The sequence below is a fragment of the Nocardia sp. NPDC023733 genome (assembly GCF_040639775.1).
GTDB classification, from domain to species: Bacteria; Actinomycetota; Actinomycetes; order Mycobacteriales; family Mycobacteriaceae; genus Nocardia; species Nocardia rosealba.
Genome location: NZ_JBFAAN010000001.1, coordinates 115,343 through 171,863, shown reverse-complemented (window position 1 = coordinate 171,863; position 56,521 = coordinate 115,343). Strand labels below are relative to the sequence as shown.

Genomic DNA, 56,521 nt, shown 5'->3' with positions numbered 1-56,521 from the left:
CGGCCCGACCATCGCCCAGCGCGCCGCCGCCCGCGATCTCCGATCGCTCCCCGGGAACCGACGCCTGCACACCACGATCACCTGGCACCGCATCAGCCGACTGCGCGCCGGTCGAAGCCGGCACACTCGGCGAAGAGTCAGCCGACATGGCCTCAGCCGCCCCACCCGAAACCGCTCCACCCAGTGGCGCGACGGCTACCGAGTCGGTCGCATGACGCGTCTGCCCCAGCTCGGGCTGCACGCGCGACCGCTCCTGCGCACCGCCGTCGGCCTCGGCGGCAGCGAGGGCGGCCCGCATCGTGGCCAGGAGGTTGGTTCCGGTGTCGGAATCGGCGATGGGGAAGACGTTGAGGGCGTCGATCTCGGATCGGCGGGACTCGAGCCCCGCGCGGCAGGACCTGGCCCATGACAGCAGCGCGGCGCCGTCGAGCGCCTCGGGCACCTGCGTCACCGTCACCTCGTTCCCCGTCGGCCGTGCTCGACCGCCGAGCATCGCAGCCAGGTTAGCGCCAGCGACCGACAGCAGTACCCTGACCACGGGCGCACCACGTGTCCGCGTCGTCGAGCAGGACACCCGGTTTGGAAGTTCCCGGCCGGGCCCGCTACGCTTGCAGGGTTGCCTCGTGCGGCCTCGACAGGTCTGCGCTGGCCGATGCAAGTCGGCAAGGCATTTGACGACATCAGTTTCCGGTTCAGCGGCACACGTGCGCGCTGACCGCTTATGACATGAAGGAGCTCGCGACATGGCTGCCGTTTGCGACGTCTGCGCCAAGGGCCCCGGTTTCGGGAAGTCGGTCTCGCACTCGCACCGGCGCACCAACCGTCGCTGGAACCCGAACATCCAGACCGTGCGTGCGCAGGTTGCCCCTGGCAACACCCGCCGGATGAACGTGTGCACCTCCTGCCTCAAGGCGGGCAAGGTCGTCCGCGGCTGATTTCCGGCCCGTACATTCTGCCGACAGTGCCCCGGCACCCTTCGTGGGTTGTCCGGGGTTTTGTCGTCGAACGGGTGATTCGTGGTTGAGTGGCGGATCGGCCCGGCGAGCGCCGCGCACATCACCGCGCTCGCGGCCTGCCACATCGCCAGCTGGCGGGAGGCCTACGACTCGCTGGTCTCCGCCCACCTGCTCGCCGCGTTCGATCTCGACAGCTCGGCGATCACCTGGGAACGCCGCCGCACCGACGACCGCTACCGGCTGCTCGTCGCCCGTCACGGCGACGACCTGATCGGCTTCGCCGCCGCGTCAAGACAGCCGACCGGCAGCGAGCTGGAAGCGCTGTATGTGCGCGCCGCCTGGCACGGCACCGGCGTCGCCGACGACCTGCTCGCGGCCACCGTCCCCCATGCGGCCTGCAGCCTGTGGGTGCTCGGCAACTATCCGCGCGCGCACGCCTTCTACCGCAGGCACGGTTTTGCCGATACGGGTCTGCGCCGCACCGACCCGTTCACGCTGCTGCCCGAACAACACTGGCGGCGCGCCCCTAGCTAATGTGACGGGCATGAGTAGCGAACCGGTCGTCGTCGACGGCGTACTGCACCTGACCATCGCGACCGCGGCCGCGGGCACCTCGCTCGATTTCGACCTGATCAACGCGGGCACCGCCGCCCTGCGTTCGCTCGGCGACGAGGTGGGCGCGATCCTGATCACCGGTGCGGGCGCCAACTTCTGCGCAGGCGGCAATGTCCGTCACTTCGCCGGCGCCGACGACCGAGGCGCCTTCCTGCACGAGCTGGCCACCCAGCTGCACGACTTCGTGCGCGCCCTGGCCGCCGCTCCCGTCCCCGTCGTCGCGGCGGTGCACGGCTGGGCGGCCGGTGCGGGCATGAGCCTGGTGTGCGCGGCCGACATCGCCATCGGCGGTCCGTCGACCCAGATGCGTCCCGCCTACCCCGGCATCGGCTTCACCCCCGACGGCGGGATGTCGTGGTCGCTGCCGCGCATCGTCGGCATCAGCCGGGCCCGCGAAATCCTGTTGACCGACGCCGTGATCGGCGCCGAACAGGCCGAACGACTCGGACTGCTCAGCCGGATCGTCCCCGACGACGAGATCCGCACCGAGGCCCTGCGCGTGGCCACCGACTTCACCACCGGCCCCCGCGCCGCCTACACGGCCATGAAAAAGCTGCTGGCCCAGTCGCCGTCGGCAACACTGGACCAGCAGCTCGACGCGGAACGCGACAGCATCGCCGCCGCCGCGAACAGCAGTACCGGGCGCGAAGGCGTGGACGCCTTCGTCGCCAAGCGCAAGCCCGACTACACGAACCTCGCCTGACCGGCGCTCACGCCGGAACTCCGCCACCACGGATTTTCGGCCGCCTCGGATCCGAGGGGCGAGACGTAACGGCGAAGCCGAAGTATCGCCCCTCGGATTCGAGGCCCTCAGGGCCGAAAATCCCGCGGCGCCAGCCGCTTTAACACACAGCGCCCAGGGCGCTGAAGGTGTTCTGCAGGATGCAGGTGACCTTGGCGTTGACGCCGGAGGAGATGGTCGAGGTGCCGGTGGAGGTCCATTCCTCGCCGACGGGGCTGGTCGCGACCGGGGTCGCCTGCTCGTTGTAGGGCTCGAGCTGCAGGCCTGCGGCCGAGGCCGAGCCCGCGCCCGCGGTGATGGCGGCGGCGACGGCGGCGGTCGCGAATGCGGCGCGAACGGTTGTGGTGTGCATCCGGTTGTGCTCCTTCATCATTTTCTTCTCGTGCGGGCGGCACCCCGGGTCAGGGCAACCGCCAGTCGACAGGATCGGCGCCGAGTTCGTCGAGCAGTTCGTTGACCCGGGAGAAGGGTCGCGACCCGAAGAACCCGCGCGAGGCGGACAGCGGCGAGGGGTGTGCCGATTCGATGTAGGGGATCTCGGCGGCGACCAGGGTCGGCTTCAGCGAGCCCGCGTCCCGGCCCCACAGCACGGCGACGAGCGGTTCGTCGCGGTCGACGAGCGCGCGAATCGCCTGCTCGGTCACCGCTTCCCAGCCCTTGCCGCGATGCGAGGCCGGGCTGCCGGGCGTGACGGTGAGCACCCGGTTCAGCAGCAGCACACCCTGATCCGACCACGGGCTCAGGTCACCGCACTTGGGCGTATCGAAGCCGAGGTCCTTGGTGTACTCGGCGAAGATGTTGGACAGACTACGCGGGATCGGCGAAACATCCGGGGCGACAGAGAAACTCAGTCCCATCGCGTGGCCGGGAGTCGGGTAGGGATCCTGGCCGACGATCAGCACACGCACCGCGTCGAACGGGCGGCGGAACGCGCGGAGCACGTTCTCCCCGGCGGGTAGATATCCGCGTCCGGCGGCGTTCTCCGCGCGCAGGAACTCACCCATCTCGCTGATGCGGTCGGCAACCGGTTCCAGGGCCCGGGCCCAGCCCGGGTCGATGATCTCCGACAGTGGTTTGGCACCCATGACCGCACAACCTATCGTTCGCCGGGCGCGGCCGTGGCGCCTGCCCCACGGAACGATTCCCACCCGGTGGCACCGGCGGGCCGCGCCCCGTCGACGGTGACGCCGCTGCCTGCGGTAACGACCCCGATGGGCCGCCAGCCCGGCGGCAGCGCGGTCGCGGGCGACCAGGTGCCGACGAAGGCGTGGTCCTCTCCCCCGGCCAGAATCCATTGCCCCGCATCGGCTTCGAGCCGGGCGGCGACCACGTCGAGTTCGGGGTCGGTGAGGGCGGCGGCGTGCACGTCGATCGCGACGCCGGAGGCGGCGGCGAGGTGGCCGAGGTCGGCGAGCAGACCGTCGGAGACATCGGTGAGGGCGTTGGGGATGTGGACGCCGAACACGTCGATCACCTCGGCATAGGGCGGCTGCGGAACCCGGTGTGCCGTAAGCGCGTGTGCGAAGGCAGGATCGGAAACATCTGCCCCGCTGGACAATACGGCCAGCCCTCCGGCCGACCAGCCGAGTTCGCCTGCGACAGCGACGATATCGCCCTCGACCGCACCGGAACGGGTGAGCGCACCCTGCCCACCGAGGTCACCGAACGCGGTCACCGAGATCACCAACTGCTCGCTGTGCACCAGGTCGCCGCCCGCGATGGAACCGCCGGCACGCACGGCCTCGGCCCACATGCCGTCGGCGATGCCCTCGACGACCCGTACCGGAGTGTCGGCGGGACATCCGAGCGCGACGACGAAGCCGGTGGGCCGCGCCCCCATCGCCACCACGTCGGCGGCGTTCTGCGCGATCGCCTTGCGCCCGATCTCGGTCGGCGTCGACCAGTCGAGCCGGAAGTGCCTGCCCTCCACGAGCATGTCGGTGCTCACCACGAACCGGCCGTCGGGCGCGGCGAGCAGCGCGGCGTCGTCGCCCGGACCGAGCAGCACGTGCGCGGCCTGCTCGCGACCGGCGTTGATCCGGTCGATCAAGGCGAATTCACCCAGCTCACGCACCGTCTGCGAACGGCTGTCCTCGCTGATGACCGACTCCTTCCCGCTGTGCTCCCGACCGACGAAATCGCCACGACGGTACCCTTTCGGAGGCGATCGGGCACCACCGACGGTGCGCGGCGCAGGCGACGAGGAAAGGACCACGCGGCTATGGCGGAATCGTCGGACCCGACAGCGGACGATCGCGACGAGGCGACCGGGCCCGAGGACACTGCCGAACCGTCAGCCCTCCGCAAGGACTCTCCAGGAGCGGAATCAGCCGACGACGAGAGCCCCGACGACAAACCGGCCGCCGACAGCCAGTACTCCCCCGCGCTCATCGCCACCGCCGTGGCGCTGCCCATCGTGTTGATCGTCGGCGTGCTCGTGGCCGCCTTCCTGATCCTGCGCGCACCCGTCGAACGCGAACCGCTCCCGCTCGGTCCGGTCCCCGCACCCGCCGCCGACGGCCCCGCCTGCGCGGCCCTGCTGCCTGCCCTGCCCGCCGACCTGGGCGACTACACCAAATCGACCCTCGCCGAACCTGCCCCGCCCGCCACCCGCGCCTGGCAACTCCCCGAAGGCGGGGAACCGATCGTGCTGCGCTGCGGCCTGGACCGGCCGCTCGAATTCAACCGTGCCTCCCCGCTGCAGGAGGTCAACGGGGTGAAGTGGTTCCAGGTTCGCGACGAGACGGCCAAGACGGGCACGTGGTTCGCCGTCGATCGCGAAACCTACATCGCCCTGACAGTGCCCGACGGGTCGGGCACCGCCGCTGTGCAAACGGTCTCCGACACGATCACCGCGAACCTCCCCGCCCAACCGATCAACCCCGGGGAGCTGTAATTTTGGCGGCTGGCGCCGCGGGTGTCGGCGCTAAGCGCCGCCTCTTCCCTCCCTGCGGGCACTCCTTCGTCGCACCCTTCGGTCAGTCCAGAGGCGGCGACGCGCCATCACCGGTTTGGTTTTCGGCACGATGGGAGTCGGGCGCGGGTCAGCGCAGGCCGGTCCCTCGGGCTACGGCGGTTTCGATGAGGGTGGACACCAACGTCGGGTAGTCGATGCCGGTTGCTTCCCACATGCGGGGGTACTGGGAGATGGGGGTGAAGCCGGGCATGGTGTTGATCTCGTTGATGACCGGGCCGTCGGCGGTGAGGAAGAAGTCGACTCGGGCCAGGCCCTGGCAGTCCAGGGCGCGGAAGGCACGCACCGACAGGGCGCGGATCTCGTCGGCGACGGCGTCGTCGAGCTTGGCGGGTACGTCGAATTCGCACACGTCGTCGAGGTATTTGGTGGCGAAGTCGTAGAACTCGGGGGCTGCGGCGTCGGCGTCGGGCATGCGGATCTCGGAGACGACGCTGCCCCGCACGTCACCGTCGGCGAATTCGAGGACACCGCATTCGACTTCGCGGCCCACGATGCCCGCCTCGACGATCACCTTGGGGTCGTGGGCGCGGGCGGTGGCGACGGCGTCGTCGAGGGCCGACCAGTCGGTGATCTTGGTGATGCCGATGGACGAACCGCCGCGCGCGGGTTTCACGAAGGCGGGCAGGCCGATGCGGTCGCGTTCCTCGGCGGTCAGGGTCTGGGTGCCGGGACGCAGCACCACCTGCACACCGACCGGAAGCGATTCGGCGGCCAGCAGTTTCTTGGTGAATTCCTTGTCCATCCCGGCCGCGCTGGCCAGCACACCGGCGCCCACATAGGGCACCCCGGCCAGCTCGAGCATGCCCTGCAGCGTGCCGTCCTCGCCGAACGGGCCGTGCAGGATGGGGAAGACCACATCGACGGTGCCGAGCGTGGCGGTCGGATCGTCCAGGGCGACGAGCGCGCCGGAACGGCCGGGGTCGGCGGCCAGGGTGAGCGCGGTGCCCGTGGCATCGACGGCGGGCAGTTCGCCGTGGCTGAGCGTGAGTTCGCCGATCCCCTCGGCAAGCACCCAGCTGCCGGTGGTGGTGATCCCGATGGGCACCACCTCGTAGCGTCGCGGATCGAGGTTGCGCAGGACGCTGCTCGCCGACACACACGAGACGGCGTGCTCGCTGCTGCGCCCGCCGAACACCACAGCTACCCTGATCCGTTCCGTCATGAACGTCACCGTAGTAGGTTCGCGCCGCCGCGGCGGCATCGGCCTTATTCGGGTTTCATGCGCCTGCCGAGCAGGCTGCCGACGGCCTCGTTCACCGAAAGCCCCTCGTGGCACACCTTGTGCACCGCGTCGGTCAACGGCATCTCCACCTGGTGTTCGGCCGCGAGTGCCCGCACCGATGTGCACGACTTCACACCTTCGGCGACCTGACCGTTGGTCGCCTCCTGCGCGGCCTGCATCGACCCGCCCTGTCCGAGCACATACCCGAAGGACCGGTTGCGCGACAGCGGCGAGGTGCAGGTGGCGACGAGGTCGCCCACGCCGGCGAGTCCGGCCAGCGTCACCGGTTGCGCGCCGAGCGCCACCCCGAGCCGCATCACCTCGGCCAGCCCGCGGGTGATGAGACTGGCCACGGAGTTGTCGCCGAGTCCCATACCCGAGGCGATACCGCAGGCCAGGGCGATGACGTTCTTACACGCGCCGCCGATCTCACAGCCCACCACATCGGTATTGGTGTAGGGCCGGAAATAGCCGGTGGCACAGGCATGTTGGGCCTGCTGTGCGCGTCCGGTGTCGGTGCAGGCGATCACGGTGGCCGCGGGCTGACGTTCGACGATCTCGTGGGCGAGATTGGGCCCCGACAGCACCGCGATGCGGCCCTGTTCGGCGCCGGTCACCTCCGCGATCACCTGGCTCATCCGCAGCAGCGTTCCGGTCTCGATGCCCTTGGCCAGGCTCATCAGCGTGGCGTCGGCGCCGATGTCGTCCTTCCAGTGGCCGAGATTGGCCCGCAGCGACTGCGACGGCACCGCGAGCACCACCAGATCCGCGCCGTCGAGCGCGATCCGGTGATCATGGGTGGCCCGGACGGGCGGCAACTGCACGCCCGGCAGGTAGAACGGATTCTGATGCTCGGTGTCGAGCGCGCGAGCCACTTCTTCGCGCCTGGCCCAGATCGTCACCTCGGTACCCGCTTCGGCCAACACCTTCGCGAATGCCGTGCCCCACGACCCAGCACCCATAACCGCAGCCCTCGTCATCAGCCCAATATGCCATGCAAGGATCGAGACCATGCACACCGTGCACGCCGTGATGGCGGTCAAGCACCGAGACCGGGCCAAGAGCCGGTTGTCGGCCGTGCTCAGCGCCGACCAGCGCGCCCGGCTGGTGCTGGCCATGTTCGCCGACACCGTCGAAGCGGCCGCCGCCGTGCCCGCGATCGGTTCGCTGACCGTCGTCACCCCCGACCCCGTCGTCGCCGCCCGTGCACGCGAACTCGGCGCGCACGTTCTGGCCGAGCCGCCCGCCGACCGCGACCCACTCAACACCGCTCTCACCGCCGCGGCCGACGACGTACGCCACCGCAGTGGTCCGGTCCGCCTGCTCGCCCTGCAGGCCGACCTGCCTGCCCTGCGCACCGCCGAACTCGTCGACTTCCTCGCCGTCGCGCCCGCCACCCGCGCGGTGGTGATCGATCACACGGGGACCGGCACTTCGGCATTGCTGGCCGGTACCGCACCGGATGCGCTCGCACCACGCTTCGGCCCCGATTCGGCCCGTGCCCACCGCGAATACGGCGCCGTCGTCGTGCCCGGCCACTGGCCGGGCCTGCGCTGTGACGTCGACACACCCGAGGATCTGGACGCCGTGCGCGCGCTCGGGGTCGGCGTCCACACCGCCGACGCGCTGCGGGAGTTCGGAATCACCACCCACCGAACCGATCCCGTCCGCACGGTGTGCTAGCCGGTCGCCGCACCAGGAGTTCACCCGATGTCATGCTGCGGACCACGCGGTCCGTAGGGGATGATTGACAGCGTGAGCGACACGGAAACCATCAAGTCCCTGCCCCCGATTTCCCCGCCACCTGCGGCCGCCATCGCCTCGGGCGCCGACGGCAGTTCGCAGCGATTGCCACGCGATCGCTACCTCAACCGGGAACTGAGCTGGCTGGACTTCAATGCCCGCGTGCTCGCCCTCGCCGAGGATGCCTCCCTGCCGTTGCTGGAGCGCGCGAAGTTCCTCGCGATCTTCGCCTCCAACCTCGACGAGTTCTACATGGTCCGGGTCGCCGGGCTCAAACGCCGCGCCGAGACCGGGCTCTCGGTGCGTTCCGCCGACGGCCGCTCACCGTCCGAACAGCTCGAGATGATCACGGCTCGCGCACAGGAACTCGCCGAGCGGCACGCGAAGGTCTTCATCGATTCGGTGAACCCGGCGCTGGCAGGCGCGGGCATCGACATCATCGGCTGGTCGGGCCTCGACGAAGCCGAACGGCAACGTCTTTCGAACTATTTCACCGATCAGGTCTTCCCGGTCCTCACACCGCTGGCCGTCGACCCGGCCCACCCGTTCCCCTACATCTCCGGCCTGAGCCTCAATCTCGCCGTGACGGTGAAGGACGCGGGCACCGGCGGCGAGCACTTCGCCCGCGTGAAGGTGCCCGACAATGTCGACCGGTTCGTCCGCGTGCGCCGCACCGGCGCGCCGTCGGCCATCGCGGCCTTCCTGCCGATGGAAGAACTCATCGCCGCCCACCTCGATCTGCTGTTCCCCGGTTTGAACGTGGTGGAGACCCATTCGTTCCGGATCACCCGCAACGCCGATTTCGAGGTCGACGAGGACCGCGACGAGGACCTGCTGCAGGCGATGGAACGCGAACTGGCGCGTCGCCGTTTCGGCAAGCCGGTGCGGCTCGAGGTCTCCGACGACATGACCGAGCACATGCTGGAGTTGCTACTACGTGAGTTAGAGGTCGACCCCGCCGATGTGATCCAGGTGCCCGGCCTGCTCGACCTGTCGTGCCTGTGGCAGGTCTACGGCGTCGACCGGCCCGAACTCAAGGACGCGCCCTACGTGCCGGCCACCCCCGCCGCGTTCGGTGAGCGCGAGACCCCGCGCAATGTCTTCAGCGCGCTGCGCGAGGGCGACGTACTGGTGCACCACCCCTACGACTCGTTCTCCACCAGCGTGCAGCGGTTCATCGAACAGGCCGCCGCCGATCCACAGGTGCTGGCGATCAAGCAGACCCTCTACCGCACCTCCGGTGACTCCCCCATCATCAACGCCCTGATCGAGGCCGCCGAGGCGGGCAAGCAGGTGGTGGCCCTGGTGGAGATCAAGGCACGTTTCGACGAGCAGGCCAACATCAAATGGGCGCGGGCGCTGGAACAGGCGGGCGTGCACGTGGTCTACGGCCTCGTCGGCCTCAAGACCCACTGCAAGACGTGCCTGGTGGTGCGCCGTGAGGGATCGACCATCCGCCGCTACTGCCACATCGGCACCGGCAACTACAACCCCAAGACCGCGCGCCTGTACGAGGACGTCGGGTTGTTCACCGCGGCACCGGAGATCGGCGCCGACCTGACCGACCTGTTCAACTCGCTCACCGGGTACTCCCGCAAGGAGGACTACCGCAACCTGATGGTCGCCCCGCTCGGTGTCCGGGCGGGCATCATCGAACGGATCGACCGTGAGATCGAGCTGGCACGTGAGGGTTTCGACGCCCGCATCCGTCTCAAGGCCAACGCGATCGTCGACGAGCAGATCATCGACGCCCTCTACCGCGCCTCCCAGGCAGGCGTGCCGGTGCAGATCGTGGTGCGCGGCATCTGCGGCCTGCGCGCGGGCGTGCCGGGTCTCAGCGAGAACATCGAGGTGCGCTCGATCCTGGGCCGCTTCCTCGAGCACTCGCGGGTACTGCAGTTCCAGGCCCAGGAACAGACCTGGATCGGCAGCGCCGACATGATGCACCGCAATCTCGATCGCCGGGTGGAGGTGATGGTGCAGGTGAAGGATCCGCGTCTGACCGAGCAGCTCGGTGTGGTCTTCGATTCCGCGCTCGACCCCATGACGCGCTGCTGGGTGCTGCTGCCCGACGGTTCCTGGCAGGCGAGCCCCACCGACGCCGACGCCAACCAGGTGCGCGACCACCAGGAATTCCTCATGCGGTTGCGTCGTCCCGAACAGCCGTGAGCAAGCACGCACAGGAGAAGCCCGAACCGATGCGCGACCCGCGGGTCCGGCCCAATATCCATGCCGCAGGGGCGGTTCTGTGGCGTGCGGGCGCCACCGGACCGGAGATCGCGGTGATCCACCGGCCCAAGTACGGCGACTGGTCACTACCCAAGGGCAAGCTCGATCCCGGCGAGACACCGGTGGTCGCGGCAGTGCGTGAGGTCGGCGAGGAGACCGGCCTGCCGTGCACGCTCGGGCGTTATCTCGGCCGGGTCACCTACCCGATCCCGGGGCATCGCCAGCTCAAGCGGGTGGACTACTGGGCCGCCGAGGCGGCCGAGGGCGAGTTCACCGAGAACTCCGAAGTCGACCAGCTGCGCTGGATTCCGCTCGACGACGTGATGGACGAACTGTCGTACCCGATGGACCGCCAGATCGTGCGCGTCTTCGCCCGTCACCCACCGAAAACGGCCACCGTGCTGCTCGTCCGCCACGCCAAGGCGGGCAAGCGCTCCGAGTTCGACGGTCCGGACGACCAACGCCCGCTCGAGGCCGCCGGACGACGGCAGGCCACGGCTCTCGTCCCGAATCTGCTGGCGTTCGGAGCATCCCGGATCTATTCGGCCGATCCCCTGCGCTGTATCCAAACCGTTACCCCGTTGGCGGAGCATCTGAACGCCGAAATCAATTGCGAGCCAATGTTTTCCGAGCAAGGTTACGATTCAGCGAAAGATGCGGCGCGGCAACGATTTCTGTCGTTGGTAACAGATCGGGGTGTACCGGTGGTCTGCAGTCAGGGCGGTGTGATTCCCGATCTGACACAGTGGCTGGCGCAGCGCGACGGACTCACCCTGCCGCCCGCTCGTAATCGCAAGGGCAGCGTCTGGGCTTTGTCGTTCATCGGGGACCGATTAGTCGCGGCGAACCATATGGATCGTGCGTTGTCTACGGGAATCGTCACCGGCTGAACAAAAGTTACCCCGCACAGCCGAAACGGCCCCGGAATTCCGGGGCCGTTCTCGGTCCAGTGGTGGGTGATGCGGCTTTACGTGCACATTCCCCGACCTGATCCCGCTGCGGCAGGATCAACGAGCACGACGGGTGGCTGTCTTCTTCGCAGCAGTCTTCTTAGCGGGAGCCTTCTTAGCAGCGGTGGTCTTCTTGGCCGCCGTGGCCTTGGTAGCGGTGGTCTTGGCGGCGGTGGCCTTGGTGGCAGTCTTCTTGGCCGGAGCCTTCTTTGCCGCCGTGGTCTTCTTGGCGGCGGTGGCCTTGGCCGCCGTCGTCTTCTTGGCGGCGGGAGCCTTGGTCGCGGCCTTGCGGGCCGTGGTCTTGGCCGGACCCTTCGACGGCGTGGCCTTCTTGGCCGCGGTCTTCTTCGCCGCGGTCTTCTTGGCTGCCGCCTTCTTCGCCGCCACGGGCGCATTCACGCCACGCTTCACGGCAGGGCCGGACGCGGCCAGCTTCTGCTTACCCGCGATCACCGCTTTGAACTGAGCGCCCGGCCGGAAGGCAGGCACCGAAGTCGCCTTCACCTTCACGGTTTCACCGGTACGCGGGTTACGGGCAACCCTGGGAGCACGCTTGCGCTGTTCGAACACACCGAATCCGGTGATGGTGACGCTTTGACCTTTGTGCACGGCACGGACGATGGTGTCGACCACGTTCTCGACAGCCGCAGTAGCCGTGCGCCTGTCCGTACCCAACTTTTCGGTCAGAACGTCGATCAGTTCCGCCTTGTTCATTGAATCCTCCGCAGACTAATGGCCCGTCGTCGGACCGACTAGGTACCACGGTAAACCCAGTTTGAGCAAGAGTCTATGTGCCACGCCAAAATTCATGTGGTTTAGCACACGTCCAGCTACCGCTCCCAGGGAAGCGCCCCTAAGCGCCCCAGCCGATTACGCCGGTGAAATAGGCTCCGGCAGCGTCACGGGTTTCCATGACGGCCTTCCCTTTTCGAACTCGGTGATCGCGTCGCCTTGCCGCAGCGTGAGGCCGATGTCGTCCAAACCCTCCAGCAGACGCCAGCGGGTGTAGTCGTCAATATCGAACGGCAACACGATGGTTCCCGCCGTGACGGTGCGCGCCGACAGGTCGACAACCAATTCGAGGCCGGGTTGTTCCTCGATGAGCTTCCAGAGCATTTCGACATCGTTCTGTGACATCTGCGCGGCCAGCAGACCACCCTTGCCCGCATTCCCACGGAAGATGTCGGCGAAACGCGAGGAGATCACCACTCGAAAGCCGTAGTCCGACAGCGCCCACACCGCGTGCTCACGCGAGGAACCGGTGCCGAAATCCGGCCCGGCCACCAGAACGCTGCCGCTGCGGTACGGCTCGGTGTTGAGAATGAAGTCCGGATCGGTACGCCAACCGGCGAACAGACCGTCCTCGAAACCGGTACGAGTCACGCGCTTCAGGTAAACGGCGGGGATGATCTGATCGGTGTCGACATTGGACCGGCGCAGCGGTACCCCGATGCCTTTGTGAACAGTGAAGGCTTCCATAACGATTCTCCTTCGATCGTGGTGGTTCGGGGCCGCTCAGGCCAGATCGGCGGGCGAGGACAGGGTGCCGCGCACCGCCGTGGCGGCGGCGACCAGCGGCGAGACCAGGTGGGTACGCCCGCCCTTGCCCTGTCGGCCTTCGAAATTGCGGTTGGAGGTGGAGGCGCAGCGCTGACCCGGTTCCAGCTGATCCGGATTCATCCCGAGGCACATCGAACAGCCCGCCTGGCGCCATTCCGCACCGGCCGCGGTGAAAATCTCGCCGAGTCCTTCTTTTTCCGCCTGCGCGCGCACCCGCATCGAGCCGGGTACAACCAGCATTCGCACACCGTCGGCGACGCGACGGCCCTTCAAAACATCGGCGACGGCACGCAGATCCTCGATGCGGCCATTGGTGCAGGAACCGACGAAAACGGTATCCACGCTCACCTCACGCAGCGGCATTCCCGGCGTCAGGTCCATGTAGCGCAAGGCCTTCTCGGCGGACTCGCGCTCGGACTCGTCGGCGATCTGGGCCGGGTCGGGCACGTTCGCGCCGAGCGGCAGGCCCTGACCGGGGTTGGTGCCCCAGGTGACGAACGGGGTCAGCGTGCCGGCGTCGATGTGCACCTCGGCATCGAAAACCGCGTCCTCGTCGGTCTTCAGCGCCTCCCAGGCGGCCACGGCGGCGTCCCAGTCGGCGCCCTGCGGTGCGTGCGGACGGCCCTTCAGGAATTCGTAGGTCACCTCGTCGGGGGCGATCATGCCCGCGCGGGCGCCCGCCTCGATCGACATGTTGCAGATCGTCATCCGCGCTTCCATCGACAGTTTGCGAATGGCCTCGCCGCGATATTCGAGCACATATCCCTGGCCGCCACCGGTGCCGATTTCGGCGATCACGGCCAGGATCAGGTCCTTGCTCGTGACGCCGGGCGCCAATTCGCCGTCGACGGTGATGGCCATCGTCTTGAACGGGCGAAGCGACAGCGTCTGGGTGGCCAGCACGTGCTCCACCTCGCTGGTGCCGATGCCCATGGCCAGCGCGCCGAACGCGCCGTGGGTCGAGGTGTGGCTGTCGCCGCACACCACGGTCATGCCCGGCTGGGTCAGCCCGAGCTGCGGACCGACCACGTGCACGATGCCCTGTTCGGCATCGCCCATCGGGTGCAGGCGCACACCGAACTCGGCGCAGTTGCGGCGCAGCGTCTCCACCTGGATGCGCGAGATCGGGTCGGCGATCGGCTTGTCGATGTCGGCCGTTGGGACGTTGTGGTCCTCGGTGGCGATGGTGAGGTCGGGCCGGCGGACCGGCCGTCCGGCCGCGCGGAGCCCGTCGAAGGCCTGCGGGCTGGTCACCTCGTGCACGAGGTGCAGATCGATGTAGATCAGGTCGGGTTCGCGGGAAGTGCCGTCACCGTTGCCGGGGACGACGACGTGCTGTTCCCACACCTTCTCGGCCAGTGTGCGGGCGCGCTCGGCCATTGCTTGATCACCTTTCGACGGGCATACTTGGTATCTCAACATATGAGAAGTTAGTATCGTTCTATGAGACAGCATAGCGGTATCGGTGTTCTCGACAAAGCCGTGGCGGTGCTCTACGCCGTCGCCGACGAGCCATGCGGCCTCAACGACCTGTGCACCCGAACCGGCCTGCCACGTGCCACCGCGCACCGGCTAGCGGTCGGGCTGGAGACGCACCGGCTGCTGGCGCGCGACGCCAACGGCCTGTGGCGGCCGGGGCCCGCGCTCAGCGAGTTGTCGGCGGGGGCCGCCGATCCGCTGGTCGAGGCCGCGGGAGCCATTCTGCCCCGGCTGCGCGAGATCACCGGTGAGAGCGTCCAGCTGTACTGCCGCGACGGCAATGCTCGCGTGTGTGTGGCCGCGCTCGAGCCGCCTGTCGGCCTGCGCGACACGGTGCCCGTCGGCTCGCGGCTACCGCTCACCGCGGGCTCGGCGGCGAAGGTGTTGCTGGCATGGGCCGACCCGGAGCTACAGCGCACCGTCCTGGCCGACGCCGTGTTCGGCGAGCGGGCGCTGGCCGAGGTCCGCAGGCGGGGGTGGGCGCAGAGCGCGGCAGAACGCGCACAGGGCGTGGCGAGCGTCTCGGCCCCGGTGCGTGACGCCTCGGGCGTACTGGTAGCAGCGGTGTCGGTATCGGGCCCGATCGACCGGATGGGCCGCAGGCCGGGCGCGCGCTGGGCGGCCGATCTGGTGGCGGCAGCGGAGGCGCTGCACAAACGATTGTGAAACGAAGAAGGCCCCCGGTCGGATTCGACCGGGGGCCTTTCTTGGTAGCCCCGACGGGATTCGAACCCGCGCTACCGCCTTGAGAGGGCGGCGTCCTAGGCCGCTAGACGACGGGGCCAGGACGATTTCACCGAAGTGAAACCTTGCTGGGGTACCAGGACTCGAACCTAGAATGGCTGAACCAGAATCAGCTGTGTTGCCAATTACACCATACCCCAAGGATGGAAACGCTCGGCCCTGCGCTCACCGAGTGGTTGTCGGTGTTGCGAGGCCGTGTTCCGCGGCGATGAGAAGATTACCAAACAGCAGGGGGTAAACTACAAATCGCCTGGTCAGCGGCCGGTTTTCGAGCGTTTTCCGGCTGCCGGGCGGGTGCGGCGCGTGCCGCACCCGCCTGCCGCATCGACTACTGCGCGGTGGGTTGCCAACCGCGTGCGGCACGCAAGCGGTCGAGCGAGACCTCGCGGCCGAGCAGTTCCATCGATTCGTAGAGCGGCGGGCTGATGTGCGAGCCCGTCACCGCCACCCGCACGGGCGCGAAGGCCTTGCGTGGCTTGAGGCCGAGATCGTCGATCAGCGCCTTCTTCAGGGCCTCTTCCAGGGCCGGTGTGGTCCATTCGGCCAGCGGCTCCACCGCGGCGATGGCGGCGTCGAGCACCTGGTCGGCCTCGGCACCGAGGTTCTTCGTGCCCGCGGCCTGGTCGATCGCGAACTCCCCCGGTGCCACGAAAAGGAACTTCAGCAGGTCCCAGGCGTCGCCGAGCACGACGATCCGGGTCTGCACGAGTTCGGCGGCGGCCAGGAACGTCTTCTCGTCGATTTCGGCACCGATATGCCCCTGCGCGGTCAGGAACTCACGCAAACGGTGGCCGAAATCACCGGGCTCGAGCAGACGAATCTGTTCGGCATTGATCGCGTCGGCCTTCTTCTGATCGAAACGAGCCGGATTCGAATTCACGGTGGAAATGTCGAAAGCGGCGACCATTTCCTGCATGGAGAACACGTCACGGTCCTCGGCGATACTCCAGCCGAGCAGTGCGAGGTAATTCAGCAAACCCTCGGGAACGAATCCCCGATCGCGGTGCAGGAACAGATTCGATTCCGGGTCGCGCTTGGACAGCTTCTTGTTGCCCTGGCCCATCACGAACGGCAGGTGACCGAACTCCGGCGTGAAGTCGGCAACACCGATACGCTGCAGCGCGGCATACAGCGCGAGCTGGCGCGGGGTCGACGAGAGCAGGTCCTCGCCGCGCAATACATGGGTGATCTTCATGAGCGCGTCGTCGACCGGATTCACCAGTGTGTACAGCGGATCACCATTTCCACGGGTGAGCGCGAAATCGGGAACAGTGCCCGCTTTGAAGGTGGTTTCGCCACGAACAAGATCATTCCAGCCGAGGTCGGAGTCGGGCATGCGCAAACGCACCACCGCGGGCCTGCCCTCGGCTTTGTAGGCGGCGATCTGCTCGGGCGTCAGATCGCGATCGAAATTGTCGTAGCCGAGTTTCGGGTCGCGCCCGGCGGCGCGATGGCGGGCCTCGACCTCCTCGGGCGTGGAGAAGGCCTCATAGGCCTCGCCGGCCTCGAGCAGCTTGCGCACGACGTCGAGATGCTGGTCGCGGCGCAGCGACTGCCGGTACGGCTCGTACGGGCCGCCGACCTCCGGACCCTCGTCCCAGGTGAGGCCGAGCCAGCGCAGCGCGTCCAGCAGCGCACGGTAGGAATCCTCGGAATCGCGTGCGGCATCGGTGTCTTCGATCCGGAACACGAAGCTGCCGCCGTGGTGGCGGGCGAACGCCCAGTTGAACAGCGCCGTGCGGATCAGGCCGACGTGCGGCGTGCCGGTCGGCGACGGGCAGAAACGGACCCGTACTTGTGTCATGACTCTCTTCTCCGCTATCAGCGCTTGGTGGCAACAGGATTGGTGAGGGTGCCGATGCCCTCGACGGTGACCGACACGTTCTGCCCGGCCGCCAGCGGGCCGACGCCTTCCGGTGTGCCGGTGAGGATCACGTCGCCGGGCAGCAGCGTCATCACCGAACTGATCCATTCGATGATCTTCGGGATGTCGTGCAGGAACAGCGACGTGCGGCTGCGCTGGCGGACTTCGCCGTCCAGCTCGGTGGTGATCTCCAGATCGCTTGGGTCGATGGCGGTTTCGATCCACGGGCCGAGCGGGCAGAACGTGTCGTAGCCCTTGGCCCTCGTCCACTGCCCGTCGTGGCGCTGCTGGTCGCGCGCGGTGACGTCGTTGGCCACGGTGTAGCCGAGGATCACATCGGCGGCCTTGGCGGCGGGCACGTCCTTGCAGGGGCGGCCGATCACCACGGCCAGCTCGCCCTCGAAGTCGACCTGAGAGGAGCTGGGCGGCAGGATGATCGGGGCGTTCGGCCCGACGATCGAGGTGTTCGGCTTGATGAAGATCACCGGATCCTTCGGCGCCTCACCACCCATTTCGGCCGCGTGGGCGGCGTAGTTCTTGCCGATGCAGATCACCTTGCTGGCCAGGATCGGCGCCAGCAGGCGGATGTCGGCCAGCGGCCAGCTCCGCCCGGTGAACGTCGGCGTGCCGAACGGGTGTTCGGCGATCTCCTTGGCGACGGCGTCGCTTCCGTCGCCTTCGATGCTGACGAACGCGACTCCATCGGGACTGGCAACTCGACCTAAGCGCATGCCCGGGAGTCTATCGAGGCGGGCCCACCTGCCCGAACGCGCCCGTGATCGCCTCGCGTGGCCGAACCGGCAGGGCGAGCGAAGTCACATTCGTGTGATTTCGAACCTGCTGCCCGCGTTCGTGATTCGCATTACGCACAGTCGCCGCCGGATGTGATCCGTCAGACACCGACGCCGAGCACCGGAACCCGGGGTCACCGGTGTAGCGTGATCTTCGATGTTCACACGATGAGACATCGATCTCAAATAATGAGATGCAATCGTGCAATTCGGCGAGGTGAGTATCGTGACGAAGGCGCGGCCGACGGCCGGGGTATCCCAGATCAGCAGCGGCAGACGCTGGTCGATGCTCGCTCTCGGTGTGCTCGCGCAGACGTCGAGCGCCACCTTCGTGCACGGCACCCCCTTCCTGTTGCCCGCGCTCACCGATCGCGGTGATTCGCTGGCCGCCGCGGGTGCGCTCGTCGCCCTGCCGACCGTCGGCCTGGTGTGCACGCTGATCGCGTGGGGTTATGTCGTCGACCGCATCGGTGAGCGGATCGTGCTGGTCGCGGGCACCACACTGATGTTCGCCGCCGGCGTGGGCGCAGCCCTGGTCGAGGATCCGATCGCCTTCGGCGTGCTGCTGTTCCTCGGCGGTGTCGGCGCGGCCAGTTCCAACGGTGCGAGCGGGCGGGTGATCGTCGGCTGGTTCCCGCCGGACCGGCGCGGGCTGGCCATGGGTATCCGCCAGACCGCCCAGCCCCTCGGTGTCGGCGTGGGCGCGCTGACCATCCCCTGGGTCGCCGACCGGTACGGCATCGCCGCCGCCCTGCTGGTGCCCGCGCTGCTGGCCGCTGCGGGCGCGATCGGTTGCCTGGCAGGCATTGTCGATCCGCCCCGGCCGCCCACGAAAGCTGCCGACCGGACCAACCCCTACCGTGGCGACTCCACGCTGTGGCGCATTCACGCGGTGTCCATCCTGCTGGTCTTCCCGCAGGCCACCCTGTGGACGTTCGGGCTGATGTGGTTGCACCGCGATCTGGGCTGGTCGCCGGTGGCGGCGGGCGTACTGATGACGGTCACCCAATTACTCGGCGCCGCTGGACGAATCGGCGCGGGCGCGTGGTCGGATCGGGTCGGCAACCGGCTCGGGCCGCTGCGTCAGGTCGCCGTCGCCGCGGTGTTGTCGATGGTCGCACTTGCGGTCGCCGCGGGGACGGGCTGGGGGTGGATCGCCGTGCCACTGATGGTCGCGGCGTCGGTGATCTCGGTGTCGGACAACGGATTGGCGTTCACCGCGGTCGCCGAGATCGCGGGACCGTTCTGGAGCGGACGTGGTCTCGGCATTCAGAACACGGGCCAGAACCTCGTATTGGCCGCCATCCCACCGGCATTCGGCGCGCTGATCACGGTGAGCGGGTATCCGACGGCGTTCGCGTTCGCGGCCGTGGCAGCCATGGCGGCGGTGCCTCTGGTGCCGAGGGGCACCGGAAGGTAGTCGCCCGATCGGGGTTTTCGGCCCCGGCGGATCAGGCGGTGCCGGAGCGGTCGGACAGGCCGAGGCGCAGGTGTTCGCTGTGGTAGACGGCTTCGTCGAGCAGTTGGGCGACGTGGTTGTCGTGCAGGCTGTAGACGATGCTGCGGCCCGCGCGGGTGCCGACGACGAGGCCGAGGTTGCGCAGCAGGCGCAGCTGGTGGGAGACGGCCGACTGTTCCATTCCCACCGCCTCGGCCAGTTCGGTCACCGGGCGCGGGCCCTGCCGTAGTTCGGACAGGATCAGCAGCCGGCTCGGGGTGGCGAGAGCCTGCAGAGTGGTCGCGACGTGCGCGGCCGTATCGGCGTCCAGCCGGGTGGTCGGCCGGTCGCGGCCCTCCACACCGTGTCCCATGGCAGGAGTCTAACCGACCCGTTGAAATGAAGACCTCTTCATATGTTCTGTTATTCTCGGGTTGTTCCGTTCCCCGTCTCACGGAGGTTTCCCGTGGCCATGCCCACCGCCGTCGCGGTCCGTCCCGGCGCCGCCGCTCCCCCGCGCTCGCGACGGACCCGGCTGTTCGAGATCGCCGAAATCCGCTGGGCGGCCGCCTCTCTCGTGCTGTTCCTGGTCGGTCTGGCCGCGCAGCTGTCCGGGGCGCCATCGTGGTCGTGGTGGGCGCTGTACCTGGCCTGCGCCGTCACCGGCGGTTGGGAGCCCGCACTCGGCGGGTTGCAGGCATTGCGGGAGAAGACGCTCGATGTCGATCTGCTGATGGTTGTCGCGGCGATCGGCGCCATGTCGATCGGGCAGGTGACCGACGGTGCGCTGCTGATCGTCATCTTCGCGACCTCCGGCGCGATGGAGGCGCTGGCCACCGCGCGGACCGAGGACTCCGTGCGCGGACTGCTCGACCTCACCCCCGATGCCGCCGTCGTCCTGCGCGACGGCGACGAACAGACGGTGGACGCAACAGATCTCGTCATCGGTGACGTGGTGCTGGTCCGCCCGGGCGACCGCATCGCGGCGGACGGGACGGTGGTCGGCGGGGCGAGCGAGGTCGACCAGGCCACCATCACGGGCGAACCGCTGCCCGTCGACCGGACCGTCGGCGACGAGGTTTTCGCGGGCACTCTCAACGGCACCGGCACGCTGCGGATCCGGGTGGACCGGCGGGCGAGTGACTGGGTGGTCGCGCGGATCGCCGGCCTGGTCGACGAGGCCGTGCGCACCAAGGCGGGCACCCAGCTGTTCATCGAGAAGATCGAGCAGCGCTATTCGATCGGCATGGTGGCCGCCACCATCGCCGTGTTCGTCGTGCCACTGCTGTGGGGTGAGGCGGTTCGCGAATCCCTGTTGCGTGCCATGACTTTCATGATCGTCGCCTCCCCCTGCGCCGTGGTGCTCGCGACCATGCCGCCGCTGTTGGCCGCGATCGCCACGGCGGGTCGCCACGGTGTGCTGGTGAAGTCCGCCGCGGTGATGGAACAGCTCGGGACCACCACCCGGGTGGCGTTCGACAAGACCGGCACGCTCACCCGCGGCACCCCCGAGGTGGCCGAGATCCACGTGCTGCCCGGCACGGCTTTCACCGAGGATGCGGTCCTGCGGTTGGCCGCGGCGGCCGAGCACGGCAGCGAACATCCACTGGCCGAGGCCATCGTGCGCGCGGCTCGTCAGCGTGATCTTCCGCTGCCCGAAGCCGAGGACTTCACGGCCGAACCGGGACGTGGTGTTTTCGCCACTGTCGAGGGGCGTGCGGTCCGAATCGGTTCACCCACAGCGCTACTCGGTGCGAAGGCGTCGCAGGGGGAGGCAACTTCTCAGAGCGATTCGGACCACGCCCGTGATTCGTCCGCCCGTCTCGGTGACGCGGTCGCCGACCAGCAGTCGCGCGGCCGAACCGCTGTGGTCGTCGTCTGTGACGGCGCGCCCGTCGCCGTGCTCGGCATCACCGACCGTGACCGCCAGGAATCGGCCGCCACTGTCGCCGACCTCACCCGGATGACCGGCACCCCACCGGTTCTGCTCACCGGTGACAGTCACATCACCGCGAGCCGCCTGGCCGACCGCGTCGGAATCACCGACCTGCGAACAGATCTCCTCCCCGAGGACAAGGTAACCGCCATCCGCGCCCTGCAGTCCGAGGGTGAGCGCATCACCATGGTCGGCGACGGCATCAACGACGCCCCCGCCCTCGCCACCGCCCACGTCGGAATCGCCATGGGTGGCACCGCGTCCGACCTCACCCTGCAAACAGCCGATGCCGTCGTGGTCCGCGACGACCTCACCACCATCCCCACCGTCATCGCCCTGTCCCGCCGAGCCCGCCGCCTGGTGATCGCCAACCTGACCATCGCCGCCACCTTCATCGCGGTCCTGGTCACCTGGGACCTCCTGGGCCACCTCCCCCTCCCCCTCGGCGTGGCAGGCCACGAAGGCTCGACAATCATCGTCGCCCTCAACGGCCTCCGCCTCCTGAGCTCCTCAGCCTGGCGCCGCGCCCAGTCGGGTCGCTCGTAGCGTCGACGATCAGCGAGATTCCACCGCCGCCTACCGCCCTCATGGTCAACGCGCCGCCGTAGCCGTCCGCGCGATCGCAGGTGCGACCAGGAAGGTCCCGCGGTCGAGAGACACCATCGTCCGAGCGACGAGTACAGAGAAAGGCCCGCCCCAGGAGTGCCGGGGCGGGCCTTTCGTGGGTGGTGACCTCAGACGGTGGCGGCGATCCGGTCGCCGATCTCCACGGTGGAGGCGGTGCCCGTGCGGGCGGCCAGATCCTTGGCGACGGCGGATTCGATGCGGGCGGCGCCTTCGGTGTTGCCCAGGTGGTTGAGCAGCAGGGCCACCGAGAGGATCGCGGCGGTCGGGTCGGCCTTGGACTGGCCCGCGATGTCGGGGGCGCTGCCGTGGACCGGTTCGAACATCGACGGGTTCACACCCGAGGCGTCGATATTGCCCGAGGCGGCCAGGCCGATGCCACCGCTCACGGCGGCGGCGAGGTCGGTGATGATGTCGCCGAACAGGTTGTCGGTGACGATCACGTCGAAGCGACCCGGATCGTTCACCATGTGGATGGTCGCGGCGTCGATGTGCTGGTAAGCCGTTGCCACATCGGGGAATTCGGCGCCGACCTCGTCGACGGTGCGCTGCCACAGCGACCCGGCGAAGGTGAGCACGTTGTTCTTGTGCACCAGGGTGAGGTGCTTGCGGCGGGCCTGCGCGGCGGCGAAGGCGTAGCGCACCACGCGCTCGATGCCGAAGCGGGTGTTGTTGGAGACCTCGGTCGCCACCTCGTGCGGGGTGCCGACGCGGATCGCGCCACCGGTACCGGTGTACGGGCCTTCGGTGCCCTCACGCACGACAACGAAGTCGATGTCCGGGTTGCCGCTGAGGGGGCTGGTGACACCCGGGTACAGCTTCGAGGGACGCAGATTCACGTGATGGTCCAGCGCGAACCGGGTCTTCAGCAGCAGCCCACGCTCGAGCACACCGCTTGGCACCGACGGGTCGCCGATCGCGCCGAGCAGGATCGCGTCGTGCTGCTTCAGCTCGGGCAGCACCGACTCCGGCAGGATCTCGCCGGTGCGGTGGTAGCGGGCGGCACCGAGGTCGTATTCGGTCTTCTCGACACCGGGCGACATCACGTCGAGCACCTTGAGCGCCTCGGCGATGACCTCGGGACCGATGCCGTCACCGGCGATGACTGCGAGTTTCATGAACAAGCTCCGTTTCGAAGCCGGGGCGGTTCGCCACCGGGATACGAGTGCGCGCCGCCACCGTGGGGTGACGGCGCGCAGCTGCCGATGTCCCGGCGACAGACCGGGACGTCAATCTCAGGCCAGGTCGACCAGGACGACCTTGGACGCACCGACGGCTTCGCCGATCGCGGTCTGCACCTCGGCGGGCACCTCGCGGTTGACGCGCAGCACCACGGTTGCGCCTTCGGCATCCACGTCCTGGCTCAGCTGAGCGGCCAGGATGTCGATCTCGGCCTCACCGAGCAGGGTGCCGATCTTGCCGAGCGCGCCCGGCTTGTCGCCGTAGTTCAGCACGGCCAGGTTCAGGCCCTCGGCGCGCATGTCGTAGTTGCGGCCGTTGATGTTGACGATCTTCTCCACCTGGGCCGGCTCGGTGAGCGAACCGGCCACGTTCAGGGTGGAGCCGTCGCCGAACACGGCGCGCAGGTCGACCATGCTGCGGTGGTTGGGGCTCTCGGTGGCGGTGGTGACGGTGGCGGTGATGCCACGCTCCTTGGCCAGCGACGGCGCGTTGACGAAGGTGACCTGGTCCTCGACCAGCGCCGAGAACACACCGCGCAGCGCCGACAGTTCGAGCACGGCCACGTCCTGGGCGGCCAGCTCGCCGCGCACCTGCACCTCGATGCTGACGGGCAGCTCGCTGGCGATGGCGCCCAGCAGCGCGCCCTGCTTGCGGACGACGTCGAGCCAGGGGGCGACCTCGTCGTTCACGGCACCACCGGTGACGTTCACGGCGCCGGGCACGAACTCACCGGCCAGCGCGAGCAGCACCGACTTGGCGACATCGGTGCCCGCGCGGTCCTGCGCCTCCGAGGTGGACGCACCGAGGTGCGGGGTCACGACGACCTGCGGCAGGTCGAACAGCGGCGAGTCGGTGCACGGCTCGGTCTCGAACACGTCGAGGCCCGCGGCACGCACGTGACCCTTGGTGATGGCGTCGGCCAGCGCCTGCTCGTCGATCAGCCCACCGCGCGCGGCGTTGACGATGACGACGCCCGGCTTGGTCAGCGCGAGACGCTCGGCGTTGAGCAGGCCCTTGGTCTCGGGGGTCTTGGGCAGGTGCACCGAGATGAAGTCGGCGCGCTGGAGCACCTCGTCGAGCGAGAGCAGCTCGATACCGAGCTGGGCGGCCTTGGCCGGCGACACGTAGGGGTCGTAAGCGACGATCTTGGTCTCGAACGCGGCCAGGCGGGCGGCGAACAGCTGACCGATGCGGCCGAGGCCGATCACGCCGACGGTCTTGCCGAAGATCTCGACACCGTTGAACTTGCTGCGCTGCCAGGTCTTCTCACGCAGCGTCGCGTCCGCCGCCGGGATCTGGCGGGCGGCGGCGAGCAGCAGGGTGACCGCGTGCTCGGCGGCGGTGTGGATGTTGGAGGTGGGCGCGTTCACGACCATCACGCCACGCTCGGTGGCGGCGGGCACATCGACGTTGTCGAGGCCGACACCGGCACGGGCGACGATCTGGAGCTTCTTGCCCGCGTCGAGCACCTCGGCGTCGACGGTGGTGGCGGAACGCACGAGCAGCGCGTCGGCCTCGGGGACCGCGGCGAGCAGCGCCGGGCGGTCGGGGCCGTCGACCCAGCGAACCTCGACACCGTCACCGAGCGCGTCGACGGTCGACTGGGCGAGCTTGTCGGCGATCAGAACTACAGGACGGCCTGCTTGGCTCACTGTGGGGTACTCCTGGGGAAGAAAGGGGTCGGCAGTTACCGCGGCCCAGAATAGTCGCCGGGGTTCGGGTCCCCTTACCCCCCTGCCCGAAAACCGGGTGAACCCTGGGAGCCGCACCACTTAACATCACCGCATGTCGCTGCGCACCGTCCCCGAGTCGATGGATCCGGCCGTGGTGGCCGCCGTCGACACCGAGCTCGACCGGGTCGCTGCCGAGCACGGTGTGCGCATCCGCCTGGCCATCGAAAGCGGCAGCCGCGCTTGGGGTTTCCCCTCGCCCGATTCCGATTACGACTGCCGTTTCGTCTACGTCGCGGGCCTGGAGACGTATCTGTCGCCGTGGCGTACCCGCGATGTGATCGAGACGCCGCTGACCGGCCTGCTCGATGTGAACGGCTGGGATCTGGCCAAGGCGCTGCGTCTATTGGTGCAGGGCAACGCGGTGCTCGTGGAGTGGTTGATGTCACCCATCGTGTACCGCGGAGACGAGGATTTCCGCGCCCGTCTGCGTGAAGTCGCAGTTCAGGTGGCCGATCGCGACCGCATCGCCCGTCACTATCTACACCTGGGTGCCCGCCAGTGGGGGCTCTACGCGCGCAACGGCGGTTTGAAAAAAGTGTTCTACTCGCTGCGCCCGGCGATGGCGCTGCGCTGGTTGCGCGAGCATCCCGGCGCGGCGGTGGCGCCCATGCACCTGCCGACATTGATGGCGCAGTGCGAGCTGCCCGCCGACCTGGTCGCGGCCATCACCGAACTCACCGACCTGAAGTCGCGCACCCGCGAGATGGGGGCCGGTGCACCGCCTGCCCTGATCCCGGCCTTCATCGACGACGAGTTCGCCAGGGCCGCAACAGAGTTCACCGCACGCATGCCGCGCGACCTCAGCACGGCGCGGGCGGTGACCGACGAGTTCTTCCGCGCGGAGGCCCTGAAATAGCAGAAACTCCGCACCATCCGGTGCGGAGCTTCACGTTCGTACGCTGGTTCGCGCAGAATCAGAGGACGCGGACGTCCTGAGCCTGGGGGCCCTTCTGACCCTGGCCGATCTCGAACTCCACACGCTGACCCTCATCGAGGGAGCGGAAGCCCGAGCCACTGACAGCCGAGTAATGCACGAAGACGTCGGGGCCTCCGCCGTCTTGCGCGATGAAGCCGAAGCCCTTCTCGCTGTTGAACCACTTCACAATGCCCTGAGCCATTTCAAAAACTTTCCTGTAGACGAGCCAGGTCCTAATAGTCCGGTCCCGGTCTCGCTGTTCAACAATGCCACGGTTTCGGAAATTCCTCCACACCTCCACCGGGGCGCTGTGAGCAAGCCAACCCTCGTAGCTGCCAGTTGGTGCTGTCACATAGTCGACGAGGTGGATGCTGCGTGGATGCCGATGTGGTTGCCGCAGGGATGCGGTGAATTGTCCGGAACACGAACCGAGCCGACTGGCACGCATCACCATCGATAACCCTATTGCGCGGCGACCGACCACCGTCAGCGACCCTATACATTTTCGATAAAACCAGTACGGCAAATTTCCTACCAGCGTATTTTCCGTTTCGTGAGGGTGCACACATCCCGGACGAGAAAACGCGCAAGGAGCTGAGCGTGCTGAACATCAACCATTTCACTTACGGCTGGCTGACCCCGTTGCTCGCCTATCTCATGTCGGTCCTCGGCTCGATGCTGGCACTGCGTTGCATGGTTCGCTCGCGCGCCTCCGGCATCCACGGCGGATGGCTCACCGCGGCCGCCATCGCACTCGGCGGAACCGGCATCTGGGTTATGCACTTCATCGCCATGCTCGGTTTCTCCGTGCAGGGCGCGACCATCCGCTACAACGTGCCGATCACGCTGTTCAGCGCCGCCGTCGCCATGGCCGTGGTGTGGCTCGGCTTGTCGATCGTCGTGCGCCGCAGCTGGGACACCGCCGCGCTTCCGGTGGGCGGCGCGATCACCGGTCTCGGCGTGGCAGCCATGCACTACGCCGGCATGTACGCGATGAAAACCGACATCGAGATCGTCTACGAGCCGACCGTCGTGGTCGCCTCACTGGTGATCGCCGTGGTCGCCGCCACCGCCGCCCTCTGGTTCGCCCTGCACATCCACGGTTTTCTCGCCACCATCGGCGCGGCCCTGCTGATGGGCGTCGCCGTCACGGGCATGCACTACACCGGCATGTTCTCCATGAGCGCCCACACCAGCGCGCACGTCGCCCATGCCACGGGCGCCACCGCGTCACAGCTGCTCACACCGCTGATCGTGGCGATCAGCATGGTCACCATGATCCTGCTCATGCAGGTCGGCATCACCGAGGCCGAGGATCCGAACCTGACCCGCCCGATCCACGGGCAACGCGCCAGCCGTTTCTGGCCGAGCGGCCAGAACTAATCGACGACACGCACCCGCTGCGCCTCGGGACCGCGCCGCGTCTCGTGCACCGCGAATTCCACGCGCTGACCGGCCCGCAGTGTCCGGAACCCCTCGCCGACGAGTTCGGTGTACTCCACGAACACCTCCGGCCCGCCCGCGTCCGGGGTGATGAAACCGAACCCCTTGCCGCCGTCGAACCAGCTCACCACGCCGCCGGTCATCCACCGACCTTCCTAATCATTTGCCTGACATGCCGATTCGTTCATGGTCGCATGCCGTCGAGCGCGACACGAAAGCGCACGGACCGGTCGACGCACCCGAGCTGGATAAACTCCAGCCAGGCTCGTCCGCGAGAACGGAGATCCGGTGTCTCACCATCCTGCGCGACCCCCACTCCGACACGGCTGCTCATGATCCGCGTCGCGGCGAGGCCCGCCGCCGAGGCACTCACGGTCGTCGTCGCCACCTCCGTGGCGGTGCTCGCGATCATGATGCCGATCAGCTTCGCCGACCTCGGCGAATCCGCCCACGACGATCTGCTGGTGTTCAACATCCCGCGCGCGATGACCGGCGGCGCGTTCATCGCGGTCATCACCGCTGCTGTCACCGTGGCGGTGGGCAGTGTGCGCACCGCCCGCTGGACCGCACTGCTCGCGCTCGCCGGGATTCTGCTGAGCCACCTGCTCGCCGCGGGCGACAGCAGCGACGGCCGTCTCGACAGCGGTGTGTCCCTGGCGACCCTGAACTTCGTCGACGCGCTGCTGGCCGGGATGGCGCTCGGCGCCACCGCGGTGGCGGTGTGGAACGAGCCGAGGCTGCGCATCGCGTACCTGTTCGCCGCGATCGGCGCCACGGTCCTCGGTGACCTCACCCAGACGCCGACCGACGACACCACCGGTGGTTTCGACGGAGCGCTCGCGGGCTCCCTGCCGCTGTGGTTCATCGGGGGCAGCGTGCTCGCGCTCGCGTATTTCGCGGTCACCAGCGCCACGCCCGCCGCGGCACACACCGATTCCGCGATCCCGCTCGCGCCGGTGCTCGCCGCCGTTTTCGTCTACTCGGCGATCATCTTCACCTCGCTGAACGTGTCACACCACAAGACCAGCCTGCGGCACGTGGTGATCGCCTCGATCATCGTGCTCGCCGCCACCGCGGCCGCCGCTTTCGTGCTGCCCGAGCGCGACGGCGTGCTCACGGTGTTGATGTCGTCGTTCTCGGTGGCGGGCAGCCTGGTCATCACCCTGCCGCGCAACGGCTGGGTGGATCTGGGCACCCTCGTCGCCATCGCCATCGGTCTCGGCCTCGGCATGCACCGCCCACGCCCCCTCGCCGCCGCCCTCTGGATCGTGGCGCTGGCCGGCCTCACCCTCGCCGCCGACATGACCGCACCCCCGGCGACCCTCACCGCCGCCGTGGGCTGCCTGGCGCTCGGCGCCATCTGCGGTTACGGCGTGGGCAGCGCGGTTCCGGTCAACTCCTCGTCGGCGGTCGTCGGCTTCTGCGTACTGTTCGTCCCATCCCTCGGAGTCGCACTGAGCGACACCGAATTCGGCCACCTCGCCTACTCCTCGGCCTGGTACCGCACCGCCGAGGTGGACCGTGGACCCGTGCCCGGCACCGTCGCGGTGATCATCGCGCTCGTCTGCACGGCCATCGTCGCCCTGATCCTGCGCCGGCGTCAGCCCTCCTTGCCGGATTCGGGCCCCCAGTCCCTCTAGTCAGGGCCTGCCGCAACAGCTTTCGGGGTATACCCAGTTCATGAGTTTCCCGGTGTCCTTCGGGCTCCCCCAGATCGGCCTGCTCGTCCTGATCGCGGTGGGCCTCGTCCTGCTCGTCGCGGCAGCCCTGCCAACCACCCGCCGCCGCGGCCTCAAATCCGTTCTGGGCCGCGCGATCCCCGGAACCGCCCTCCTCCTCGCCGCCACCCTGCTCCTCTGGATCGCCACCCTCCTCCAGACCTACCTGGGCCTCACCGGCGAGATCAAAGCCGCCCACGTGATCGCGAAATCCGTCGGAGACCAATCCCTGGAACTCGACGTCACCACCTTCGACACCGACGGCACTGTCACCAACCGCACCACCCACCGCATCGAAGGCGACCTGTGGGTGATGCAAGCGGCCATCGTCGAACTGGAACCCTGGGTCAACGCCCTCGGCTTCCACTCCGGCTACACCCTCACCCGCCTCTACGGCCAGCGCCTCGACGGCCGACCCACCACCCAATCCCACATCTTCCTCAACGGCTCCGACCGCGACTTCTTCGAAGACATGCGCGAAAACCGCTGGTACACCTCCCCCTTCATCCGCTCCGCCTACGGAAACGCCGTCATCGCCTCCCCCGGTGAATACGACGTCTGCATCTCCCGAGACGCCATCAAGATCTGCCCACCTCGCTGAAACCTCCGAGTCCGCAGGGCCTTTCGTACGTACATTGGATCAGTGGAGATCCGCAGATACACCGAGGCCGACCGTCCCGAACTGACGGCCCTGGCCTCCCACGTCGGCGAGGGCTCCCCCACGGCCAGCCTCTGGGGCCACCCCGAATCCGAGAAAGCCGTGTACCTGACCCCCTACATGGACCTCGCCCCCGACTCCATCTTCCTCGCAGTGGACGACGGTCGCCTCGTCGGCTACCTCACCGGCTGCGTCGACAGCACCACCTTCCCGACCGAAGAAGCCCGCCTCGAATCCGCAATCCGAGACCACCGCTTGATCTTCCGCCGCAAGCCCGCCACCTTCTTCGCCCGCGCCCTCACCGACACCGCCATCGCCAAACTCCGCCACCAACCCCTCGCCAGCGAACTCACCGACCCCCGCTGGCCCTCCCACCTCCACATCAACCTGGCTCCAGCCGCCCGCGGAACAGGCGCCGCCGACGCACTGATGCACCAGTTCTTGGACCACCTCAACGCAAGCGGATCACCCGGCTGCTACCTTCAAACCCTCGTCGAAAATACCCGCGCGGTCTGCTTTTTCGAGCGTCACGGCTTCTCCGCTCACGGAGCCCCAGCGGCAGTTCCCGGGTTGCGATACCACGGCACACGGGTGTGCCAGCTGACCATGGTCCGCCCGACAACATCCTCTTGATTACGAACCACGGCCCGCCACAATTTATTCCATCGAGCACCTAGGCAACAAACCTTTCGATACCAGCTCAACCATCGCCAACGATCGAGCATTCTTCTTGTCCGGGGCGCAGTTACAATCCGACGCGCACTGACGACCAGGTGACCAGTGTGCTGATCAGTTCAGTGTTCTCGCCACACCCATCAGTTCAACAGCGCAAGCGTGCCCCTCCTGAGCGGTCAACGATCATGGCTGTCGGACTGGCCGGATATCGTTGTGCCCATGGATCACTCATCCGTGCCGGGCACGTGGCGAATTCGGACGGCACTTGAGTCTTCAATACCGAAGCGATGCCAGCTTGGTCGACAGTAGCCCATACCGTCCTTGCCGCGATAGCAGGCGAATATCATGCCATCACCTACAGGACCACACCGTCGGCCCCGGCTACCGATATGTCCTGGAGATCCAGGGGCCTCACAGTCCGAATGACCTAGAATCCCGTGCCGCACAGGCGCGGTTGAACTGCTATCGGCGTTACGCCATTGACCTGCCCGCCGATGGCGGAGTACCAGCCCCGGCACCAAAACTCGTTGACGCACGCCACAGGGCAGTCGCGGGTCGTCCTCGACCGATCCACATCTGCACCCGATGCTTGATGCAGTTGCCAGCCACCGGCGTATGCGCAGAATGCGATGCCTAACGCCACGACCTGCTGTAACTTTCAGAGCAATCAGGCAGATTGAAGCGCCTCCTGGTCTGCAACCCGAGACACTATCCTATCCGACGAGATTGAAGTACCCGGTCAATTCGGACTCCTCCTCGCCGACCAACAGTCCCCGGTCCAGGAATCCATTCATCAATTCACAGCTCGTCTCTGGCAGGAGCACGCAGGCATGACACGCTGCCAGGTTCAAACTCTCAGAACCGCTGGCCTCTGATTCCATACATAGCGGGTCATTAGAACACCACTGCGCTCGAGAAAGTGCCGACCGCAACGAGAGCTCAAGCTTCTCGGGTCTACCCTGAGCCACAAGTCCACCGAGACTGCCCGCAGAGTCCGTAGTCGCGGTGTAGATCAGGATACCTGCCATAGTCTCGCCCGTGTATATCCGCTCGCGCAGAGCGGATGCGGCGTAGCCGCAGTCCAGACTCCACTCGATGATCAGCGAGTGAGCAAGCGTGTGCAGCAACAGTTGCCTGGCAGTCACATGTGAGTCCTGTGCGGCACCGGGCCGGGGGTTCTTGCGTAAGCGCGCCTGGAGAATCTGGCGGTGGTGCTTTCGAATCCTCTCAGTACGATCGATAACCGCCGGGTCTGATTCCCACTCTTGCAACCGCGTTTCAGAAAGGCGGACGAACACGCCTTCCCCGAAGACTTCGATCGCGGGTAGCCACTCGGTCGACTGATCACGAAGATCACAGCGGCGACTGTCTGCGTCAGCTTCGGAAGGGAGTTCACCTCGCACGAAAGCTGCGAGCGCACGCACTTCGCGAAGCCGTTTCACCAACATCACCTGGTCGATGTCGAGTGCGGAAAGAACGGCTGTATCGCCCTCGGGTGGTGTACAAACAAATGGCTGCCAGTCCGCCGAGAGAGTCTCCGGCCGACCCCGCACGAGCTGTTCGTACTCCTGACTACGCAACTTACCGACGCGCTGACCGACCGGGTTATCATCGCTCTCCGAGGCATCGGGCTCATTTGCCGCGGCAATCACTTCGAGCACGTCCTCGACGGTCGCCTGTACTTTTTCGAGCGCGGCGGCGCGGTCGACGAGATACTCACGTACGTAATCCTCCTTCTTGCCGAGCAGCCGATGCTTCTCGACGAATGCTGGGATGCCTTCCCCCCAAGGCGGAATCGACAACGCACTCTGCACAATCGGATGCCATACCGAGGATGAACCGCGCTGCATGGTCTTGGGCTCTTCATCGCAAGCTTCCGTGCTGCCACCCGTGAGCCACGGTCGGGCGCCGCTGCACCGGTAACCGATCTCCTGCAGCGCACGCTTGCTGAAGGCGCCCTCCATCGACACTTCGGGTACACCACATGTGCACCGAATCCGGATGGCTCGCAACGATGCGCTCGCGCCGACCGTACACATGCTCAAAGCGCATCCACCCGTGCGACCTTCACGTTCGGCACCGCGATGTACCCACTCCCAGTAGGGAAAGTCGTCAATGTGCCCGCTGTCGCACACCACGACAAAGCGAGACGGAACAAGCTTCTCCTTGTCGCATGCCACGCAGACAGCTTCGTTCGGCAGCGAGTTGAAACGCCGAAACCGCTCGAGCTGTTCGCACTTCGGGCAGGTGTAGTACTCGGGAAATCGGTGCACCCGAACCCCGTCGTAAGCCTCATCAGGATCCTTTGCCGGCGGTAACCGAAAATGATCGACGCCGAGCAGTTGAGCGAGCCTGCGTTCAAAGACCTTCGGCGCATCGTGCGCGCCCCACGAATCGTGACCTGCAACGATGAACGACTCGTTTTCGACAGCGATCATCGCACCGACGCCGTAGGTCGTGACCAATTGAGATCGCCTGGCCTGGCCAAGTTTTCGCAACACTCCACCGGTAGCACCGCCGATTCGCTTGCGTCGTGTCGGTGGTGTCATCGCCGGGTACCTCCAGCTTTCAGGAACAGGGTTGCTTCGGCGTCGACGTCACGCAGACTCCATGGCGTGGGCCAGCCATCTTCTTCGTCGTACTCATCGCCGTCGGAATCGTCACCGATATTCGCCAACAGCGCAGGATGTCCCTTCTTGGGCTGATAGCGCAGTGTTGGGAAAATTTCCGCCTGGTCGCACCACCAGTCGAGGAACTCATTGCAGGCTCGCTCCGTTGCCTCCTTCTCCTCGCGCGAAACGTTCTCCACGCGGTCGACAATCTTAGTGACGACCCTTCGCCTGATGTCGTCGACGTAGTCTGCGACGTTCGCCGCCGACGTGTCGTCGCGAGCGCCGGGCACCGTCAGCCTCGTCAAGGCAACGATCACTGCATGCAGCCCCCGATCCCGTGCTCGGGCAGAAAAGGGAGTCACGCTGGTCGATTCAACCTCGCGATACAGCGCGGAATGGAACGTCTGGAACGACTCGTAGTGCGAGCGGTCTCGCGAGCGCGCGGAGTTCAACATGACGGCAACCAGCCCCGGGTATCTGCGGCCCACCCGGCTTGTCGCCTGAATATATTCGGCCGTGGTCTGTGGCTGTCCCATGACAGCCATCAACCCGAGGCGATCGATATCGACGCCGACAGAAATCATGTTCGTGGCGAGAAGAACGTCGACCACGGTTTCAGCGGGCAGCTCACGCTCGAGTGCTTTGAGATACTCACTGATCTTTGTGGCGTCGGCCCGGCTGCTCAATTCGATAACCTCGGGCCCGTTCGCCCGGTCGTCGGATTCGCCTGCACCTTCGGCGAGGGCTCTGATGCGCTCGGCGACATCGCCGTATACCTGCAGCTCCGCGGCTGACAACAAGCGAAGACTGTTGAAGTAGCCGACCAAGGTCCAGTACGCATCGAGAATGCGATCATCGACGACCCCGCGGGCTTGGAACGCCCGGAACAGGATTGCCGCGTAGGTGCGAACCAACAGCGTCGCCTGACTGCCGTGTGCCGAGAACAGCCCGACGTACCGGCGGGTGGCCTTCACCGCACGCGGCGACTCCACCGCGAACCACGAGTCACGAGAATCCAGGCCTGCAGGCGGGAACTGAGCAACGCGTCGGTCGAACAAGGCAGTGACCTGATCGGAGGCGCGTCGAATCGTCGCGGTGGAGGCGATGACTTTCGGCTTGGCCGCCAAGATGTCGATGGCGGTTTCGTAGAGCCCGGTCAGCGTCCCCAGTGGCCCGGAGATGAGATGCAGTTCATCCTGGACGATGAGGTCCGGTGGAGCTGAAGGCTGTCGGTCTCGATTGAAGAGGTTCAGCGTGCTGGGATTCCATGGCAGCGCCGCGAACTTGTCGACTGTCGAGATGATCAAGGTGGGATGTGCGTCGTAGACGGCTTCGTCGACGAGATGCACGGGAAGTCCTGTCCCACCATGGAAGTCGCAGACCTCGGATCGGCAGCGGACGAACATTCGGCAAGAGTCCTCGTCGACCTCGTAGTCGTTGGCGTCCAATGGTTCGCCGCACCACGGGCAGGAACGAAGCTGGACGGGATTGTTCTTCGTAAGCCGCGTCCCCGGGCTGTTCTGCAGCGCTTCCAGCTTTTGTGCTGCGACGTCCAGCCGATTGGGGGTGGCCGACTGGCCGACCCACATACCGATGGAAATCGGTTCCGTGCCGAGCGCCGCGTCTTGCGCGCGAAGCAACTCCATCGCACAGATGAGCGTCGTTCCACGTTCGAACTGCTGGAGGGTGAGGAGCCTCAGTGTGTACCGCATGATCACGGTGACACCCGCACCCGCTTCCCCCAGCCGGAGCCGTCGTAGGAACGTAGTGAAAGCGATCAGACCGAGGTAGGCCTCGGTCTTGCCACCGCCGGTTGGGAACCACAGCAGGTCCGCGACCTCGCGGTCGTCGTGGAAGGGATCGACGATGCCGCGCAGACTCAACAGCATGAACGCTATTTGGAACGGACGCCATTTCCCGACCGTCAAATCGATCTCGCCGTTGCGACCGTTCTTCACCCACACTGTGCGTGCCCGCTGCATCGCCATCGCACGATTAGCAGCGCGGAAGGCAGCGAAGACCTGATCGTTTCCCGGGCCCGCCAGCATCTCGACGCCGCCCCGCATGCGCGCCAGGGCGACACCACAGAGCTCGAGCTGATCGCTACCCGCCTTGCTTAGTTCAGGGTCGGCTATCGTGGCGAGTTCGCGTTCACGATCGCCGATCCACCGTTCGTATCCCTCCAGCAGTGCAATCAGGTCAGCGATCACTTGCTCGCGTTTGCGGGTTGCCAACCCGAGCATGCCAAGCGCATGATCATCGATTTTGGGATTCGAGTCGGTCAACAGAACGTCATAGCTAGGCATGAATTCAGATCGCACTTCGGCGACGGATGCCCGTTCGAGCGGTTTCGCGGTACGGATGGGCGGCGGAGTCCAGTCCCAGACCGCCGAACAACCATGTCCGACTGCGAACGAGGGGGCGTGCCGATTCAGCAAGCGACTGAGCCGCAGTTCTTCGTCGTGGGACTCATGCCGAGGCGCACGATCGACGAATGGCTTCGTGCCCTCCGGACCACGCACGGTGATAGTCGGTTGGAAGAAGCAGTACGCATCTTTGAGATCGTGCTCGCCCACCTTATGGACGTTCACAAGTGTGGTCGTGATACTAACCGCTCCGTCCGGCCCCGATTTCCGAACTTTGGTCCAAAGTTGAAGTCCGACCGCGATGCTAACCTTAGCTACTGGTCCGGGCTTCCCGACGTCAATCGTCACGTCCTGGCAGGGGACCTGCTCGCGCAGCCAATGCTCCCCCTGTTGATCGACCGTACGGGCTTGTCCCCGTTTAGGATCGACAGAATGGCCCTCCGAGTCTTGGGGAACGTATCGCGCCACGTCGATCGACACCCACAGCGTGGATGTGACAGTAGGGTCCACAGCGAACGTCAAGCCGATCGACGACGGCTGGCGGGTGTTCGCCAGCGCGACTCCGGCTTCGTTCCCCTGTTCGCCATCATCACCTTTGACGACATCAGGTCCGGCTGTTTCTGTTGTGCCGACTTCCTCGGTAGCGACACTGCCGAGGGGAAACAGCACACCAGTGAGGTAGGCGGTGATCGGGGCGTCACTTGTCAGGATCTCGGTGTCACCACCATGTGGACCAAGTAGATCCAGGCGCAGCGCTTCCCGTAGCTCACCACGGAACTTGTAGTGGTTGTCGAACATCGCCTTCGTCATCCCTCCGCCTGGTCGCCGGCTACGCTGTCAGCCTTCTTCTCCCACACGTACGACCCGAGTCCACACAACCGAGGCGCAAGCCAGACCCCGTGCGAACCGAGGTCAGCGCGCGCCGATTCCGCAGTGGAACCCGCCACGGTCTCCACGCAGTCGATCTGCACGTTCGCGATGGCGTCGGGCCACCGCGTGACCTTCTGCTTGGGGTACTTTCTCCGTGATCGCGCAAGATCGGCGAGGAAGCGATCGGACACCTCACCAATTCGCACATCGCCGTGCCAAATTCCGTACTGCGGCGGCACGTTGTCCTCTGGGTAGAGCGACGGTTCACAGACCAAACGAACCAGGTCACCTCCGTGGACGGAGGAGGCGAGATACTCCTGCACCAGGATTGCGGAGTACTCCCGGCTCTGCGCGGGCCGATCACGAGCGACATCCAAGTCACCGAATTCGAGTGCCCCCGACTTCTGAAACCGGTCGAACTTGTGCCATCGATAGAACTTCGGGTTACGCCAACGACCGTCGAATACCCGCTTGGGGAACGGCTCCACCCGATAGTTGTCCTCTCGCGCCCTGGTCATCGCCACATACAGCAAACGGGCACTTCCTGGGATATCCTCGTCCGACTTGTCTCCCTCGGCTTGCCCAAGAATGAGGACCCGATCGAATTCGAGGCCCTTAGCACGATGGATAGTCGTGAGCAACACCCCACGTGTTTCGGTGTGCACGAGATCATCGGGCGTGCGTTCCTCTGCGATGACGCAATGCAAACGACCGAGATCGACCACACCGCCAACTCGGCCGCCCGCAATTACTCGCAAAGATCGCCACGCCCGATTTGGTTCGTTGACCAAACCTTCGACGGCGGAGTGGAATCGCTGTTCGGTAATAGTCTGAATGCCGTCCCCGGTTGCGAACAGGCGGACCAGCCACCTGGGCGCGGGCCGTGATTTCGGTGAGCGCTGGATTGTGTGCGTGATCCCTTCCTTGCAGAAGCTCTCCGACAGTTGGAGCACCTGGCCGTTCGTAGCACACAGAATCGCGGTGGTTGCTTCGGCATCGCGCAAGGAGGCGAGAGCAAATTCGTCACGCTCCTTGCCGATCAACGCACCGAAGTTCGGCAGTGTCTCCCATGCCGTTAGAAGTTCACGACGAATAGTCTGCGCGACGTCATCGGCCTTCGCTCGATCATTGGGCATCGCCTGCAAGCGACATCCGTAGCTCAGAGCAATTTTCGCGTCGTCGGAACGCGCCCGGAAGTTCTCATCGAGTCGATGCTCGACAAGGTCATCCGCGAACTCGGCACGAAGCCAGGCGAAGAAGCGATTGGTTTCGGCAGCGCGTTCATCCAGGTCCTCGATCTGAAACCCATAGATCGACTGGGCGGCGTCGCCGACCACCGTGAAACCCGCACAATCCCGCGTTGCGGTGAGCAATGCTTCGACCATCGACCTCCGTACGCCGACCAGGTCCTGGACCTCGTCGATGACGATATGGCTCGGCGGCTCGACGACAGGACCATCTGAATTATCGTCGAAGATCCCAGCGCGGATCGATTCCGTAGCTGCCACGATGACCTCATCGAACTGCAACATCGCCAGATCCCGGCCTGGCTCACACTCGTGAAGGAGGGACCGCGCCCAGCCGTCGAAGGTGTAGGCACGCACGCGTCGGGCGGACTTGGCGACCAGGTCGATACGCTCCCGCAGAGCCCGAACGGCAGCCCGGGAGAAGCTCAGCACAAGAATCTCCGAGGCTTCCAGCGGATCTTCTCCGTCGGCGCTACAGACCCCGGTCAGCTGCTCCAACCGATAGGTCAGGGTGGTAGTCTTCCCGGCTCCCGCGCCCGCAGCGACAAGAACCCGCTCGGCCCACCCACGTTCCACGATCGCGCGTTGCGCATCGGTGAGCGTCAAATGGTATGGGGATAAAGCCGAAGGCATTGCATCTACTTCCACAGGTATTCGAACTCGGTGAAGGCGAGCTTCGCGTCGAAGTTCGTGAGATTGTCGCGGACGTCGAGGATCATGCACTCGGCCTCACCACCGTTGGCAATGCCGCGCAGGCCGCGACCGATCATCTGCTGGTACAGATTCGCGCTGTACACCGGCCGCGCGATGACTACTGCACGAGTCGCAGGCGCATCGAATCCTTGTGACAGCACGCCGTAGTTGGTAATCACGCGGATCCGTTGCTGCCGGAATTCGTCGACTCGCCGACGCCGGTCGGCAGGAGCCGTCATGGCATCGATCGACACAGAGCGAATGCCGATGTCCTGAAGTCGTGCAGCCAGAACTTTGGCGTGGTCGACCGATGTCGCGAAAACAAGCACAGGCCAGTCCGACGGCAGTTTGGCAATCTCTGTCAGCAACATGTCGTTGCGGCCCTCGTGATCAGCCAGTTTGCGTTCGGCGCTCTTAGGCAGCACGCCCGCCGTGGCGAAGTTCGCGACCGAATTCCTCATCTCGCGGAGCTCTGCATCGTCCAGCTCGATGTCGGGGCCGGTGAGTTCGCGGTGCTCGACTTTGGCAAGGATCCCCTGCCGCTGAAGCGCAGTGATCGGATTCGTGTCTCCGAAGACACCGTGATCGAGGCGGAAGTCACCGAAACGCTGTGCCAGGAGCCGGGTTCGTTCGGCATCGTTGCGGAACGGGGTGGCAGACAGGCCGAGGAGATGACGTGAGGTCGAAGAGTGGGTGAGCCCCATCTGACGCAGGATGTCGGTGTATCGCGGGGAGCCAGCACCGTGCGCCTCGTCGACGATCACCAGAGCGGGGTTCCGCAGCCACGCGTACTCGTCATCGGACAGGTTCTTTCCGAGCTTCGCATCGGTCGCCACGACGAGGTGTGTCCGGTCATAGACCGGAGTGGAGGAGTTCGAGCTCCAGAACCTGTCTATAACAAGCGGTTGAGCGGGCCCCACCTTTTCCCACACAAAGCTCCAGGACTGTACCGCCTGCTCGCACAACTCTTCGGTCTGCGCGATCCACAGAATCGGCCCTCGCGGTGCACCCGCTTCACGCACCCACCGGATGACCCCTTCCGCGGTGACGCGGGTCTTTCCCGCGCCGGTAGGCAGACTCAACATGCCGCGACGTGGCGTCGGCGACCTCAGCATCTGTACCAGCTTTTCTGCGATTGTTTCCTGATACTGATGCAGTGCGGGGAAATCCCTCGGGCCATTGACCGTGGCTCTCGGATCCATCTTGGGTGTGTCGGACCCGGCGAAATCAACCGCGATTCCGAAGCTTGCGACGAATTTCCGTGCTCTGTCGCTCCCGTTGAACGTCGGGCAGTCCGGGATCCACGCAATTTCCTTTGCGTAGGTTTTGAGCACCAGGTCGTCGAATGCGTTCAGGGCCAACTGCGCCATGCGATCGACATTCCCAGGTTCGCCTTCTTCCACCAATCCAGCAGGCAGACGGGCGAGCAGCTGCTCCCGAGTGAGCATCAGAGCAAGTTTGGCCGCCATGGTCGGCGCTTCCTTGATCGCCTTAATCCGCAATCGGGTCGCTTCATCGGTTGCTCGCCGCTTCTGCTCGGCGATGATCTGGCGGCACCCCTCTCGACCGAGGCCGAGTTCGAGTTCGGCATCCACGAGATCGAGCGTCTCCGACGAATCGACTCCCTCAGGCACCAACACAGCGGATTCTTCTCGTGCCGAACACAGTTCGAGTGTCCGTGCCCCTTTGGGGGTGCGGATCACCTGCTCGAGCTCCTCGCAACGCTGGAGGGTGACCCCACGAACCTTGGCACCGAATCGCTGCCGCAACAGCGGATACTCGTCGACCAACGCAGTCGGAGCTCCCGCGGGCACAAACCGGACTGTGCGCTCGATTACTTCGGAGACCCGTCGCATACCCCAATCGGCGATCATCGCCGCAGCTTGCTCAGCATCTTCCGGATGATCGACAAGCAGCGCCGGGTGGCCTTCCTCGATGAGGTCCTGAAACTCGGCTTGCGTCGTGGCGACAGCGATCTCGCTGTCGGTGAGACTTGTCCAGCCGTCCGCAGTCAAACAGCGCACGTCACTCTCCGCTGCGACGAGGTCGTACGCGACACGCATCAACAATGCGTAGCTGCGTCCGACGAATGCAGAATTCTCGCTCGTCCGCACAGCGTCCAGAAGTTTCGCCCACAGCGCGGTTGGCACTTCCGCGATCTGGTTCGGCATTCGCAGTTTCACAGCTTTGGCATCGCTGATCTCGGCGACGGGAAGGACTGCGGCAAAGTCCTTCAAACCGGGCCCGAGTGCGTTGCGGACTCTGTGTAATCCCTGCGACGTACGGACGAACCCTTCCTCGGTCAACAACCATCGGATGGGTGATATCACCTGAGCACGTGTGTTGGACTGCTTGCCGATCTGCCGTGTCCAGGTCTCGGTAATGTCAGAGTCTGCGGTTCGTTCCAGGAACGCGGCCCGCCCCTCTGGGGACAGTCGTTTGAACAAGTTCAACGGGCCTGCGGTCGGGCCGCCGTTGAACACCAGGGTCCGCGACTGAACTTTGGGCGCGGTCGGCGGTAGCGCTGCGCAGTACTCTGCGTACATTGCGTCCCGATATCCTTCGAACCATCCGTCCGATGTCGGATCGTATCCGGAGCCTGGCCGATCTGGAACACCGAAATTCATCAAGATCGATCGATCATTCGCATGAAACCTCATGTCCACGGTCAGTGCGGCGTCGCGCGAACCATCCGCTGGCACAATCAGTCCGGGAAGAATCAGGCTCTTGATCGGAACGAACTTGCCCTCCATGTTCAAGGCGTGCAGGACAGCCGAAACGTCTGCAACCCGTTTGCGGATCTCGTGCGCCTGAGCTGCACCGCCGGACTCGTTGAGCAGTTCCCAGAACCGCATCCAGTCGTCGTGCCCGTAGCCGGCGAAGCCCTGATCCAGGACGCTGTAGAACCGTCCCTCGGTATCGGCTTCGCGCACGCCGAGCTCAGTAAGCGATGCCGCGATAGCCGGATCGTTTGCCAGATCCGCATGTACGTAGACCATGTCATCGCGAAGTCCATCGTTTGTAGTTCGACGAAAAACGGTGCCGACGATTGGAGCTACGAATCTCCCATCCTCTGTCAACAGAATCCTGGCCCGCCGAAGCTCCGACGCCGCCTGAATGTACTTGGAACCGGTGAACTCGTTCCGCAGCAGATGCACTAGCAATCGAATCGCCGCTGCGGATGCCTCGACGGTGCGATCCTCCACTAGCGCTTCAACCCAAGCACGCGGTGATGCCGGACCTTCATGCTTGGATTCATTGAGAATGTGAGAGACCTTGCCGCGACGAGAGTTCGGCCCCTCGACTGAATGATGCACCCAGTCCCGGGGGCGACCCGAATAGGAGGCCCACAACTCGAGTGCCCTGGTCGTGACTGGTGCCTCGGGATGAATGCGCAAGGCATGGGGCACGCGCAGCGTGCCGTCCTGGTCAGGAAGCGAAGGGTTCGATGCCGTCAGCTTCCAGACCTGTTCGGTCAGCTCCCTGCATGCCCAATTTGGTGATTCCTTCGCGCGGCCAGGAAGCAACGGCAAGTATGCGCCCGGATCATCAACGGGTGTCAGCTCTTCCAGGGATCCGACAATGAGTCGGGCGGCGACCCGCATCAGTTCTCTGTTGAGTTCGCTGCTATCCAGAAGATTCTGGCGGTCCTCGTTGGTCTTCCACGCCGAGTTCAGGGCACCGCTCAACGTCGTCGGGTACTTGGTCGGAAAGAACGACCAGAACACACCACGATCGTTCGGCACAAGCAGGTAGCCCGATTCGGTCGATCTCGTGTATTCAGGTACAGCCCAAGATACTTCGATTGTGGCGCGATCATGGAGTTCACCCGCCCGTCCCCGTGCTGCGTCACTCACCTCATGTGGTGTCGAAAAGACCCGGAAGGTTTCCGATGTCGAGCGTGCTCCCGCGCGCGACTGGTGAATGACCCGCCGGTCCCCCTTGATCTCGATCGCGATATCACGTCGAACGTGCGGCATCTCGGTGCGGTCGACGAGAGACAGCTTTCCTACGTGCGGCGAGAACAGCTGAAACAGATGAGGGAACTCCCGAGATGCTCCCACATCACCCGTTTTCCGATGGTGAATGTCGCGGGAAAGCTGTTCGGCTGCACCCGGTTCCAGGGGCAAACGAACAACTGTCGTCGCCCACCCCAGAAGCTCGTCGAGGATGCGGTCGTTGCGGCGTTCGGAAACGGGGTCGAGTGCCCGCGCCAATCGAAGCACCGGCGTCTCCCCGACGGCGCCCAACGGCGCCGAACCTTCCATAGCGCGTACTTCATTCACAGCACGCAAAATCTCTGACGCGGCCCAGTCTGCATCGAAGCCGAACGAGCCTGTCTTGCTGAAGAACTGCGGAGTCCGAGTCACGGACAGGACCGACTTCACGCCCACACCGAAACGGCCGATCTGGCCCCCACGCTTCTTCGACACACCCATTCGCAGGATCGTGTCGACCCCAGCAGCAGTCATCGGCGAACCTTCGTTCGCGCAATAGAGGTAGTCGGTACTCAGTACTACATCGATTCGGCCACTTGCGAACTCCGGCGCACGCAATTCATCCGCAGCGTTCTGAACAAGCTCGAATATCTGGCGATCCCCGTAGCCACCCTGATGGATGCGTCGTTCGCCGTTGGCATCCTCCTCGATGCGGGCGGGGTTCACCTGATAGGTCCGCAGCGCGAGTCGACTCAACTCGTCTACCTTCGCCAGTACATCCAGCTCAGTCCGCGTCATCTCACTCATCCCCTCGGCCTTCGGTCGAGGCCGGTCCATTCTGTGACCATTTCTCCGAGATCTGGGCGCTGCCCCGCCAATGGTCTTGCAGCGCAACCGATGCAGTCGCATCTTGTCTTGGGCTGATGGGGTGCACTCGGTCCTGCTGGACCAGCCGCCGAGCCAGTCGCTCGCCGGGTCTATCGGTCTGCCCTGCCTGCGGATGAACCCCCACCGATGAAGGACCCGAACACCTCGCGGGGCGATTGATCAGATCACTCACCGGCTACTCCCACCTGTACATACCATTTGGTCGACGATAGGAGGTTTAACTCCCCGCGTTGTGGGTAACAGTATCGGCTCGGTACGACCAGTTGGAAGGGAGTTCGAGAGTTGTTACCCGGTCGATGAGGGCTATCGGCGGGCAACCTCGATTCGCTACACCCTCAGCCGAAGAGCAGGCCAACTCGCTGCATGTGGTCGAGCGGGGCCGAGTCGCGGGTGTCGAGCCAGGGACGATCGACGACCTTCGTGGCTTCCTCGTGGCTCACTTGACTACCCAACGCGGCCGAAAGCACGTGCAACGCCAACACCGGGGGTATGGCGTTGCCGATCTGCTGTGCGATGTCGCCGCCCGACCACGGGTAGTCGAGCGGGAAGGTCTGGAGGCGGCCTGCCTCGCCAGGAGTGAATCGTGGGCAGGGGAAGCCGCTGGAATCGACGATCTGGTTGCGGGACACCTTCCCGGTGACCGTTGCCGACGGCTCGCTCGACCGCCGACGGCCACGGGCCTTCGGGTTGCCGCCGGTGCCGTAGTTGGAAATCACCTCGAAGTCGTAGCCGCGACTCAGAGCGTCACCCATCGTCTCCCAAGCCAACTCGTCGGGCTTGCCCACGGCACGGTCGACGCCCTTGCGGTACGGCCGGTGCGTGACCTTCGGGAATCTGTATTCATCCGCTCGAACTGCTATAAGGATCGCCCGCCTGCGTGTCTGCGGAACTCCGAACTGCTCGGTTCGCACCACTTGGGCCTTCGCTTTGTAGCCGATGCCCTCCAGCAGAACCCCCATGCGCTCCCAAATCGGCAGCACAGCCGGAACTTGTTCCAAGACAATGACTTTGTACGGGCTTCCGCTTCGAAAAGCTTCGAGCGCCCAACGCAACGGTTCCACGACGAGGCCGGTCCGTTCGTCTTCGAGCTTGGCAAGTTCGTCCGCCACGGGAATGCCCGCTCCCATCCGGTCGACAAAACTCAGCACTTCGTCCAGCGCCTTCCGACCTGCCCCGGAGCCCGCGACCGTGAAGGTCTGGCATGGCGGTCCGCCGGTGAGAATCCACGCTCCCGGCACGTCCTTCGGTCCGAAGTCACGGACATCGTGGGGACGATCGTTGAGCCCGGCAGCCGCCCTGGTCGCGCACGCGTTGCGGTCCCACTCGAAGCCGTACACGTCCAATCCCAACCATCGGGCGGCGACATCGAGGCCCCCCGGCCCGGCGAAAAGGTCGACCATGTCCGCTCGGCGTGGCAGCGGCAACTCGCGGTCGGTGGGCATGACGCGAGATCTTAGTCGGCGCGGGGTTCGGCGGACTACCGACCGTTAACGGGCTGAGAGGGCTGTCCTCAATGCGACTCCCAGCGAATACGCGAACGGCGGTGGGGTGGCGTTGCCCACCTGCCGATACCTGGCTGTCTTTCGACCCGCAAATGTCCAGTACGGCGGAAAACCCTGCAGCGCGGCGACCTGGTCGACGGTGAGTTTCAGCATGTGGTCAACGCCGAGCGACGGATCCCAGACGAAGTCGGCCGAGGGGACATCGTCGGCGAGTGCACGCCCATTGACCCCGAACTTCGCCCACGCGCGAACCGAACCTTGCGGACCCAGATCCCCGCCACCTCGATCCCACGACCCTCCTACGATCGTCGGCGAAATCCCATGGGCCATGGTTGCCCAATCCGCAGCCTGCGGCCATCCGCGTGCGCCCATCGATCCCCGCAGGACCGATCCGACTGTCAGACCTGGGGCGGGCGGGATTGGACACAGATTCGCGGTGAAGGTATCGGTTGCGCCGTCGCGGAGCGCGACCATGACCGCGTACTCACGGTGCTGCGGCACCCCGAAGTCGCACGCGTCGACGAGCAGCCAGCAGTACTCGTACCCGGCATCCTCGAGATGCTTGGCCACGCGGGTGCGACTCGACGCATATTCGTCCCGTTTCAGCAAGTCAGGAACGTTTTCGATCAGCAACGCACGCGGACGCAATTCCACGGTCAACCGCGCGGTCGTCTCGAACAGTTCCAGTTCCCAGCTACTACCCCGGGGACGTGAGGCGGTCGCTGCCGACTTCACCCGCGGCAACCCTGCGGCCAGTACGTCGATGTCACGGTGTGCCGGAAGGTCGTGTCTGGGTTCGAACCGGAGCAGGTCCTTTTGCAGCACATTCCAGGTGGGACGGTTCGCCCGTAAGGTTTCGCAGGCTACGTCACGGTTGTCGAGTAGAAGTATCGGATCGAACCCGGCTTGCTCCAGCCCGAGCGCTAGTCCCCCTGCACCGGCACACAACTCGATCGAGGTAAGGCGATCGCTTCGGCGCAGGTCGCGCACATCGCGATCCGGCTCAGCCCGCATGTATGCCCCCTCGCTGCCACAGTGACCGCAACTCGACCAAGAATAGCGGCCGACGACCTACAACGCCGGCACGTTATCGCCGACCTTCAGCCCTTCACCCATTCCCAGCGAGTTCTTCGTGAGCGTGGGTTACATGTATTTGGACAACCCTTTTCATTGCCACACACAGCAATTCACGGAAATGCTGTCCAACGTGCAGGGTAAGGCGCATCCTCGAAGTGCTAGGACTGTGTATTGGGGAGCTCGTATGACCATCCGTCGTGGGGATGATGAGGGTGGGTCGGCGGGGTTGCCTGCTTTGCAGCGGTTGCCGGTGCGGGAGGCCAGGGATTTGTTCGAGCTGGTCAGGGCGGCGGGGGCGTTCGAGGCGGCGACTATGGACAGGTCGATCGACTCGTTGGTGGGGGCGTTGCCTCGGCCGTTGCGGCGGGTGGCCAAGAAGATCATGTTCGGTGGGCGATGACGGATCTGACTACGCGGGCGCAGTTGATTCTGTTGGCGCGGACGTTGCATGTGCATCCGCAGCGGGTGCATCATCTGCGGTATCTGGGGGCGGCGCGGTTGCACGAGTTGCAGGCGCAGGTGTCGGCCGTGTTGTTCGATCAGCACGCGACGACGTTTCGGCGGATCAGTGCGCTGGTGCCGTACATTCCGCTGACGATTTCGATTCCGTTGGTGCAGAAGCTGGTTCCGCCGATGATGACCGGGCGGGCGGCGGGGGCTGTGGGGGTCGAGCATCCGCAGAAGGCTGTGGAGACGTTGGCGATGCTGGACACGAGCTACGCGGCGGATTGTGCCCCGTATCTGGATCCTCGGGCGATCGCGCAGCTGGCCGATCAGGCGCCCGCGCGGCCGGTGGTGCGGATCGTCAACGAGTTGTTGCGGCGGCGTGACTATGTGACGGCAGGGCCGTTCCTGTCCTGTGCGACAACCGAATTGATCGCGGCGGTCGAGGCCGGGGTGGGTGACGATGCGGGGCTGATCTACTCGGCGGCGTACTCGTTCGATGCCGAAGTGTTGAGTGCTGTTGTGCGCCAGCTACTCGACGGGCCGCATCACCGGATCCCGCGCATGCTGCAGACGGTGCTCAACGGGCCGCCAGGGTTGCAACATGCGGCGCTGTCGGTGTTTTCGCGTTGCGAGGACGACGTGGTGCGCCGTGTGGGCGACGTGCTGTTCGGCAATGCCCAGCCTGCAGACGTCACCAAGCTGGTACGGAACGCGCTGACAGTGGGTGCCGTCCCCGAATTCCTCACGCTGGTAGGGCATCTGACACCGCTCGGGTTGTGGTCGCTGGTCGGCAACCGGGTGTTCGACGAGCCGGGCGTCGGCGCGCGAGTGGTGTCGATGTTGGAACACCGCGACGATGTCGAGAGTTGGCGTGGGCTGTTCACCTTGGCTTCGCGCATGGACGAGCGGGCCAGGAACGAGGTCGGCAATACGCTGGCGGCACTGTCGGATACAGCGGTCGCGGAGCTGCCCGCCCGGGCGACCGAAACCGGGTGCTGGCCCGCGCTACTCGATCTCGTCGCCGCGTCGGGGCCCGAGGCGCAGAATCGTTTCGGGAAGGTGTGGGGCGGGCTGGGACCGGAGCGGCGCGCCCGGCTGCACCGGTGCATCACCGAGCATCGGTACGACAGCAGGCTCGCGGAGATCACGGCGATGGTGGAACCGGTGGAAGTGGATCAGTTGTTCTTCGAACGGCGGCGGACGCAGCGGCATCGGGGGTGAGCGCGATGCGTGGCGCGACAGCGCGACGGGTATGAGTCAGAGTGTTGGCAGCCGACTCGAGGAGGACCCTGATGTATCCCGCGCCAGTCCAACGACCGCCCAGCGGCGGGACGGCGATCGTCGCCGGGATATCGGCGCTGGTCGGCGGGCTCCTCGGAGTCGTCGGGATGATCGCCGCGATGGTGCGGATGGTGACGTCGGACTACCCGATGTTCGCGTGGGGGTACGCGCCCGCGTGGGTTTCCATCGTCTCGGCAGTGTTGTTGGTGGTCGACGTCGTGGCGGCGGTGCTGCTGTTGATCGGTGCGATCATGCTGTTCCGGCGTGGGAAGTCCGGGCCGACGATGGTGGCGTTGGGCTGCGCGGGGGTCATCGGCGCCTACGTGGCCGGGGTGATCACCTCCGTCGCGCAGTTCGGGCACTTCGATATTGGCAGCCGTATCTTCCGTGAGGTGGTGTTCGGGCAGTCGGCCGTGAACTCGCTGCTCGGACCGCACGTCGATCTGCCGTGGTTCCTGCCGATCCTGCTGCTCGTGTTCCCCGCGGTGACGTTCCTGCTCGCTCTCCTGCCGTCGACACGAAAGTGGTGCAGACGAGGAAATCAGCGGCCGACTTGGGCACCAGCCGCGCCCCGGATGCCGTATCAGCACCCCGGCATGCCGCAGGCGCCCGGATACGCGCCACCACAGGCGCAGTGGGCTCCACAGGGACACCCGCAGGTGCCGCGGCCGCAGGACGGATACCGATAAGGAGCGCATTCCGGGTCCACCCCACTGAACATCGCGCGACAACGGCGACGAACTAGGCGAGAGTGGGTCCGAAGGCTTTCACCCGAGAGGATCTGCCCATGTTCGCCCGTTCTCCGCACCGCACCGCGATCCGGGTCGCCGTGATCGGTGCCCTCGTCGCCGCTCCCCTGGCCGGCGTGACCGCCCAGGCTTCGGCTGCGCCCGAGACACCCTCGCAGTCCATCGAATTCGTCGATCGGAACGGTCATCACGACAACGGCCTGCACCTCGGCCACCACCCGCTGCGAAAGCTGCTGCACCACCTGCTGCCGCACGGTGCCTTCGGCAGCGTGGACTGACCCACCGGGATCGGCCGTCTAGGGCGGCGATCCTGAGCCGTGGGACAGGACCTGCGATCCTCATGCCGTCCCGGCCCGGTCCGAATCTGTTGCGCGGACGAATCGAGATCCCCATCCACTCACGGCTGCAATGAGTTCCGGCGGTTCGATGATGGTGAACTCGGCCTCCACCCGGCCGAGGAGATAGGTGGGCCAGTCGAGGGAGTCGACGGTCTGCTCGACGCGGGTGCGGTTGCCCGGCAGAGGTGTGATGGTGCACCAGCGGCCCACCCGTGAGCGGACGTGCTCGGGAGGCGCTTCTATCTCGGCGACCACCGTGTAACCCGTTCGCGCACCGCCTATTCCGTTGCGAACGAAAGTGGCCGCATCGGGAGCGGGCAGCTCGCGAGAGCGGAAGTGGATGCCGGTGGCGTGGGAGTCGGTGAGGCGGTCCACGCGGAACGAGCGCCAATCGTGGCGGGTGAGGTCGTAGGCGACGAGGTACCAGCGGCGGCCGAGGGAGACCAGGCGGTGGGGTTCCACTTCGCGGGTGCTCGTCCGGCCGTCGGCGGCGGTGTAGGTGAAGGTGAGGCGCTCCTCCCGACGGCAGGTGAGGGCCAGGTCGGTGAGGACCGAGGGGTCGACGTCGGAGAGCGGGACGGCGTGCCAGCCGGCGGAAACGGTCATGGCGCGCAGGGCGTCGACGCGGCGGCGCAGCCGGGCGGGCAGAACGGTGCCGAGCTTGCCGAGAGCACGCACGGACGGTTCGGCAAGGCCGTCGCCTGCGCCTTCGGAGCCGGCCTGTAGACAGACGGTGATCGCGACGGCCTCGTCGTCGTCGAGCACCAGCGGGGGCATGGCCGCGCCCGCGGCCAGCTGATAGCCGCCCTCGATGCCGGGGCGAGCGTCCACGGGGTAGCCCAGGTCGCGCAGGCGGTCGATATCGCGGCGCAGGGTGCGTGGTGACACCTTCAGCCGCGCCGCGAGTTCGGTGCCCGGCCAGTAGCGGTGGGTCTGCAGCAACGACAGCAACCGCAGGGTGCGTGCACTGGTATCAGCCATATTTCCAGTATCCGTCCATTGCGGACAGAAACTGACCGCAATACCTTCTACCTTGGGATTCATGACCGAAACAGTGCTCGACACCGAACGCGCCGACCTCCTCGAGATGCTGGCCAAGCACCGCTACTTCCTGCGCAACACCACGCGCGACCTCAACGACGAACAGGCCGCGCTGCGCACCACCGTGAGCGAACTGTGCCTGGGTGGGCTCATCAAACACGTGGCCGCGGTGGAAGCGAACTGGGCGAAGTTCATCGTCGATGGCCCCGCGGCGGGCCCGAGTTTCGACTCGATGACCGAGGAGCAGCTCGCGGAATGGAGCAATGCCTTCCGCATGCTGCCGGGCGAGACGCTCGCGGGACTGCTCGCCGAATACGACCAGGTCGCGGCCCGCACCGATGAACTGGTGCGCACGCTGCCCGACCTGAACGCGACCCAGCCGCTGCCCGAGGCGCCCTGGTTCGAACCCGGTGGGCGGTGGAGCGCGCGACGCACGTTCATGCACATCATGACCGAGACCGCGCAGCACTCCGGCCACGCCGACATCATCCGGGAGGCCCTCGACGGGGCTAAGTCGATGGGCTGAGTTCGCTCAGCAACTCCTCGGCTGCCGCGCGATGCTCTTGCGCGGCAGCCGGATCGGTGTGGTCGAGGACTTCGGCGATGCCCTGGTTCGCTCGGGCCTGCTCGAACCGGTACCCGAGTCGTGGTGCGAGTTCGAGGGTTTCGTTGTACAGGCGTAGTGCCTCGTCGGAAAGCCCTGCCAGTCGGCATGTTTCGGCGTAACCGTTGAGGAAGTGGATCTTCCAGTGCGGTTCGAACAAGTCGTCGAGCAGGGCGAAGGCCTCGCGGTGGCTGTCGAGGGCCTCGTCGTAGCGGCCCATTTCCCGCAGGGCGACACCGCGACAGTTCAGGCACCACGCCTCGTTGTGTTTGTGACCGTCGGCGCGGGCGGCGGTCAGCGCGCTGTCCAGATGCCGCAGGGCCGCGTCGGGTTCGTCGGGGGCGATCGAGACGCCGAGGGCGATCCGGGCCTGCAGCGACGGCGGCTGGTCCGGGCCGTCGGCGGAGATGTCGAGCGCGCGTCTGGCCAGGTCGGCCGCCTCGTCGCGTTTGCCGAGCTGCAGCATCGCCCAGGCCTCGCCCGCGAGCGCGTCGGCGGCGCTCATCGGACAGCCGCTGCGCGTGTACAGGTCGTGGGCCTGGCGGAACAGTTCGAGCGGTTCGGTGACATCGCCTTCGTCCCAGCGCAATTGGGCGCAGCGCATGGTTAGTTCGGCGCGGGGCAGCAGGTCGCCCGCCTCGGCGACCAGTGGGGCGGCGGCGGCATAGGCGGCGGCCGCCTCGGCCATGCGGCCGGCGTTGTAGCGGGCGAATCCCAGATCGCTGTGGGCTTCGGCCAGCTGGCGCGGATCGCCGAGTTGCTGTGCGGCGCTGAGGGATTGCTCGAACAGGGCATTGAGGTGGGTGGTGCCGCAGCGCCGTGCGAAGAAGGTGCGCAGGAAGCGTGGCAGTTCGCAGACGTGCTCGTTGGCGCCGATCTCCACGGCGGCGTAGAACACCGCCATCAGATTGGTGTACTCGCTGACGAACCAGAAGAAGGCGACGTCACGATTCGGGAAGTGCGGCAACGCTTTCGGGGCGGGACCGGCCGACACGGGACGGGTCGGTGACAGGAACGGCATGGCGGCGTCGGCGGCGGCCGCGGTGTGCACGTAGTAGTCGAGGATGCGGCGCAGTGCCCGTTCGCGGTCGGCGTCGGTGTCGTGTTCGGCGCTTGCCTGACGGGCGTGCCTGCGCACCAGGTCGTGCAGCCGGTAGCGACCCTCGGCGGGTTGCTCCACGAGGTGGGCGTCGAGCAGGTCCTCGAGCATGTCGCGCGCGGCGCGCAACGGCACATCGGCCACCGCCGCGGCGACATAGTCGGTGAAGGTGGAGCCGGGCACCAGGCCGAGCAACCGGAACAGGCGACGCTGGTCGCGATTGAGCTGCCGCACCGACATGCCGAACGCGGTGTCGAATTCCGTTGCGCCCTCAGCCATTCGCTCGACCAGAATGCCCACCGACCAGCCGGGACGATGCCGCAACCTGGCCGCCGCGAGCCGCAGCGCCAAGGGCAGATTGCCGCACAGCCGCAGCACTTCCGCCGCCTGCTCGGGTTCCCTGGCCAGCCTGCCGTCGGGACCCCGCGAATCGCCGCTGGCGCGGGCGAGCAGCTCGGCGCTCTCCTCGGGGGTGAGCACGTCGAGGGTCACCGGCGGCACCTCGTCGAGTTCGAGCAGGCGGTTGCGGCTGGTGATGATGGCGACCGATTCGCCTGCGCCGGGCAGCAATTGGCTCACCTGGGCGGCGTCGGCGGCGTTGTCGAGCACGATCACCGCCCGCAATCCGGCCAGTTCCGAACGCCAGCACGCCGCGCGCAGTTCGACTCCGCCGTCCTGCGGCACCTTTTCCGACGGGACGCGCAGCGCCGAGAGCAGCGCGCGCACGGCGGCGTCGGGATCGAGGGGCTGACGGCCGTCGGTGAAGCCGTGCAGGTCGAGATACAGCTGGGCATCGGGGTATTCGGCGGTCAGCTGGTGTGCGGCGTGTACGGCCAGCGACGATTTGCCGACACCGGCCATGCCGTCGATGGCCACCACCCGGTTCGTTCGGACGGCGGCGAGCACCTCGGCCAGGGCTTCTTCGCGACCGGTGAAGTCGGGGACGTCGCGGGGCAGGTCGTTGCGTGGGGGGACGGCTTCGGGGGGCAGGTTGGGCGGGGCCACCTGGCGGCTCGTCTTGGGTGGGGCGGGCAGCGGGTTGTTGGCGCGCTCCCACAGCGGGCGCAGCGGGCGCGGGTCGCGTTTCACCAGGCGGCACAGTTCCAGCACGGCGGGCCACGGCGGCACGGTCTGCCCGTTGAGATAGCGCGACAGCGACGACGAACTCAGTCCCGTGTCGCGCGCCAGCGCCCGCACCCCGCGCCCGGAAAGCTCCTGGAGCATGCGCAGCCGCGCGGCCAGCTCGTCCTGCGGGTATGCCCGCTGTTGCACCACCACTGTTCCGCACTCCGTGTCCCGGTATGAAACGACAATTTTCCCGCCGGAAATCCGAAGGTCAGAGCCGTTTTCCACTGTCCCAGAGTGTCCCACAGACCTCGTTTCGAAGCACGCGGCGGGCTGTTATGGAGACACACCGCGAACAGCGGAAAGCAGCGAAACCGAGGAGAACATCATGCAGTCCCGTATGCAGAACCCCGCGATGATCCTGACCGGCGCGATGGGCCCGATCCAGGAGATCTTCGGCGCGATCAACAGCGGTGGCGTGGAGGGCGAGATCCTGGAGCTGGTGCACCTGCGGGTCAGCCAGATCAACGGCTGCAGCTCCTGCGTCGACGCGGGCACCAAGACCGCACGCAAAGCCGGTGTCAGCGAGGAGCGCCTCGCCACCGTCGTCGCCTGGCGGGAAACGCCCTACTTCAGCGACGAGGAACGCGCCGCACTGGAACTGGCCGAGGCCGCCACCCGGATGGCCGACCGCCCCGACGCCGTCACCGACGAGGTCTGGGACCACGCCGCCAGCTACTTCGACGAGCGCCAGCTCGCCGCCATCGTGCTGATGATCGGCATCACCAACATGTTCAACCGGCTCAACGCCACCACCCGCCAGATCGCCGGAGCCTGGGGCTGAGCCCCCTCACACCACCCGAAAGGACCACTGCCATGAGCACCAAGCAGCAGACCCACAGCGGATTCTCCCGTTGGATGCAGCACAAGATGAACGCCCGTATGAACCGCAAGATCCGTGGCGGCAACGGCACCTTCATGGGCATGGACGTGCTCATCCTGCACACCGTCGGCCGCCGCAGCGGCGAGCCGCGCCAGACCCCGATCTCCTGGTTCGCCGACGACGAGGGCGGGTGGCTGCTCGTGGCCTCCGGCGGCAAGAACGGCGACCCCGACTGGTTCCGCAACCTGATGGCCCACCCCGAGCACGCGACCATCGAACTGCCCGGTGACCAGCCGGTTCCGGTCATCCCACACGTGCTCACCGGCGCCGAACGGGCGAGCGCCTGGGACGCGATCACCACCGCCCAGCCCCGCTACGGCAAATACCAGGCCAAGGCAGGCCGCGAGTACGCGGTCGTCCGTCTCACCGCGTGAGGATGCGGTTGCGCAACGAAACCCCGACGGCCCGTCGACCGGTTCTAGACTGATCGAGGGGCCGGGGCCGGGCGCCCGAGACGGACGCACCGGTGACACGAGGCCGGAGGCGATCGTGGGCTATCCAGGATATCCACCGGGCGGACCGTATCCGCCCCGCCCGTCGCCGTGGCCGTGGATCCTCGGCGCGCTCGTGGTCGTGGCCGCGCTGGCGGTCGGCGTGATCGCGGCGGGCATCTTCGTCGTCACGCAACGCGACAAGAACACCGAAGCAGCAACCGTCCAACCCCCGAGCGCGCAGACGATCGCCGCGACCAACGCACCCCCGGAAGCCGCCGTCGACCCGCAAGCCGCGGCGTTCGCCACCTTGCGCGCCCGCGCCGACAGCGACCGGCCGTTCGTGAGCGTGAACCTGAGCGAACGATGGGTGCCCCAGATCTCGGCCAAACGCACCGGACTGGTCGCGCCCGATGTCGACGGGCGGGTCGTCACCTGGACGAACACCGAAATTCTCGCCCAGCATCAGCGGCTGCGTCAGCAGTACCCCGGGACTCGCCTGGTCTGGAGCGACGAGTGGAACACCTTCGATCTGCGGGGTTGGTGGGTCAGCCTGGCCGGTGCCACCTTCGCCGAACCCGACTCGGCCAACGCCTGGTGCGATGCGATGGCCATCTCGGCCGACGAATGTTTCGCCAAGCTCGTCAGCAATTCCCGCGGCCCGGCGGGCACCACGAAGTACCGCTGATCAGGCGGGCAGCAATCGGGAGATCACCTCGGTGAGCTGGCGGACATTGCGGCACTCGTGCATGGTGACGATGTCGGTGTAGGTGTCGGCGGCCGAATCGCCCGTCGACCACGAACTCGACGGCTCCGGATTCAGCCAGTACACGGCCTTGGCGCGTTCCGACATCGCTTCCAGTGCAGCCAGATTCGGGTCGGTGCGGTTGGTGCGGGCATCACCGAGGATCAACACGCATGTCCGCGGGCCGAGGGCGTCGAGATAGTGGTCGACGAAACCCTGGAAGGCCTCGCCGTAGTTGCTCGACCCGAACCGGGCCACCCCACCCTCGCGCACGATGTTCTGCGCGAAACCGGACGGCGGAGGCTCGCCGGGGGTGAAGAAATGGGTGATCTCGGCACAGGTGTCGACGAAACCGAAACTGCGGACCTTGCTGAACTGGTCCTGCAAGGCCTGCACCAATTGCAGAGTGAACTCGGAGAACCCGGTGACCGAGCCCGAAACATCCGCCAGCACAACGAGGTCGGGGCGACCGTGGCGGCGGGCGCGCAGCACCGGGTCGACGGGCACGCCACCGGTCGCCATCGAACGGCGCAGGGTGCGGCGCAGATCGATCTGACCACGCACCGCCTTCTTGCGGCGCACCGCCAACCGGGTAGCGAGTTTGCGAGCCAGCGGGTGCACGAGCCTGCGCATCTCGGCGAGGTCCTGTTCGCGGGCACCGAGGAAATCCGTTCGGTCCGCGGAGTTCTCGACACCACGGCGGGCGATGTAGTCCGTGCCGCGCAGTTCAGCCGAGCGTAGACGGGCCTCATTCTGCACCGCCGTCCGGAACTGGTCGACGCGGCGTCGCGCTTCGATGGTGTGCACGGCCGCATCGAATTGCCCTGTGCCGCCCATTGTCCGAGCTACTTGTTCGGAAATCTCGTCGGGGCGTAGAGATTTCATCGTCAGATACGACGACCAACCCGCGCCGGATGCCTGCGTCACCCGGCCCGCGCTCTCCCCCGCCCCGCCGTAGGCGCCGAAGGTGTCGAGCGCTTCCCTGGCCAGTTCCGCCGTGTCGGCGCCCTGGACGAGGGTGGCGATCAGGCGGTCGCGCAAGGAATCCTGGTCGTCGCTCGGACGCGGCGCGGGGAGTTCGGTACCGAGGAAATACAGGTCGAAGAGCTGGTCGAAGACCGAACGCTGACCGTTGCGGCGCAGCAGGCAGGCGGCAAGGCCCGACCGCAGGCGCGCGGTGTCGTCCATGCCGAGGGCGACGATCGCCGAGGCGGCGTCGACGGTCTCGCTGGGACCGGCGAAGATGCCGTGCTCACGCAGCAGACCGACGAAATCCACCAGGCGATCGGTGGGCGCGGTCATGGGCGCGGACTCTCCCCGTCCAGAGCCAGACGGTCGACGGCGAGGCGATGGTCGGACTGATATTTAAGCAGCACACCGAGCGTCGAGCGCACCACCGACGAGGTGATCTCCCGGGTGCGCAACGCCACCAATGTCTTTGCCCAATCCACTGTTTCGGCGATCGACGGCGCTTTGCGCAACGGCAGCTGACGCAACGCGGCTACTGTACGAACCACGGGCTCGGCCAACGTCTCGTCCAGTTCCGGCACCTTCAAGCGGACGATCGAACGCTCCAGCTCCGGGGTCGGGTAATCGATGTGCAGATACAGGCAGCGCCTTTTCAGAGCTTCGGACAGGTCGCGGTTGGCGTTGGAAGTCAGCACGACGAACGGGCGGCGCACGGCCTTGACCGTACCGAGTTCGGGGATCGAGATCTGGAAGTCACCGAGCACCTCGAGCAGCAGCCCCTCCAGCTCCACATCGGCCTTGTCGAGTTCGTCGATGAGCAGGACGGTGGGGTCCGGATTGCGGATGGCCGCCAGGAGCGGCCGGGCAAGCAGGAACTCCTCGGAGAACACATGATCGCGCGTACTGTCCCACCCCTCACCCGAGGTGGCGGTGATGCGCAACAGCTGCTTGGCGTGATTCCACTCGTACAGCGCGCGGGCTTCGTCGATGCCCTCGTAGCACTGCAGCCGCAGCAGATCCGCGCCCGCCGCGGCGGCGACAGCCTTGGCCAGCTCGGTCTTGCCGACACCGGCGGGGCCCTCGATCAGCAGGGGCTTGCCGAGATGATCGGCGAGGAAGACCGCCGTCGCGATGTCGAGGGACGGCAGATAGCCGGCCGCTGCCAGCCGGTCGGTCACCTGGTCCACCGAGGGAAAGAAGTTACTCATCAGTAATGAGTATATCGAGGGGTTTCCGACGGCCGCGGCAGCGGCCCGGAGTCACGCCGACCTGGCGATGGCGGCGGCGATCCCGTCGAGGATCAGCTCCAGACCGAAGGTGAAATCGTCGTCCGCCGATTCGTCGTCCGGCGGGATGTCGGCGAAGGCCTGGGCGGTGAAGAGAGCCGCAATCTCGGGCAGACCGGACAGGTCGACGGCCGA

At 66.3% G+C, this 56,521-nt stretch carries 50 protein-coding genes and 2 tRNA genes (2 of these 52 cut by a window edge); 23 read left to right on the top strand and 29 right to left on the bottom strand.

Going from position 1 to position 56,521, the window contains the following annotated elements:
• Positions 1–451, bottom strand: partial view of a DAK2 domain-containing protein gene (locus AB0F86_RS00745; RefSeq protein WP_357171615.1) — the 5' end (the start) only. The gene continues 1,904 nt to the left of window position 1, outside the view; the window shows 451 of its 2,355 coding nt (coding positions 1–451); the start codon lies at positions 449–451; its stop codon lies beyond the left edge, outside the window.
• A gap of 292 nt (positions 452–743) precedes the next feature.
• Between AB0F86_RS00745 and rpmB the strand changes: the two genes are divergently transcribed.
• From rpmB to AB0F86_RS00730, 3 genes are all read left to right on the top strand, one after another.
• The gene (gene rpmB / locus AB0F86_RS00740; protein WP_011210730.1) at positions 744–935 is read left to right on the top strand and encodes a 50S ribosomal protein L28; all 192 of its coding nucleotides are present in this window, start codon (positions 744–746) and stop codon (positions 933–935) included.
• Positions 936–1,016: 81 nt separating this feature from the next.
• Positions 1,017–1,490: a GNAT family N-acetyltransferase gene (locus AB0F86_RS00735; protein WP_356986293.1), complete on the top strand. Its 474-nt coding sequence runs from the start codon at positions 1,017–1,019 to the stop codon at positions 1,488–1,490.
• 10 nt (positions 1,491–1,500) lie between these two features.
• Positions 1,501–2,274 carry an enoyl-CoA hydratase-related protein gene (locus AB0F86_RS00730; RefSeq protein WP_356986295.1) on the top strand — a complete coding sequence of 258 codons (774 nt, stop codon included), beginning with the start codon at positions 1,501–1,503 and terminating at the stop codon, positions 2,272–2,274.
• Between the two features lie 139 nt (positions 2,275–2,413).
• Here AB0F86_RS00730 and AB0F86_RS00725 read toward each other — a convergent pair whose 3' ends face one another.
• From AB0F86_RS00725 to AB0F86_RS00715, 3 genes are read right to left on the bottom strand one after another with little or no spacing between them, the layout of a single operon-like run.
• Positions 2,414–2,665, bottom strand: coding sequence for a hypothetical protein (locus AB0F86_RS00725; protein ID WP_225279155.1), 252 nt, complete (start codon positions 2,663–2,665; stop codon positions 2,414–2,416).
• A 49-nt stretch (positions 2,666–2,714) separates the two neighbouring features.
• Positions 2,715–3,398, bottom strand: a complete 684-nt coding sequence (locus tag AB0F86_RS00720) for a uracil-DNA glycosylase (RefSeq protein ID WP_181698448.1) — start codon at positions 3,396–3,398, stop codon at positions 2,715–2,717.
• Between the two features lie 11 nt (positions 3,399–3,409).
• The gene (locus tag AB0F86_RS00715) at positions 3,410–4,414 is read right to left on the bottom strand and encodes a thiamine-phosphate kinase (protein WP_356986448.1); all 1,005 of its coding nucleotides are present in this window, start codon (positions 4,412–4,414) and stop codon (positions 3,410–3,412) included.
• 120 nt (positions 4,415–4,534) lie between these two features.
• Between AB0F86_RS00715 and AB0F86_RS00710 the strand changes: the two genes are divergently transcribed.
• Complete coding sequence (locus tag AB0F86_RS00710) at positions 4,535–5,209, top strand: DUF3515 domain-containing protein (RefSeq protein WP_356986297.1); 675 nt, start codon at positions 4,535–4,537, stop codon at positions 5,207–5,209.
• A gap of 148 nt (positions 5,210–5,357) precedes the next feature.
• Here AB0F86_RS00710 and AB0F86_RS00705 read toward each other — a convergent pair whose 3' ends face one another.
• Both AB0F86_RS00705 and AB0F86_RS00700 read right to left on the bottom strand, forming a co-directional pair.
• Positions 5,358–6,452 (bottom strand): D-alanine--D-alanine ligase family protein, encoded by a 1,095-nt coding sequence (locus AB0F86_RS00705; protein WP_181698446.1) that lies wholly within the window; start codon positions 6,450–6,452, stop codon positions 5,358–5,360.
• Positions 6,453–6,496: 44 nt separating this feature from the next.
• Positions 6,497–7,492 (bottom strand): NAD(P)H-dependent glycerol-3-phosphate dehydrogenase, encoded by a 996-nt coding sequence (locus AB0F86_RS00700; protein WP_356986299.1) that lies wholly within the window; start codon positions 7,490–7,492, stop codon positions 6,497–6,499.
• A 31-nt stretch (positions 7,493–7,523) separates the two neighbouring features.
• Between AB0F86_RS00700 and cofC the strand changes: the two genes are divergently transcribed.
• Genes cofC through AB0F86_RS00685 form a run of 3 tightly spaced genes read left to right on the top strand, consistent with a single transcriptional unit; the run spans position 7,524 to position 11,374 of the window.
• Complete coding sequence (gene cofC / locus AB0F86_RS00695; protein WP_356986300.1) at positions 7,524–8,195, top strand: 2-phospho-L-lactate guanylyltransferase; 672 nt, start codon at positions 7,524–7,526, stop codon at positions 8,193–8,195.
• 60 nt (positions 8,196–8,255) lie between these two features.
• Positions 8,256–10,424: an RNA degradosome polyphosphate kinase gene (locus AB0F86_RS00690; protein WP_181698444.1), complete on the top strand. Its 2,169-nt coding sequence runs from the start codon at positions 8,256–8,258 to the stop codon at positions 10,422–10,424.
• A 29-nt stretch (positions 10,425–10,453) separates the two neighbouring features.
• Positions 10,454–11,374 (top strand): bifunctional NUDIX hydrolase/histidine phosphatase family protein, encoded by a 921-nt coding sequence (locus tag AB0F86_RS00685; RefSeq protein WP_356986449.1) that lies wholly within the window; start codon positions 10,454–10,456, stop codon positions 11,372–11,374.
• A 117-nt stretch (positions 11,375–11,491) separates the two neighbouring features.
• Here AB0F86_RS00685 and AB0F86_RS00680 read toward each other — a convergent pair whose 3' ends face one another.
• From AB0F86_RS00680 to leuC, 3 genes are all read right to left on the bottom strand, one after another.
• A complete protein-coding gene (locus AB0F86_RS00680; RefSeq protein WP_181698443.1) occupies positions 11,492–12,148 on the bottom strand; it encodes an HU family DNA-binding protein in 657 nt (218 codons plus the stop codon).
• Positions 12,149–12,304: 156 nt separating this feature from the next.
• Positions 12,305–12,913: a 3-isopropylmalate dehydratase small subunit gene (gene leuD / locus AB0F86_RS00675; protein WP_067493338.1), complete on the bottom strand. Its 609-nt coding sequence runs from the start codon at positions 12,911–12,913 to the stop codon at positions 12,305–12,307.
• Between the two features lie 36 nt (positions 12,914–12,949).
• The gene (leuC, locus tag AB0F86_RS00670; RefSeq protein ID WP_181698441.1) at positions 12,950–14,374 is read right to left on the bottom strand and encodes a 3-isopropylmalate dehydratase large subunit; all 1,425 of its coding nucleotides are present in this window, start codon (positions 14,372–14,374) and stop codon (positions 12,950–12,952) included.
• A 63-nt stretch (positions 14,375–14,437) separates the two neighbouring features.
• Between leuC and AB0F86_RS00665 the strand changes: the two genes are divergently transcribed.
• Positions 14,438–15,139 carry an IclR family transcriptional regulator gene (locus AB0F86_RS00665; RefSeq protein WP_067493334.1) on the top strand — a complete coding sequence of 234 codons (702 nt, stop codon included), beginning with the start codon at positions 14,438–14,440 and terminating at the stop codon, positions 15,137–15,139.
• Positions 15,140–15,181: 42 nt separating this feature from the next.
• On the opposite strand, the gene AB0F86_RS00660 is transcribed toward AB0F86_RS00665, so the two are convergent.
• The 4 genes from AB0F86_RS00660 to AB0F86_RS00645 form a co-directional block, all read right to left on the bottom strand.
• Positions 15,182–15,257: transfer RNA gene (locus AB0F86_RS00660), tRNA-Glu, on the bottom strand.
• 28 nt (positions 15,258–15,285) lie between these two features.
• Positions 15,286–15,357, bottom strand: a tRNA-Gln gene (locus AB0F86_RS00655).
• A gap of 188 nt (positions 15,358–15,545) precedes the next feature.
• Positions 15,546–17,021, bottom strand: coding sequence for a glutamate--tRNA ligase (gltX, locus tag AB0F86_RS00650; protein ID WP_225279151.1), 1,476 nt, complete (start codon positions 17,019–17,021; stop codon positions 15,546–15,548).
• 17 nt (positions 17,022–17,038) lie between these two features.
• Positions 17,039–17,812 (bottom strand): fumarylacetoacetate hydrolase family protein, encoded by a 774-nt coding sequence (locus AB0F86_RS00645; RefSeq protein WP_067493329.1) that lies wholly within the window; start codon positions 17,810–17,812, stop codon positions 17,039–17,041.
• A 346-nt stretch (positions 17,813–18,158) separates the two neighbouring features.
• On the opposite strand from AB0F86_RS00645, the gene AB0F86_RS00640 reads away from it, so the two are divergent.
• Entirely contained in the window at positions 18,159–19,292 is a 1,134-nt protein-coding gene (locus AB0F86_RS00640; protein WP_356986451.1) for an MFS transporter, read from the top strand.
• A gap of 31 nt (positions 19,293–19,323) precedes the next feature.
• Here AB0F86_RS00640 and AB0F86_RS00635 read toward each other — a convergent pair whose 3' ends face one another.
• Positions 19,324–19,683: a metalloregulator ArsR/SmtB family transcription factor gene (locus tag AB0F86_RS00635; protein WP_181698439.1), complete on the bottom strand. Its 360-nt coding sequence runs from the start codon at positions 19,681–19,683 to the stop codon at positions 19,324–19,326.
• A 99-nt stretch (positions 19,684–19,782) separates the two neighbouring features.
• Between AB0F86_RS00635 and AB0F86_RS00630 the strand changes: the two genes are divergently transcribed.
• Positions 19,783–21,792: a heavy metal translocating P-type ATPase gene (locus AB0F86_RS00630; RefSeq protein WP_356986453.1), complete on the top strand. Its 2,010-nt coding sequence runs from the start codon at positions 19,783–19,785 to the stop codon at positions 21,790–21,792.
• A 188-nt stretch (positions 21,793–21,980) separates the two neighbouring features.
• On the opposite strand, the gene AB0F86_RS00625 is transcribed toward AB0F86_RS00630, so the two are convergent.
• Complete coding sequence (locus tag AB0F86_RS00625; RefSeq protein WP_356986304.1) at positions 21,981–22,988, bottom strand: 3-isopropylmalate dehydrogenase; 1,008 nt, start codon at positions 22,986–22,988, stop codon at positions 21,981–21,983.
• Between the two features lie 117 nt (positions 22,989–23,105).
• Positions 23,106–24,704 (bottom strand): phosphoglycerate dehydrogenase, encoded by a 1,599-nt coding sequence (gene serA, locus AB0F86_RS00620; RefSeq protein ID WP_181698437.1) that lies wholly within the window; start codon positions 24,702–24,704, stop codon positions 23,106–23,108.
• A gap of 133 nt (positions 24,705–24,837) precedes the next feature.
• On the opposite strand from serA, the gene AB0F86_RS00615 reads away from it, so the two are divergent.
• Positions 24,838–25,641, top strand: a complete 804-nt coding sequence (locus AB0F86_RS00615; RefSeq protein WP_356986306.1) for a nucleotidyltransferase domain-containing protein — start codon at positions 24,838–24,840, stop codon at positions 25,639–25,641.
• Between the two features lie 58 nt (positions 25,642–25,699).
• Here AB0F86_RS00615 and AB0F86_RS00610 read toward each other — a convergent pair whose 3' ends face one another.
• On the bottom strand, positions 25,700–25,903 hold the full coding sequence (locus AB0F86_RS00610; protein ID WP_014987157.1) for a cold-shock protein: 204 nt from the start codon (positions 25,901–25,903) through the stop codon (positions 25,700–25,702).
• A 398-nt stretch (positions 25,904–26,301) separates the two neighbouring features.
• On the opposite strand from AB0F86_RS00610, the gene AB0F86_RS00605 reads away from it, so the two are divergent.
• A complete protein-coding gene (locus AB0F86_RS00605) occupies positions 26,302–27,084 on the top strand; it encodes an MHYT domain-containing protein (protein ID WP_067636832.1) in 783 nt (260 codons plus the stop codon).
• On the opposite strand, the gene AB0F86_RS00600 is transcribed toward AB0F86_RS00605, so the two are convergent.
• Entirely contained in the window at positions 27,081–27,287 is a 207-nt protein-coding gene (locus AB0F86_RS00600) for a cold-shock protein (protein WP_067493316.1), read from the bottom strand. The genes AB0F86_RS00605 and AB0F86_RS00600 overlap by 4 nt on opposite strands.
• Before the next feature lie 189 nt (positions 27,288–27,476).
• Here AB0F86_RS00600 and AB0F86_RS00595 point away from each other — a divergent pair, with 189 nt between their 5' ends.
• From AB0F86_RS00595 to AB0F86_RS00585, 3 genes are read left to right on the top strand one after another with little or no spacing between them, the layout of a single operon-like run.
• Positions 27,477–28,784 carry a hypothetical protein gene (locus tag AB0F86_RS00595; RefSeq protein ID WP_356986308.1) on the top strand — a complete coding sequence of 436 codons (1,308 nt, stop codon included), beginning with the start codon at positions 27,477–27,479 and terminating at the stop codon, positions 28,782–28,784.
• 40 nt (positions 28,785–28,824) lie between these two features.
• Positions 28,825–29,463 carry a hypothetical protein gene (locus AB0F86_RS00590; RefSeq protein WP_356986310.1) on the top strand — a complete coding sequence of 213 codons (639 nt, stop codon included), beginning with the start codon at positions 28,825–28,827 and terminating at the stop codon, positions 29,461–29,463.
• Positions 29,464–29,505: 42 nt separating this feature from the next.
• The gene (locus AB0F86_RS00585; RefSeq protein ID WP_356986312.1) at positions 29,506–30,153 is read left to right on the top strand and encodes a GNAT family N-acetyltransferase; all 648 of its coding nucleotides are present in this window, start codon (positions 29,506–29,508) and stop codon (positions 30,151–30,153) included.
• 755 nt (positions 30,154–30,908) lie between these two features.
• On the opposite strand, the gene AB0F86_RS00580 is transcribed toward AB0F86_RS00585, so the two are convergent.
• The 6 genes from AB0F86_RS00580 to AB0F86_RS00555 form a co-directional block, all read right to left on the bottom strand.
• Complete coding sequence (locus tag AB0F86_RS00580; protein WP_356986314.1) at positions 30,909–32,744, bottom strand: DUF1998 domain-containing protein; 1,836 nt, start codon at positions 32,742–32,744, stop codon at positions 30,909–30,911.
• Entirely contained in the window at positions 32,741–35,983 is a 3,243-nt protein-coding gene (locus AB0F86_RS00575) for a helicase-related protein (RefSeq protein ID WP_356986316.1), read from the bottom strand. The genes AB0F86_RS00580 and AB0F86_RS00575 overlap by 4 nt, the downstream gene beginning before the upstream one ends.
• Positions 35,980–37,896, bottom strand: a complete 1,917-nt coding sequence (locus AB0F86_RS00570; protein WP_356986317.1) for a UvrD-helicase domain-containing protein — start codon at positions 37,894–37,896, stop codon at positions 35,980–35,982. Before AB0F86_RS00570 ends, AB0F86_RS00575 begins: the two co-directional genes overlap by 4 nt.
• A gap of 32 nt (positions 37,897–37,928) precedes the next feature.
• Positions 37,929–42,728, bottom strand: a complete 4,800-nt coding sequence (locus AB0F86_RS00565; RefSeq protein WP_356986319.1) for a DEAD/DEAH box helicase — start codon at positions 42,726–42,728, stop codon at positions 37,929–37,931.
• 416 nt (positions 42,729–43,144) lie between these two features.
• Complete coding sequence (locus AB0F86_RS00560; RefSeq protein WP_356986321.1) at positions 43,145–44,251, bottom strand: DNA cytosine methyltransferase; 1,107 nt, start codon at positions 44,249–44,251, stop codon at positions 43,145–43,147.
• A gap of 45 nt (positions 44,252–44,296) precedes the next feature.
• Positions 44,297–45,325 carry a DNA cytosine methyltransferase gene (locus AB0F86_RS00555; RefSeq protein WP_356986323.1) on the bottom strand — a complete coding sequence of 343 codons (1,029 nt, stop codon included), beginning with the start codon at positions 45,323–45,325 and terminating at the stop codon, positions 44,297–44,299.
• 247 nt (positions 45,326–45,572) lie between these two features.
• On the opposite strand from AB0F86_RS00555, the gene AB0F86_RS00550 reads away from it, so the two are divergent.
• The 4 genes from AB0F86_RS00550 (at position 45,573) to AB0F86_RS00535 (ending at position 48,143) form a co-directional block, all read left to right on the top strand.
• Complete coding sequence (locus AB0F86_RS00550; RefSeq protein WP_067636840.1) at positions 45,573–45,788, top strand: hypothetical protein; 216 nt, start codon at positions 45,573–45,575, stop codon at positions 45,786–45,788.
• Positions 45,785–47,056 carry a hypothetical protein gene (locus tag AB0F86_RS00545; RefSeq protein ID WP_225279136.1) on the top strand — a complete coding sequence of 424 codons (1,272 nt, stop codon included), beginning with the start codon at positions 45,785–45,787 and terminating at the stop codon, positions 47,054–47,056. The genes AB0F86_RS00550 and AB0F86_RS00545 overlap by 4 nt, the downstream gene beginning before the upstream one ends.
• Positions 47,057–47,127: 71 nt before the next feature.
• Entirely contained in the window at positions 47,128–47,805 is a 678-nt protein-coding gene (locus AB0F86_RS00540) for a hypothetical protein (protein WP_356986325.1), read from the top strand.
• A gap of 98 nt (positions 47,806–47,903) precedes the next feature.
• The gene (locus AB0F86_RS00535) at positions 47,904–48,143 is read left to right on the top strand and encodes a hypothetical protein (protein WP_181698424.1); all 240 of its coding nucleotides are present in this window, start codon (positions 47,904–47,906) and stop codon (positions 48,141–48,143) included.
• A gap of 60 nt (positions 48,144–48,203) precedes the next feature.
• Here AB0F86_RS00535 and AB0F86_RS00530 read toward each other — a convergent pair whose 3' ends face one another.
• The gene (locus tag AB0F86_RS00530; protein ID WP_356986327.1) at positions 48,204–49,184 is read right to left on the bottom strand and encodes a YafY family protein; all 981 of its coding nucleotides are present in this window, start codon (positions 49,182–49,184) and stop codon (positions 48,204–48,206) included.
• A 61-nt stretch (positions 49,185–49,245) separates the two neighbouring features.
• Between AB0F86_RS00530 and AB0F86_RS00525 the strand changes: the two genes are divergently transcribed.
• A complete protein-coding gene (locus tag AB0F86_RS00525) occupies positions 49,246–49,770 on the top strand; it encodes a DinB family protein (protein ID WP_181698422.1) in 525 nt (174 codons plus the stop codon).
• On the opposite strand, the gene AB0F86_RS00520 is transcribed toward AB0F86_RS00525, so the two are convergent.
• Entirely contained in the window at positions 49,754–52,225 is a 2,472-nt protein-coding gene (locus tag AB0F86_RS00520) for a tetratricopeptide repeat protein (protein WP_356986329.1), read from the bottom strand. The two genes, AB0F86_RS00525 and AB0F86_RS00520, sit on opposite strands and share 17 nt — an antisense overlap.
• A gap of 175 nt (positions 52,226–52,400) precedes the next feature.
• Here AB0F86_RS00520 and AB0F86_RS00515 point away from each other — a divergent pair, with 175 nt between their 5' ends.
• The 3 genes from AB0F86_RS00515 (at position 52,401) to AB0F86_RS00505 (ending at position 54,074) form a co-directional block, all read left to right on the top strand.
• Complete coding sequence (locus AB0F86_RS00515) at positions 52,401–52,856, top strand: carboxymuconolactone decarboxylase family protein (protein WP_181698420.1); 456 nt, start codon at positions 52,401–52,403, stop codon at positions 52,854–52,856.
• Between the two features lie 32 nt (positions 52,857–52,888).
• Complete coding sequence (locus AB0F86_RS00510; RefSeq protein ID WP_356986331.1) at positions 52,889–53,329, top strand: nitroreductase family deazaflavin-dependent oxidoreductase; 441 nt, start codon at positions 52,889–52,891, stop codon at positions 53,327–53,329.
• A gap of 115 nt (positions 53,330–53,444) precedes the next feature.
• Positions 53,445–54,074: a hypothetical protein gene (locus tag AB0F86_RS00505; protein ID WP_356986333.1), complete on the top strand. Its 630-nt coding sequence runs from the start codon at positions 53,445–53,447 to the stop codon at positions 54,072–54,074.
• Here the strand turns inward: AB0F86_RS00505 and AB0F86_RS00500 are convergent, their stop codons facing one another.
• The 3 genes in view from AB0F86_RS00500 to AB0F86_RS00490 are tightly spaced (at most 51 nt apart) and all read right to left on the bottom strand, a layout consistent with a single transcriptional unit that may run on beyond the window.
• On the bottom strand, positions 54,075–55,433 hold the full coding sequence (locus AB0F86_RS00500) for a VWA domain-containing protein (RefSeq protein WP_356986335.1): 1,359 nt from the start codon (positions 55,431–55,433) through the stop codon (positions 54,075–54,077).
• A complete protein-coding gene (locus AB0F86_RS00495; RefSeq protein ID WP_356986337.1) occupies positions 55,430–56,308 on the bottom strand; it encodes a MoxR family ATPase in 879 nt (292 codons plus the stop codon). Before AB0F86_RS00495 ends, AB0F86_RS00500 begins: the two co-directional genes overlap by 4 nt.
• A 51-nt stretch (positions 56,309–56,359) precedes the next feature.
• On the bottom strand, positions 56,360–56,521 hold the end of the coding sequence (locus AB0F86_RS00490) for a TetR/AcrR family transcriptional regulator (RefSeq protein ID WP_356986339.1). The gene runs 555 nt beyond the window's last position; only the last 162 of its 717 coding nucleotides appear in the window; its start codon lies off the right edge, out of view; its stop codon occupies positions 56,360–56,362.

What these genes read in the sequence shown, in the direction of transcription:
- AB0F86_RS00525 (WP_181698422.1), top strand. Translation starts at nt 49,246, where the DNA reads ATGACCGAAACAGTGCTCGACACCGAACGCGCCGACCTCCTCGAGATG.
- leuC (WP_181698441.1), bottom strand. Translation starts at nt 14,374, where the DNA reads ATGGCCGAGCGCGCCCGCACACTGGCCGAGAAGGTGTGGGAACAGCAC.
- AB0F86_RS00685 (WP_356986449.1), top strand. Translation starts at nt 10,454, where the DNA reads ATGCGCGACCCGCGGGTCCGGCCCAATATCCATGCCGCAGGGGCGGTT.
- AB0F86_RS00595 (WP_356986308.1), top strand. Translation starts at nt 27,477, where the DNA reads ATGATCCGCGTCGCGGCGAGGCCCGCCGCCGAGGCACTCACGGTCGTC.
- AB0F86_RS00555 (WP_356986323.1), bottom strand. Translation starts at nt 45,325, where the DNA reads ATGCGGGCTGAGCCGGATCGCGATGTGCGCGACCTGCGCCGAAGCGAT.
- AB0F86_RS00510 (WP_356986331.1), top strand. Translation starts at nt 52,889, where the DNA reads ATGAGCACCAAGCAGCAGACCCACAGCGGATTCTCCCGTTGGATGCAG.
- AB0F86_RS00680 (WP_181698443.1), bottom strand. Translation starts at nt 12,148, where the DNA reads ATGAACAAGGCGGAACTGATCGACGTTCTGACCGAAAAGTTGGGTACG.
- AB0F86_RS00645 (WP_067493329.1), bottom strand. Translation starts at nt 17,812, where the DNA reads ATGCGCTTAGGTCGAGTTGCCAGTCCCGATGGAGTCGCGTTCGTCAGC.
- AB0F86_RS00535 (WP_181698424.1), top strand. Translation starts at nt 47,904, where the DNA reads ATGTTCGCCCGTTCTCCGCACCGCACCGCGATCCGGGTCGCCGTGATC.
- AB0F86_RS00530 (WP_356986327.1), bottom strand. Translation starts at nt 49,184, where the DNA reads ATGGCTGATACCAGTGCACGCACCCTGCGGTTGCTGTCGTTGCTGCAG.
- AB0F86_RS00565 (WP_356986319.1), bottom strand. Translation starts at nt 42,728, where the DNA reads ATGAGTGAGATGACGCGGACTGAGCTGGATGTACTGGCGAAGGTAGAC.
- gltX (WP_225279151.1), bottom strand. Translation starts at nt 17,021, where the DNA reads ATGACACAAGTACGGGTCCGTTTCTGCCCGTCGCCGACCGGCACGCCG.
- AB0F86_RS00710 (WP_356986297.1), top strand. Translation starts at nt 4,535, where the DNA reads ATGGCGGAATCGTCGGACCCGACAGCGGACGATCGCGACGAGGCGACC.
- AB0F86_RS00540 (WP_356986325.1), top strand. Translation starts at nt 47,128, where the DNA reads ATGTATCCCGCGCCAGTCCAACGACCGCCCAGCGGCGGGACGGCGATC.
- AB0F86_RS00690 (WP_181698444.1), top strand. Translation starts at nt 8,256, where the DNA reads ATGATTGACAGCGTGAGCGACACGGAAACCATCAAGTCCCTGCCCCCG.
- AB0F86_RS00600 (WP_067493316.1), bottom strand. Translation starts at nt 27,287, where the DNA reads ATGACCGGCGGCGTGGTGAGCTGGTTCGACGGCGGCAAGGGGTTCGGT.
- AB0F86_RS00590 (WP_356986310.1), top strand. Translation starts at nt 28,825, where the DNA reads ATGAGTTTCCCGGTGTCCTTCGGGCTCCCCCAGATCGGCCTGCTCGTC.
- AB0F86_RS00545 (WP_225279136.1), top strand. Translation starts at nt 45,785, where the DNA reads ATGACGGATCTGACTACGCGGGCGCAGTTGATTCTGTTGGCGCGGACG.
- AB0F86_RS00495 (WP_356986337.1), bottom strand. Translation starts at nt 56,308, where the DNA reads ATGAGTAACTTCTTTCCCTCGGTGGACCAGGTGACCGACCGGCTGGCA.
- AB0F86_RS00500 (WP_356986335.1), bottom strand. Translation starts at nt 55,433, where the DNA reads ATGACCGCGCCCACCGATCGCCTGGTGGATTTCGTCGGTCTGCTGCGT.
- AB0F86_RS00730 (WP_356986295.1), top strand. Translation starts at nt 1,501, where the DNA reads ATGAGTAGCGAACCGGTCGTCGTCGACGGCGTACTGCACCTGACCATC.
- AB0F86_RS00630 (WP_356986453.1), top strand. Translation starts at nt 19,783, where the DNA reads ATGCCCACCGCCGTCGCGGTCCGTCCCGGCGCCGCCGCTCCCCCGCGC.
- cofC (WP_356986300.1), top strand. Translation starts at nt 7,524, where the DNA reads ATGCACACCGTGCACGCCGTGATGGCGGTCAAGCACCGAGACCGGGCC.
- AB0F86_RS00725 (WP_225279155.1), bottom strand. Translation starts at nt 2,665, where the DNA reads ATGCACACCACAACCGTTCGCGCCGCATTCGCGACCGCCGCCGTCGCC.
- leuD (WP_067493338.1), bottom strand. Translation starts at nt 12,913, where the DNA reads ATGGAAGCCTTCACTGTTCACAAAGGCATCGGGGTACCGCTGCGCCGG.
- AB0F86_RS00550 (WP_067636840.1), top strand. Translation starts at nt 45,573, where the DNA reads ATGACCATCCGTCGTGGGGATGATGAGGGTGGGTCGGCGGGGTTGCCT.
- AB0F86_RS00720 (WP_181698448.1), bottom strand. Translation starts at nt 3,398, where the DNA reads ATGGGTGCCAAACCACTGTCGGAGATCATCGACCCGGGCTGGGCCCGG.
- AB0F86_RS00580 (WP_356986314.1), bottom strand. Translation starts at nt 32,744, where the DNA reads ATGACACCACCGACACGACGCAAGCGAATCGGCGGTGCTACCGGTGGA.
- AB0F86_RS00615 (WP_356986306.1), top strand. Translation starts at nt 24,838, where the DNA reads ATGTCGCTGCGCACCGTCCCCGAGTCGATGGATCCGGCCGTGGTGGCC.
- AB0F86_RS00575 (WP_356986316.1), bottom strand. Translation starts at nt 35,983, where the DNA reads ATGACGAAGGCGATGTTCGACAACCACTACAAGTTCCGTGGTGAGCTA.
- rpmB (WP_011210730.1), top strand. Translation starts at nt 744, where the DNA reads ATGGCTGCCGTTTGCGACGTCTGCGCCAAGGGCCCCGGTTTCGGGAAG.
- AB0F86_RS00635 (WP_181698439.1), bottom strand. Translation starts at nt 19,683, where the DNA reads ATGGGACACGGTGTGGAGGGCCGCGACCGGCCGACCACCCGGCTGGAC.
- AB0F86_RS00700 (WP_356986299.1), bottom strand. Translation starts at nt 7,492, where the DNA reads ATGACGAGGGCTGCGGTTATGGGTGCTGGGTCGTGGGGCACGGCATTC.
- AB0F86_RS00515 (WP_181698420.1), top strand. Translation starts at nt 52,401, where the DNA reads ATGCAGTCCCGTATGCAGAACCCCGCGATGATCCTGACCGGCGCGATG.
- AB0F86_RS00610 (WP_014987157.1), bottom strand. Translation starts at nt 25,903, where the DNA reads ATGGCTCAGGGCATTGTGAAGTGGTTCAACAGCGAGAAGGGCTTCGGC.
- AB0F86_RS00665 (WP_067493334.1), top strand. Translation starts at nt 14,438, where the DNA reads ATGAGACAGCATAGCGGTATCGGTGTTCTCGACAAAGCCGTGGCGGTG.
- AB0F86_RS00625 (WP_356986304.1), bottom strand. Translation starts at nt 22,988, where the DNA reads ATGAAACTCGCAGTCATCGCCGGTGACGGCATCGGTCCCGAGGTCATC.
- AB0F86_RS00640 (WP_356986451.1), top strand. Translation starts at nt 18,159, where the DNA reads ATGCTCGCTCTCGGTGTGCTCGCGCAGACGTCGAGCGCCACCTTCGTG.
- AB0F86_RS00560 (WP_356986321.1), bottom strand. Translation starts at nt 44,251, where the DNA reads ATGCCCACCGACCGCGAGTTGCCGCTGCCACGCCGAGCGGACATGGTC.
- AB0F86_RS00705 (WP_181698446.1), bottom strand. Translation starts at nt 6,452, where the DNA reads ATGACGGAACGGATCAGGGTAGCTGTGGTGTTCGGCGGGCGCAGCAGC.